Genomic DNA, 57,671 nt, shown 5'->3' on the forward strand with positions numbered 1-57,671 from the left:
CCGACGAGCTCCTGCAGATGGCCCAGATCGGGCTGGATGCCAGCCCCGTCACCGAGGTGCTCGTCGAGGAGTCCATCCTGGGCTGGAAGGAATTCGAACTCGAGCTCATGCGCGACAAGTCCGACAATGTCGTGATTGTCTGCTCGATCGAGAACTTCGACCCCATGGGCGTGCACACCGGCGACTCGATCACCGTGGCGCCGGCGATGACCCTGACCGACCGTGAATACCAGCGGATGCGTGATGTCGGCATTGCGATCATCCGCGCCGTGGGGGTCGATACCGGCGGTTGCAACATCCAATTCGCCATCAACCCCGCCGACGGTCGCATGATCGTCATTGAGATGAACCCCCGCGTGTCACGCTCCTCGGCGCTGGCGTCGAAGGCAACGGGCTTCCCGATCGCCAAGATCGCCGCCAAGGTAGCCGTGGGCTATACGCTCGACGAGATTCCCAACGACATCACCGAGCAGACCCCGGCCAGCTTCGAGCCGACGCTTGACTACGTGGTCGTGAAGGTTCCCCGCTTCGCGTTCGAGAAGTTCCCCTACGCCGACGCGACCCTGACCACCCACATGAAGTCGGTGGGCGAGGCCATGGCCATCGGCCGGGACTTCACCGAGGCACTCAACAAGGCCCTGCGCTCCACGGAGAAGAATGGTGGGTTCTGGACCATCGATGACCCCAGCGATGGTGATCTCGACCGGCTCCTGGCCGACGTCGGGCGCCCCCACGACGGACGCGTACTCGAACTCGAGATCGCCCTGCGCCGGGGAGTCAGCGTCGAGCGCCTGCACGAGCTCACCGGGATCGATCCCTGGTTCCTCGACCAGGTGTCGATGATCCACGAGATCGGTGAGCAGGTGCGCAATGCGCCGGAGCTCACCAACCAGCTGCTGCGCCACGCCAAGCGCCACGGCCTGTCGGACGCCCAGATCGCCATCCTGCGCAATGTGCCCGAGCAGGAGGTGCGCCAGACCCGCTGGGACGCCGGTATCCGCCCGGTCTACAAGACCGTGGACACCTGCGCCGCCGAGTTCGCGGCACGCACGCCCTATCACTACTCGAGCTACGACGAGGAGTCCGAGGTCCTGCCGCGCGAGAAGCCGGCAGTGCTCATCCTGGGCTCGGGTCCCAACCGCATCGGGCAGGGGATCGAATTCGACTACTCCTGTGTGCACGCCACCCAGGTGGTCTCCCAGCACGGCTATGAGTCGATCATGGTCAACTGCAACCCCGAGACGGTCTCGACCGACTACGACACCTCCGACCGGCTGTATTTCGAGCCGCTCACCATGGAGGACGTGCTGGAGATCTACCACGCCGAGAGCCAGGCCGGCCCGATCGCCGGTGTCATCGTGCAGCTCGGCGGCCAGACGCCCCTGCGCCTGTCCCAGCAGTTGGAGGACGCCGGGGTGAAGATCGTCGGCACCTCGCCGGAGGCGATCTTCCTGGCCGAGGACCGCGAGGCCTTCGAGAAGGTGCTCGACGACGCCGGACTGCCTGCCCCCAAGTACGGCATGGCCACCAGCTTCACCGAGGCGCATGCGGTCGCAGCCGAGATCGGCTATCCCGTGCTCGTGCGTCCCAGCTATGTGCTGGGTGGGCGCGGCATGGAGATCGTCTACGACGACGATGCCCTGCAGGACTACATTGAGCGCTCCACGCTGATCGGACCGGATTCCCCGGTACTGGTCGACCGCTTCCTCGATGACGCGATCGAGATCGACGTCGACGCGCTCTACGACGGCCACGAGCTGTACCTGGGCGGCATCATGGAGCACATCGAGGAGGCCGGCATCCATTCCGGTGATTCGGCGTGCTCGCTTCCGCCCGCCACCCTGGGCGATGAGGTCATCGACCGGATCCGCACCAGTACCGAGGCGATTGCCGCCGGCGTCGGCGTGCGGGGACTGATCAACATCCAGTACGCCCTGGCCTCCGACACGCTGTACGTGCTCGAGGCCAACCCGCGGGCCAGCCGCACGGTGCCCTTCGTCTCGAAGGCCACCAACACCCAGCTCGCCAAGGCCGCGGCCCTGATCATGCTGGGTTCCACGGTGGCGCAGCTGCGTGAATCCGGAATGCTCCGCGACGGTGTCGATGGGGCCGAGCGGTGGGGAGGGATGCCGATCGCGGTCAAGGAGGCCGTCATGCCGTTCAATCGCTTCCTCACCAAGTCGGGACGCTCCGTGGATACCTTGTTGGGCCCGGAGATGCGCTCCACCGGCGAGGTGATGGGCATTGACCACAGCTTCGGCGTGGCCTTCGCCAAGGCACAGGACGCCGTCTACGGGGCCCTGCCGACCTCGGGCACCGTCTTCGTGTCAGCCGCCAACCGTGACAAGCGCCACATCATCCTGCCGCTCAAGGAACTGTCCGACATGGGCTTCACCATCCTCGCGACGGCGGGCACGGCCAGCATGCTGCGGATGCACGACATGAACGTCACCACGGTGCGCAAGTACTCCGAGGGGCGCGGCCCCGAGGGCGAGCCGACGATCGTGGACCTCATCGACGACGAGAAGGTCGACCTGATCTTCAACACCCCGACCGGTGAGACCCGCGGTGGGCGGCCGCGCGGTGACGGCTATGAGATCCGCACTGCAGCCATCCTGCACGGCGTTCCCTCCATCACCACCGTCCAGGGCCTCGAGGCCGCTGTGCAGGGCATTCATGCCATCGAGCGTGGTGACATCGGGGTGCGTTCCCTGCAGAGCTGGGGCGCCGACATGGACCGGCACCTGCGCAACTCACAGCGCGAGGGCTGAGCCGGCGGCGCGGCACCACCGCGCCCGAGGCCGCACGACGCCCGGACACAACAGGACCCCGAGGGAACAGGAATGGTCACGATGACGATCGACGAGCTGTATGTGCGCGCGGTGCGTGCCGGCTATGAAGGCCTGGTGCGCCCCCTGCTGTTCACCATGCACGGCGGTGATCCCGAGAAGATCCATGGTCAGTTGATCTCGACCATGGGTCACCTGCCGGACTCGTTGGTGGGGCTCATCAAGCGATTCATCGGGCAGGGCCGCCAGCCCGTCGACGTGGCGGGTGTCCATTTCCCGGGGCGTATCGGCGTGGCGGCAGGACTGGACAAGGATGGGGTGGCGGCAGGCATCTGGTCGCCGCTGGGCTTCGGTTTCGCCGAGCTCGGAACGGTGACCGCCCACGCACAACCGGGCAACCCGCGGCCGCGCCTGTTCCGGCTGATCCGCTCTGGGGCGATCATCAACCGGATGGGCTTCAACAACAACGGCGCCGAGGCGATGGCGGCGCGCATGGCGAACCTGGGGGTTGCCCGCGGCAACAATGCACTGGGCTGCCCGATGGGCATTTCGATCGGGAAGACCAAGGCGACCCCGCTGGCCGACGCGGTTGACGACTATCTGTTCAGCCTGACCACCCTCGCGCCCTATGCGGACTACGTGGCACTGAACGTCTCCAGCCCCAATACGCCCGGCCTGCGCAGCCTGCAGGGACGCCACGAGTTGGAGGAGCTCACCGGGGCCCTGGTGGCCAGGGCCCGCGAGCTGGACGCTGACGATCCCGTACCGGTGTTCGTCAAGGTCGCACCCGACCTGACCACCGGTCAGCTCGATGGCATCCTGTCCAGCTGTGAGCAGGCCGGCATTGCCGGCATCATCGCCACCAATACGACCATCGAACGCGACGGCATCAAGGGATCCGATGCCCGGTATGCCTCCCAGGCCGGAGGCCTGTCCGGTTCGCCGTTGACCGCGATGGCGCTGGACCGGGTGCGGTGGATCACCGCCCACACCGACCTGCCCGTGATGGGCTGTGGCGGCATCATGACGCCCGCCGACGCCCAGGCGATGTTCGATGCCGGTGCCCGGCTGGTGCAGCTCTACACCGGATTCATCTTCGAGGGGCCCGCACTGGTGATGGGCATCAACCGACTCACCCGACCCGGCAAGGGGGCCCGCGCATGAGCGGCGGTTTCGGGGCGCGCCTCCAGGCCCTGGCTGACGAGCGGGGACGCCTGTGCGTCGGCCTGGATCCCCACGAGCCCCTGGTGCGGGCCTGGGGCCTGGACTACGACGCCGCGGGCATCGAACGCCTGGCGCGCGACACCGTCGCCGCGTTGGCCGACGAGGTGATGGTCTTCAAGCCGCAAAGTGCCTTCTTCGAGGTGTTCGGATCGCGCGGGGTGGCGGCACTGGGTCGGGTCCTGGACGACATCCGCGCCGCCGGGGCCCTGTCGATCCTCGACGTGAAGCGCGGTGACATCGGCTCGACGATGTCCGCCTACGCCCGCGCATACCTGTCCGATGACGCGGAGTTGCGCGCCGATGCGATCACCCTGAGTCCCTACCTGGGATTCGAGGCCCTGCGCCCCGCCATCGACCTGGCGCATGCCACCGGCCGGGGCCTGTTCGTGCTGTGCCACACCAGCAATCCGGAGGGTGAGGAAGTGCAGTTCGCCACCCATGGCGGACACACCATCGCCCAGGGCGTGGTCGACCACGCACAGGCTGAGAACACCGAGCACGGGCTGGATGACATGGGCCTGGTGATCGGGGCAACCCATGACAACGCGGGCGTTGACCTGTCGGGGTTCACCGGCTGGACGTTGGCTCCCGGCATCGGTGCCCAGGGGGGCACGGTGGAGGGATTGTCCGCCATTTTCGGTGCCAGTGCGCATCACGTCCTCCCGAGCTCCTCGCGGGGAGTACTGCGGGCCGGACCGGATCGTCAGGCGCTGCAGGAGGCCGCCCGGGCACTCATCCTGCACTGAGCGTTTCGGTAGATTTGTTATCTCTTATTCACATTGGCTAATTCGTAATCTTTTTCGTCACTTTGAGCCTGCGTCCCAATTGCAGTACATTCTCCGGTGTCCGCCCCCTGGACCGCAGGAACTGTTCGCGGTCAGGACCAACCAACAAGTGATGGAGAAGCCGTGGCTATCCCGACACTGTCACCCGAACAATTGCACTCAGCCCGTTGCGCAGCAACGCTCGCCCGTAGGGCCCGCGCCGATTTCAAGATGCGCGTACGCCAGGGCAACCTCACCCTCAGCGAGGCACTCGACCTGGCCAGCTGCGATGACGTGCTGGCCCACGTCCGTGTGATCGACCTACTGAAGGCGCTCCCCAGAGTTGGCGACAAGCGCGCCGCCGGTATCATGGAGCGCCTGGACATCGCGTCCAATCGGCGGGTGCGCGGCCTTGGTCGCCACCAGCTGGCAGGCCTCAAGACGGAGTTTCACTGATCGATGAATGACACCGCACCAAGCGCCCGGGAACATCAACCCGAGGCTGTCCCACGGGCGAATGGTGCGGAGCGGCTCAGCCCTCGCGTCTATGTGATCTCCGGCCCGACGGCCGTCGGTAAGGGGACCATCGTCGAGCGGCTGCGCCGAATTCATCCCGAGATCTTCGTTTCCTGTTCCGCCACCACGCGCAAACCGCGTCCGGGTGAAGTCGATGGGGTGTCGTACTACTTCCTTGACGACGCCCAGTTCGACGAGCTGGTCACCTCCGGCGGGCTCCTGGAGTGGGCCGGTGTGCATGGCGACCGCTACGGTACGCCGCGCGAGCCCGTTGAGCGCGCGCTGCGCGAAGGGCGTCCGGTGATCCTCGAGATCGACCTGCAGGGTGCCCGCCAGGTGCGGCACAGCTATCCCCAGGCCGTCGAGATCTTCCTGGCCCCTCCCAGCTGGGAGGAGCTGGTGCACCGGCTCCGTGGACGAGGCACCGAGAACCAGGACCAGCAGAGCCGTCGGCTCAGGACCGCCCGCCACGAACTCGACGCCGAGGATGAGTTCGACCATGTCGTGGTCAATAGGGAGATCGGAACGACGGTGCGCGAGATGGTAGACTTAATGAGGTTGTGAGCCCAGCGGCTCGACCATTCCATTCTGCCCAGTGATTCCCATCGCCCTGTGGCGACAAGATGAGGTTCAACTTGACCAGCACTGCTTCCATCCGCCCCAGCTCCGAAGGCATCATCAACCCGCCCGTTGATGAGCTGCTCGAGCACGTCGATTCGAAGTACCGCCTGGTGCTGTTCGCTGCCAAGCGCGCGCGCCAGATCAACGCCTATTACTCGCAGCTGGGCGAGGGCCTGTTGGAGAATGTGGGCCCGCTGGTCGAGACCAGCGTCCAGGAGAAGCCGCTGTCCATCGCGCTGCGTGAGATCCAGTCCGGCGTGCTCGAGTACAAGAAGATCGATCCGGTCGCCGAGGCCAATGCACGCGCCGAGGCCGCCAAGGACCCCGACTTCAAGTTCGACGATCCCTTCAGCGGAATCGACCCCGCCTGATCTGCGGCGCTGCGCTGCACTGACCCGCGTAATGCCCGGGCTGTCCTCGGGCGGAAGGACCCAGCATGCCCAGGTTGTTCACCTCGGAGTCCGTCACCGAAGGCCACCCCGACAAGGTTGCCGACGCGATCAGTGACGCGGTGCTCGACGAGATGCTCAGTAAGGACCCCTCGTCGCATACCGCCGTCGAGGTGCTCATCAGCAATGGTGTGGCCGTCGTGGCCGGGGAAGCGACCACCGAGTCATATGTCGATATCGCCGACGTGGCCCGGGCACGGATGCTCGAGATCGGCTACGACTCGTTCGACAAGGGCCTCGATGGCGCGACCTGTGGCGTCATGGTCGCCCTGAACAACCAGTCGCCGGACATCGCCCACAGCGTGGAGCACTCCTGGGAAGAACGCAACAACAAGGCCACCGACGACGCCGATCGGCAGGGCGCCGGTGATCAGGGCCTCATGTTCGGCTATGCGTGCAGGGAAACCCCTGAACTGATGCCGCTGCCCATCCACATGGCCCACCGGCTCGCCCAGCGGCTGGCCGAGGTGCGCCGCACCGGCGTGCTCGGTGACCTCGGTCCCGACGGCAAGACACAGGTGACCATCGAATATGACGGCCTCAAGCCGGTGCGCGTGGTCAATGTGGTGATCTCCACCCAGCACCTCGAGGGCGTCGACCTGCAGGAACGTCTCACCCCGGAGATCCGCCAGGAGGTGATTGCCCCGGTGATGGAGGGCTACGACATCGATTCCCGTGAGATGACGACCCTGATCAATCCCTCGGGCACCTTCGTCATCGGCGGCCCGATGGGCGATGCCGGACTCACCGGTCGGAAGATCATCGTCGACACCTATGGCGGCATGGCCCGCCATGGCGGGGGAGCGTTCAGCGGCAAGGATCCCTCAAAGGTCGACCGCTCGGGCGCCTATGCCTCCCGCTGGGTGGCCAAGAACATCGTTGCTGCCGGCCTTGCCCAGCGTTGCGAGGTCCAGGTCAGCTATGCCATCGGGCGGGCCAACCCCACGAGCTTCTATGTCAACACCTTCGGAACCGGCGCGGCACCCGACGATCGCATCTGTGATGCCGCGAAGCAGGTCTTCGACCTGCGCCCGCGCACCATCATCGATCAACTCGACCTGAAGCGGCCGATCTTCAGCCAGTTCACCAACTACGGCCACTTCGGCCGCGAGGTTGCCGATGCGCGATGGGAACTCACCGATCGGGCAGATGCCCTGCTCGCCGCGATGAAGGGCTGACCGTTTCCCGCCGTTCCCTCCACGTGGTCGCGGCCGATGCGCCGCACCGGCGTGCCCGGCTCGGAATCGCCCGGTGCGGAAATGTCAGTGGCGCCTCCTAGGATCGGGCCATGATGACTATCCAGCAGCCGGACGGCGGGGCCGGGACGCATCCCGGGATCGCCCGCCTGGCGCTGGACGTCTACCTGCCCCACCTCGACCGCTTCTTCGATTACTCGATACCGGACCGACTGGCCCAACAGGTCCAGCTCGGCTGCCGCGTGCGGGCCAGGTTCGCGGGGCGCATGGCCAATGGCTTCGTGGTGGGGTTGCCGGCCCGGGCAGAGGTGGACAAGCTGTCCCCACTGGACCGCGTCATCTCCCCGGAGCCCGTCCTCCTGGCCCAGCAGGTGCCACTGCTGCGCGCAGTGGCAGATCACTATGCAGGCACGTTCGCCGATGTCATGCGCCTTGCCGTGCCCCCGCGTCACGCGGCCACGGAGGCCGCCGAGCAGAACCCATGGCCCGCGCCCGACGCCCGCGACGTCCCCGGTGGGGGACTCACCGAAGTGGATGACGGCCGCCGGTTCCTTGACGCGGTCGGCCAATCACGTCCGGTGAGGGCCCATTGGTGCGCCCTGCCCAGGTGGCGAAGCGATGAATCCGGACTCGACGACTGGACACGCGGATTCGTCCAGGCCGTTGGCGCCGCCGTGGGGGCCGGCCATGGCGCGCTGGTGATCGTTCCCGACGTTGACCGGGTGCGTCGGATGCGTGACGTGCTGCGGGCGGTGCTCGGCCCCGGTTGCGTCGCCGAGCTGCACTCCGAGCTGGGGCCGGCCGCCCGTTACCGGAACTACCTGGCCGTGTCGCGCGGCCAGGCCCGCGTCCTGGTGGGCACCCGGGGGGCCAGCTATGCGCCGGTTCACGACCTGGGAGTGATCTGCTTGTGGGATGACGGCGACGACCTGCTGTCCGAGCCACGAGCGCCCTATCCGCATGCCCGCGATGTCGCGGCACTGCGGGCAACCCAGGAGTCCTGCGCGCTGTTGTTCGGTTCCTATGCCCGCACCGCCGAGATGCAGGCGTGGGTGTCGACCGGTTGGCTTGTCCCCCTGGGCCTGGCCCCGGCCCGGACCCGACGCCTTGCCCCACCGGTGCGCGCCGCCGTCGACTCCGACATCGACCTGCAACGTGACCCGATGGCTGCGGCCGCACGCGTCCCGAAGGAGGCATTCGAGACCATCCGTACCGGTCTGCTCTCCGGGCCGGTCCTGGTGCAGGTTCCGCGCGCCGGCTATCTGGTGGCGCTGAGCTGTCAGCGGTGCCGCACGCCGGTGCGGTGCCCCACCTGCGGGGGGCCGGTTGGGGCCGACCGGCTGGGTGCGGGCCAACGGCGACTGACCTGTCGATGGTGCGGACGCAGCCTCAACAACTGGTCGTGTCCCGTGTGTGGCAGTCGGGAACTGCGGGCCCCGGTGGTGGGGTCCCAGCGCACTGCGGAGGAGCTCGGCCGGGCGTTCCCGAGCTTTCGGCTGGTCAGCAGCTCCGCGCAGAAGGTCGTCGACCAGGTGGGTACCACACCGGCCCTGGTGGTGGCCACCCCGGGTGCCGAGCCGCGGCCCGAGGCCGGCTATTCCGCCGCCGTCCTGCTCGATGCCGGCCTCATGCTGACCCGCGCTGACCTGAGGGCGGCCGAGGAGTCCTATCGCCGCTGGCTCACGGTGGTCTCCCTGGTGCGTTCCGGCGACCATGGTGGCACCGTCAGCGTGGTGGGGCCCGCCGAGGAGCGCACCGTGCAGGCCCTAGTGCGCCTCGACCCGGCCGGCTTCGCCGAGCGGGAACTGTCTGATCGGCAGGCAGCGGGATTTCCGCCGGCGGTCAGGATGGTGGCCGTGGAGGCCGATGAGAAGACCTTGGCCGACTTCCGCTCCGTGGTCGAATGGCCCTCCGACGCCCAGGAACTTGGTCCTGTGCCAATCGCCGATTCCACCCCGGGATCCACCGAACAACTGTGGCGACTCATGGTGCGCATCGACCGGACCATGGGCGGTGAACTGATCGTTGCGGCCCGACGGGCGCTGTCGATCCGCAGCGCCAGGAAGCGACCGGGCGCAGTGCGGGTGCGTGTCGATCCGATCGAGTTGTTCTGAGCCACCCGACGGCCACCAGAGTGCTTCCACCCGGCTCGGTAGTCTTGACCCTTGCCAACAACGAAAGGCTTCAACGGATGCGGATTGTCTTCGCCGGAACACCGGACCTGGCGGTACCGAGCCTGCGTGCCCTGTCCCGCGCCGGTCACGAGATCGCGGCGGTGGTGACGCGTCCCGATGCACGCTCCGGACGGGGTAAGCAGCTGGTCTCCTCGCCCGTCGCCCGGGCCGCCGAGGAGATGGGCATCGCGGTGCTGAAACCGGAGCATCCCCGCGACCCCGGGTTCGCCGACCAACTCGCCCGGCTTTCCCCCCGGGCCTGCGCCGTCGTCGCGTACGGGGGACTGCTGCCGCAGTCGTTGCTCGATCTGGTTCCCGACGGATGGATCAACCTGCACTTCTCCCTGTTGCCGGCATGGCGTGGCGCCGCACCGGTACAGCGGGCATTGATGGCCGGTGACACGCAGACCGGCGTCACCACCTTCCGCATCGTGAAGAAACTCGATGCCGGACCCCTCTATCGTTCCGTGCGGGTTCCGATCGGCCCCGATGAGACGGCAGGCGAGCTCCTCGACCGACTGTCGGTGATCGGCGCGGACGTGCTCGTGGAGACCTTTGCCGACATCACCGCAGGCCTCGAACCGGTTGAACAGGACGACGACGGGGTGAGCATCGCCGCCAAGGTCAGCGTGGATGATGCCCGGATCGACTGGCGCCAGCCCGCGACGCGCATCGTCAACCTGGTTCGCGGGACCAACCCGGCCCCCGGGGCATGGTCGGTCCTGTCGGGCCGCCACTTCAAGGTATTGCGCGTGGCGCCGGCCGGCGACACGGGTGCCGGCACGGCGCTGCTGCCCGGGGAGCTGCGCGCCACGAACAAGCACCTGTGGGTGGGCTGCGGTGACGGTGCAGTGGAACTGATCCAAGTGCGTGACTTCGGCAAGAAGTCGATGTCGGGCGCCGATTGGGCGCGCGGGGCACGACCAACTCCCGGTATCCGATTCGAGGCGGCAGACCATGAGTGAGCAACGACACAGCGACCACAGGGCGGCGGGCCGGGATTCTGGTCGCGCCCGCGACAGGTCCGCGGGGGACCGGCGCAGGCCCTCGACGGACCGCCCCGGAGCCCGACGCGAATTCAATCGCGATGGAACTCCGCGCCGCCCGATGGACCGGCCCCGGCGCACGGCGTTCGAGATCCTGCGTGAGGTTGATCGGCGGGGCGCCTATGCGAACCTTGCCACCCGTCAGGCCATCAACGACCAGGAACTCACCGGGCGCGACGCGGCCTTCGTCACCGAACTGGCCTACGGCACCTGTCGGATGCTGGGCACCTATGACGCGATCCTGGCGCAGGCCTCCGGCCGGGATCTCAACGACCTGCAGCCCGACATCGTGGATGCCCTGCGGCTGGGCGCCCACCAGCTGCTGGGCATGCGCATCCCCGACCGGGCCGCAGTGGACACCACCGTCGACCTGGCCGCCATCGTGGTGGGGGAGCGCGTGGCCGGCCTGGCGAACGCCATCATGCGCAAGGTCGCCGCGCATGACCTGGAGGCCTGGTGCCGCCAACTCGCCTACGACGAGCAGGACTTCCGCTGCCTGGTGAGCGGGCACCCGGACTGGATCGTGGACGCCTACCAGGACCTGCTCCCCACCGAGGAAGTGGACGCCGCCCTGGCCGCCGACAATATTGCCCCCGTTCCAACGCTGGTCGTGCGGCCGGGCCTGTACAAGCGCAAGGACCTCCTACGTGACGGCGGTGACCCGACGCGGTGGTCGCCGTGGGGAGTCATCCGACCGGGCAACCCCGGCGACCTGGGCGCCGTCCGCGACGGTCGCGCCGGTGTGCAGGACGAGGGCAGCCAACTCATCTGCCTGGCCGCCACCAGGGCCGACATCCCCCGCGACCTGCCCTGGCTGGACATGTGCGCGGGCCCGGGAGGCAAGTCCGCCCTGTTGCGGGGGATGGCACCTGAGCACGGTGCCTTCCTCACCGCCAGTGAGGTTCAGCCGCACCGCGCCCACCTCGTCGCCCAGTCCCTGCGGCGCTATCCCGCCGAGGGGCATGAGACCATCTGCGCCGATGGCACCGCACCCGCCTGGCAGCGCGATTCCTTCGGCCTGGTGATGGCCGATGTGCCCTGTTCGGGACTCGGTGCCCTGCGTCGGCGTCCCGACGCGCGCTGGCGCAAGGACGTTGACGACCTGGTCGAGCTCGGCGACCTGCAGCGCTCCCTGCTGTCCAGCGCCCTGGATGCCTGCCGGCCCGGGGGCGTGGTGGCCTATGTCACCTGCTCGCCGCACCGCATGGAGTCCGCCGATATCGTCCTGGCCGACACCTCCCGCTTCGAGATCCTCGACGCGCCCGCGCTCATCCCCGAGGTGCCGGGGGCCGCCGCGTCCACCGATGCACGGTTCATCCAGCTGTGGCCACATCGCCACGGCACGGATGCCATGTTCATGGCCCTGCTGCGCAAGCGCTGAGACCCCCGCCAATCCCTAGACTGAAAGCGTGTCCATGCGTATTACCCCCAGTGTCCTCAATGCCGATCTGGCCGACCTCGCCGGCGAGGTCGCCCGCATCCCCAGCGCCGATGCGGTGCACATCGACGTGATGGACAACCATTTCGTGCCGAACCTGACGCTGGGCCTGCCGGTGGTGTCCTCGCTGCAGCGCCACACCAAGCTGCCCTTCGACATCCACCTGATGATCGAGGATGCCGACAGCTGGGCCCCGCAGTACGCCGAGGCCGGGTGTGAGTCGGTGACCTTCCACGCCGAGGCGACCTCGGCGCCGGTGCGCCTGGCGCGTGAGATTCGTCGCCTGGGATCGGCGGCATCGCTGGCCCTGCGCCCTGCCACGCCCATCGAGCCCTTCGCCGATCTCATCGCCGAATTCGACCAGGTGCTCATCATGACCGTCGAGCCGGGCTTCGGTGGCCAGAAGTTCCTCGACATCATGCTGCCCAAGATCCGCCGCACCCGCGCCATTGCCGCGGCCAGCGGTGTGGAACTCGCCATCCAGGTCGATGGGGGCGTCAGCGTCGACACGATCGGTCGATGCGCCGAGGCGGGTGCGGATGTCTTCGTGGCCGGGACCGCCGTCTTCCGGGCAACCGATCCCGACGAGATGGTCACCACGCTGCGGCAGACCGCGATGCAGGCCGCCCACAGCCACTGAGTGGCGTCCCGGCTGCCGGTGGGCTGGCCTTTTCCGCGGTCTCGGATAGCCTGAAGTTCGTGACATCACCGAACTCTGAATTCAGTCTTGACCGCTACGCAGACCTCACGGCACGGTTCACCGCCGATCCCACCGCACGGGTGGCGCAGAACGCGGTTTCGACCACCAACGCCGACAAGCTGAGCCTTGACCGCCAAGTGCTCACCTCGATCGACACCTCGGTGTCGGACAAGGTGGACACCTGGAAGGTCTCCAATCAGAAGCAGAGCGGGCGCTGCTGGCTGTTCAGCGGGTTGAACCTGCTGCGCAGCCACCTGATCAACGACCTGAAGCTGACCCCCGACTTCGAACTCAGCCAGAACTACCTGCACTTCTTTGACAAGCTCGAGAAGGCCAACTGGTTCCTGGCGTCGATGGCCGAGATGTCCGATCGCGACATCGACGATCGCACCGTGCACCAGATGCTCTCCGACCCGATCAGCGATGGCGGCCAGTGGGACATGTTCGTGTCGCTGGTCAACAAATATGGCGTCGTACCGAAGTACGCAATGCCCGAGACGGACTCCAGCTCGAGCACGCGGGTGATGAACCGACGCCTTGAGGAAATCCTGCGGCGCGGGGCGCTCATCGTGCGTGGGGCAGCGGACCGCGGCCAGGCTGATGCGGCGCGCGAATCGATTCTCACGCAGGTCCACCGCGTGCTGTCAATCCACCTGGGCACGCCCCCGGCGAGCTTCCTGTGGCAGTACCGCGACAAGGACAATGCCTTCACCCGCGTGGGCCAGCTCACCCCGCGTGAGTTCGCCGACACGGTCGTCCCCATCAACCTGGACGACTTCGTCTGCCTGGTCAACGATCCCCGCACGAGCTCCGGATTCAACACCATGCTCACGGTTGACCACCTGGGAAATGTCGTCGGTGGACGCCCGATCCGCTATCTCAATGTGGAGATCGACGCCATCAAGAAGATCACGATTGATCAGATCCGCGCCGGCCACCCGGTGTGGTTCGGCTGCGATGTGCTGCCCCAGTTCGATCGCGATATCGGCTACTGGGACCTCCATCTCCACGATTATGAGGGTCTGTACGGCATCGATATGGACACCACCAAGGCCGATCGGATGGTCAGTGGGGCATCGGCCATGACCCACGCCATGATGTTCACCGGGGTTGACCTGCTGGACGACGCGCCCCGTCGCTGGCGCGTGGAGAACTCGTGGGGCGATGACCACGCCGACAAGGGCTTCTTCACCATGAACGATTCCTGGTTCGACCAGTACGTGTTCGAGGTGGCCGTGCCGAAGGCCTCACTGGACCAGTCATTGCGCGACACACTGGCCACCGAGCCGAAGGTGCTGCCGTTGTGGGACCCCATGGGTGCCCTGGCCTGAGCACCGCCCGGAGCCACATGTGAAGGAGGGCCTCCCCTTGTGGGGAGGCCCTCCTTCACATGTTCACGCTCGCCCGCATCCCGGCAGTGCCGGGCCGGCGTCAGCGGGTGCGCCGGTGCCTCAGATACCGCTGGAAGTCGGCGGCCAACGCGTCACCCGTGCTGCCGGGTAGCTGCTCGGCGTCCTGCTGCTCCTCCAGGCCCTGGATGTATTCGGCCACGTCGGGATCCTCATCGGCCAGCTCGTCGACGCCACGCTGCCACGCCCTGGTGAGTTCGGGCAGGTCGCCCAGGTCAATGGCCTCGTCGAGGAGGTCCTCGACCCGGCCCAGCAACGCCAACGTCGCCTTCGGGTTGGGTGAACCCGAGACATAGTGCGGAACCGACGCCCACAGGCTCACGCACTCCAGACGCTGCTTGCGGCATTCGTCGGCCAGCGCGCTGACAATGCCCGTCGGCCCCTCATACTGGCTCGGCTCGATGCCCAGGCCGGCAATGATCCGATTGTCCGACGATGAGGCATTCACCGGCAGGGGACGCGAATGCGGACTGTCGGTGAGCATCGCGCCGAGGATGATGACCATCGTCGGGTTGCAGGCCCGGAACGTCGACACCAGGATGCGGCAGAAGCTGCGCCACCGAAGGTTCGGCTCGGGTCCGGAGATCGCCACCAGATCACGATGGGGCATGTGGACCACGGACATGCGGATCGTCGGCCAGCGCAACGTCGACCGGCCATTGACCATCTCGACCTTCGGTCGGGTGGTCTGGAAATCGTAGTAGTCCTCGCTGTCGAGCTCCCAGATGAGATCGGTCGGATAGGTGTCGGTCAGGTGATTGACCACCTCTGAGGCAGCGTCGGCGGCGTCATTCCAACCCTCGAAGGCGGCGATCACCACCGGATCGCGCAAGGTGCTCCACGTGTCTGCCATGCGCCAAGACTAGTTCGACACGACACAGGGTCGCACCGCCCGCCAACCGGCGGCGTTTCGCCACCAGCGCCACGTCCACGGCCGGGACCGGACCGGGCACCACGCGCCACCGTCTAGGCTGGGCGCCGTGCAAAACAGGGATCTACGCGAAGTGCTCGGCCACGAGGTGATTCTCGGTGACGGGGCCATGGGAACCATGCTCCAGGCCGCCGTTCTCGGGCCGGACGATTTCGAGGGACACGATGGCTGTAACGAGATCCTCAATGTCACGCGCCCCGATGTGATCCTCGATATCCATCGCGCCTATCTGGCCGCCGGTTCAGACGTCATCGAAACCAATACCTTCGGGGCGAATGCCGCCGCCCTGGGGGAATACGGAATCACCGATCGCCTGGCCGAGCTGGCCGGTGCCGGCGCACGCCTTGCCCGTCAGGCCGCCGACGAGGCCGGCCCCGGCCACTGGGTGTTCGGTTCCATCGGGCCGGGCACCAAGCTGCCGACCCTGGGCCACATCGACTTCGTCACCCTGCGTGACGCCTACTACACCCAGGTCTCGGCCATGATCGACGGCGGTGTGGACGCGGTCCAGATCGAAACCTGCCAGGACCTGCTGCAGGCCAAGGCGGCCGTGATCGGCGCCAGGCGCGCCGCACGCGACGCCCACGTCGACCTCCCGATCATCGTGGACATCACGGTGGAGACGACCGGCACCATGCTGCTGGGCAGCGAGACCGGGGCTGCCCTGACGAGCCTGGCACCACTGGGCGTGGACGTCATCGGGCTCAATTGCGCCACCGGCCCCACCGAGATGAGCGAGCACCTGCGCTATCTGTCGGCCCACGCCGACTGCGCCGTGATGGCCATGCCGAATGCCGGGCTGCCCGAACTGACCGCCGACGGGGCGGTCTACCCGCTGGGACCCGATGAGTTCGCCCGGGCACAACTCGACTACGTCGAACGCTACGGGCTGGCGATCGTCGCCGGATGCTGCGGCACCACCCCCGAGCACATCGCGCGGCTGCGTGCCGCGCTCGGCGCCCACCGACCCGTGGAGCACCGCGACCCGGAACTGGTCAACACTGTGTCCAGCCTCTACTCCGAGGTGGAGCTGCGCCAGGAGACCAGCTACCTGGCCGTGGGGGAGCGGACCAATGCGAACGGGTCCAAGGCCTTCCGCGAGGCCATGCTCGCCGGAGACCTGGAGACCTGCATCGACCTGGCCAAGGCACAGAGTCGGGAAGGCGCCCACTGCCTCGACCTGTGCGTCGACTACGTGGGACGCGACGGCGTCGACGACATGGCCGAGCTGTCACAACGGTTCTCCACAGCAGTGACGCTGCCGGTGATGCTGGATTCCACCGAGCCCGAGGTCATCCGCTCGGGCCTCGAGCACCTGGCCGGACGGTGCATCATCAACTCAGTCAACTTCGAGGACGGGGACCAGCCCGGATCCCGGTTTGCCCGCCTGATGCCGATCATCGCCGAGCACGGCGCCGCCGTGGTCGCCCTGACGATCGACGAGGAGGGCCAGGCCCGCACCGCCGAACGCAAGGTCGCCATCGCCGAGCGACTGGTCGATCAACTCGTGGGCACCTGGGGCATGGACGAGGGAGACATCCTCGTCGACTGCCTCACCTTCCCGATCGCCACCGGCCAGGAGGAGACCCGCCGCGACGGACTGGAGACGCTCAACGCCATCTCCGAGTTCAAGCGCCGCCATCCACGGGCCGGCACCACCCTGGGCGTGTCCAATATCTCCTTCGGGCTGAACGCGGCCGCCCGCGTCGTACTCAACTCGGTGTTCCTGCACGAGGCGGTCGAGGCAGGACTGGACTCGGCGATCGTGCGGGCCGCCAAGATCATGCCGATGGAACGCATCGATCCCGAACAGCGACAGGTCGCCCTGGACCTGATCTACGATCGCCGCACCCCCGACTACGACCCGTTGACCAGGATGCTCGACATGTTCGCCGGCGTCTCGTCGGCCGATGTGCGCGCCGAGCACGCCGCCGAACTCGCCGCGCTGCCACTGAACGAACGGTTGCGCCAGCGCATCATCGACGGCGACACCAACGGACTCACCGACGACCTCGACGAGGCCCTGCGCACCCGCGGGGCACTCGACATCCTCAATTCCGACCTGCTCGAGGGCATGAAGACCGTCGGGGAGCTCTTCGGGTCGGGCCAGATGCAGCTCCCGTTCGTCCTGCAGTCCGCCGAGACGATGAAGCGGGCCGTCGCGCACCTGGAACCCCACATGGATTCCACTGACGAGGCGGGGAAGGGCACCCTGGTGCTCGCCACCGTCAAGGGCGATGTCCACGACATCGGCAAGAACCTGGTCGACATCATCGTGTCCAACAACGGCTACACCGTGGTGAACCTGGGCATCAAGCAGCCGATCAGCGCCATCGTCGAGGCGGCGAAGCAGAACCACGCCGACGCCATCGGGATGAGTGGCCTGTTGGTGAAGTCGACGATGGTGATGAAGGACAACCTCGCCGAGCTCGACCGACTCGGGGTGGGCAAGGACTTCCCCGTGATGCTCGGCGGTGCCGCCCTGACCCGCACCTTCGTCGAGGACGACCTGCAGCGCGACTTCTCCGGGCAGGTGCGCTATGCGAAGGATGCCTTCGAGGGGCTCAGCCTGATGGATTCCGTGATGGCGATCAAGCACGGCGATCCGGACGCGGCCCTGCCCGAGCCGCGCAAGCACCGCGTGGTCGCCAGGCCGCGCGCCACGGTCGAACCGGCCGACGGTGGGCCGGTGCGCTCCGACGTCGCACGCCCCGTGCCCGGATCTCTGGACGTGCCCCGCGCGCCGTGGTTCGGCAATCGGATGGCCAAGGGCATCGGACTGGCCGAGATCACCGAATGGCTCGACGAGCGTGCCTTGTTCACCGGACGATGGGGATTGCGCGGACCCAGGAAGACCGACGGCACGCGCGACCTGATCGAACAGGAGGGACGTCCCCGCCTGCGGGGCTGGCTCGACCGGATCGCCGCCGAGGGCCTGGCGGTTCCCGGCGTGGTCTATGGCTATTTCCCCTGCTACTCGCAGGGGAACACCCTGATCCTGCTGGACCCCACCACCCCCGAAGCCCTCGACTCCGAGGCCAGTCGCTTCGACTTCCCCCGGCAGGCGGCAGGCCGCCGCCTGTGCATCGCCGACTTCTTCCGCGATCGCCGCGAGGCCGAGGAATTCGGTCCCGACACCGTGGCCCTGCAGTTGGTGACCATGGGGGAGCGGTTCTCGCAGGTCACCGCCGAGCTGTTCGCTGCGAATGCCTACCGCGACTACCTCGAACTCCACGGGCTGTCGGTGCAACTGGCCGAGGCATTGGCCGAGCTGTGGCACCACCGCATCCGCACCGAACTGGGCATCGCCGGCGAGGACGGCGAGATGACCGCCATGTTGCAGAAGCAGGCCTATCGCGGGGGACGCTACAGCTTCGGCTATGGCGCCTGCCCCGACCTGGACCAACGCTCCCTGATCGAGGACCTGCTGCAGCCCGACCGCATCGGCGTGCACCTGAGCGAGGAGTTCCAGCTGCATCCCGAACAGTCCACCGACGCCATCGTCGTCACTCATCCCGAGGCCAAGTACTTCAACACCTGAGTGGGGCGGCCGGGTCAATGACCTGACCGGGATGGACGCAGCAAGTTGGGGGGTGGGTCCACGGACCCACCCCCCAACTGCGTCCTATCGGTCGCACGGGTTTCCGCGTGTGTGCGTCCTATCGGTCGCACGGGTTTCCGCGGGTGTGCGTCCTATCGGCCGCACTGGGTTCCCGCGGGTGTGCGTCCTATCGGCCGCACTGGGTTCCCGCGCGTGTGCGTCCTATCGGCCGCACCGGTTTCCCGCGTGTGTGCGTCCTATCGGCCGCACCGGTTTCCCGCGTGTGTGCGTCCTATCGGCCGCACCGGTTTCCCGCGTGTGTGCGTCCTATCGGCCGCACCGGTTTCCCGCGTGTGTGCGTCCTATCGGCCGCACATGGCATTCATGTCGCCCGTCCATGCGAGCACCGCCGGTGCCCCGGTGCACAGCGACGAGCTGGCCTTCACGCCCTCACCGGCCTGCAGGGCCTCACCGTGCCCGAACGCCTGCTTGCGCGAGCCCATGAGGCTCGAGAGGAACCCGGGCTCCGCATCGGTCACCAGCTTGGTCTGGTCGGGATCAACGCCGGCATCCCGGGCAATCTGGCGGAATGCCTCTTCGCGCCCCAGCACGTCGTCCACCAGATGCTTGTCCTTGGCGGTTTGGGCATCGAACATATAGGCGCCCAGGTCGTTGCGGATCGTCTCGGGGGCGATGCCCCGCGACGTCGACACCCAGTTCACGAAGGCGTCATATTCCCGGGAAAGGCCTGCGGTGTACACGTCACGTTCCTTCTGGGTCATGTCGCGGAAGGCATTGCCGAAGTCCTTGGCCTCTCCCTGGGTCAGGTAGAACTGGTCAATGCCGCCACTGGCGGTGACACCGTTGCCCAACAGGCCGCCATCCACCGCAGTGACATCGCGATAGCGGGCGAAGGGCCCCATGATCACGCCGATACTGCCGACCATCGTCCCCTGGTCGGCATAGATCCGGTTCACCCCGGCCATCGCATACATGCCCCCGGATGCGGACATCCCCTCGACGAAGGCGAAGCTCTTCTTCCCGGTGCGCTGCTCGTATCGGTCGACCGCGTCGGCGATCGCCCGGGAACCGTTGATCGACCCACCGGGGGTGTCCATGAGCAGCACGAGGCCGGCGGCACTGTCAGCGGTGAGCGAGTCGATCAGCTTGGCGACGTCATAGCCATAGGTGGCCGAGCTGAACATGCCCGACGACGATCCACCCGATGCCTGGATGGTCCCCGACACCGAGATCGCACGCAGTGTGTTCTTGGCGCTGCTGGAACCCCACAGGGTCTTGGTGACGCTGGTCTCGGCAGAGGTGTTGGCCCGTCCGATACGCGCGACGCCCACCAGGGCGACCATGGCGATGGCACTGATCAGGCTGAGCGCACACAACACCGCGCCGATGCCCAGCGCCACGCCCATTCCCTGGCCGAACCCGCGCTTCAGCCCGGCGGGGGGAGCGGCCGGCGGATAGCCGCCGACCACGTGTGGGAAGAAGGGCGGGGCCGGCTGGAAGGGTGGCGGCGGTTGTTCGGCCGCCCCCTCGGGCGGACGGTCGGGCGGGGGCTGGGCACCCCGGGTTGCGGCGTCGTCGGGCGGTTGGGGGATGCTCATGGGCGTTCCTTCGCGACTGGGCGGCATGTGCAATTGCGATCATCCTAGAGACCCCATCAGCCGCCCGTGCCGGCTGTGGAAAGCCGTCGGAACCACCCCACGGGACACGACCGGCCGTCCGGAGCGGGCCCCGCGCGGCCACAATTGGGCATTGCCGCCGTCCAACTGGGACAATGGCTCCTCGTGACTTCCGTATCGCCGCGACTGCCCGCCGCCGTGCTGTGGGACTTCGACGGCACGATCCTGGACACCGAGCCGGCCTGGATGGCCAGCGAGATCGCCTATGTGGCATCGCACTCGGCCGTGTGGACCCTCGACGACGCCCGGGGGTACATCGGCGCCTCGTGGCGCACCCTCGGCAACGCCCTGGGCCAACGCATCGCGGAGGAAACCGGAACCACCGGACTGGATCCCTGGGACATCTACCAGTCGGTCAGCGCCGGTGTCGTCGACCAGGTGCGTGCCGGTCAGGCCCCGCTGCGTCCCGGGGCCCTCGAACTACTGGACGCGCTCGGTGCCGCCGCCGTGCCCTGCGCACTGGTCTCATCAAGCCCCGAATCGCTGTTGCGGGCCGGCGTCGCGGCACTGGGCATCCCCGACCCGTTCGAGGCGCTCATCGCCGGTCCCATGGTCGAGCACGGAAAGCCCGCGCCGGACTGCTATCTACTGGCCGCCGCAACGCTGCAGGTGCCCATCGGGCAGTGCGTCGTGCTGGAGGACTCTCCCACCGGATGCGAAGCGGGGCAGCGCTCCGGCGCCCTGGTGATCGGCATCCCCTCGGTGGCGCCCCTGCCCTCGGTGGCGGGTCAATTGCGGCGCGACAGCCTCGTCGGCCTCACCGTGGCCGACCTGGCAGCCATGGTCCGCGCCCACGGTGCCCACAGTGCCCACAAGGAGGACAGCCAATGAGCCAGCTCGATCCAGCCGCCCTGTCCGGCGTGCACACCGGACCGTTGAGAGCCGGCGAACGGGTGACCCTGACCGACATCAAGGGCCGACGCCACACCCTCGTCCTGGAGGTCGGCAAGGACTTCCACACCACCAAGGGTGCGGTGAACCATGACGAGATGATCGGGCGACCCGAGGGCGGCGTGGTCACCACCGCCGGTGGCGCCCAGTTCACCGTCTTCCGGCCCCTGCTCTACGAGTACACCGTCGGCATGCCCCGCGAGGCAGCGGTGATCTACCCCAAGGATGCCGCCCAGATCCTGATGTGGACCGACATCTTTCCGGGTGCCCGTGTGCTCGAGGCAGGCGTGGGATCGGGGGCGCTCAGCCTGTCTCTCCTGCGTGCCATCGGACCGACGGGCACCCTGCACAGCTACGAGCGACGCCAGGAATTCGCCGACGTCGCCGAGCTCAATGTCACCTCCTTCCTCGGGGGGACCCACCCGGGCTGGACGATCACGGTGGGCGACCTGGTCGACGAGATCGCCGATGAACCGATCGATCGTGCCGTGCTCGACATGCTGAGCCCCTGGGACTGCATCGACGCAGTAGCCGAGCGCCTGGTGCCCGGCGGGCTGCTGTGCTGCTACGTCGCCACCACCACGCAGCTGGGAAGGGTGGCTGACCAGCTGCGCTACCACGGTGGCTTCACCGAACCGTCGCTGACCGAAACCGACGTCCGCGAATGGCACGCGGAGGGCTTGGCGATCAGGCCCGGCCATGGCGGACACGGCCACACGGGATTCCTGGTGATCTCCCGGCGGATGGCCCCCGGCGTCGATGCGCCCATGAAGAAGCGCCGTCCCGCACCCGCCGCCTACGGCGCCGACTATGCCGGACCGGTGCCGCGCAATGTCCTGCCCGAGCAATTGGCCGCAAACCGGCAGCGATCCCTCGACGACTCCGACCAGATCGCCCCGGCCGTCAAGCGCGCCCTGAGACGCCATGTCGATGCCCAACGCAGCATTCACCCCGCCGATGGTGCGCAGCGGGCCCAGCCCGCGCCCGGAGACGGCCACGATGAGTAGTCTGGATCGGATGAACGAGACCCAATGGTCGCGCCCCCACGCTCGTCCCGGTCTGGATGACGCCCTGATGAGCGCCTCGACGAGCTCCTTCGTCGACCTCCTGCACGCCGTGCACCCCGAATTGCTGGCCACCGCCGGCGTCGGCACCGACGGCGTGCAGCCCACCCGGGCGACCACCATCGTGGCCGTCAAGTACCGCGACGGCGTGGTGATGGCCGGCGACCGGCGGGCCACCCGGGGACACGAGATCGCTCAGCGCGATATCGAGAAGGTCTTCGCCGCGGACGAGGCGACACTGATCGGCGTGGCGGGTGCCGCCGGAATGGCCATCGACCTGGCCCGGCTCTATCGCCTGGAGCTGTCCCACTACGAGAAGCTGGAAGGCGCCTCACTCAGTTTCGAGGGCAAGGCGAACCGGTTGGCCACCATGATCCGCGAGCAGCTCACGATGGCCCTGCAGGGCTTCGTCGTCGTGCCCCTGCTTGCGGGCTGGGACCCACATCGCCGCGAGGGACGTGTGGTCAGCTATGACGCCACCGGCGGACATTACGAGGAGTCAGAATTCGCCTCCATCGGTTCGGGATCAGCCTTCGCGCGGGGATCCCTCAAGAAGCTGCACCACCCCGACCTCGAGCGCGATGAGGCTGCCCTGGTGTGTATCCAGGCACTGTTCGACGCAGCCGATGACGACTCGGCCACCGGCGGACCAGACCTGATCCGGGCGATCTACCCGGTAGTCATGTCAGCGTCCGAGCAGGGGGTCCACGGGTTCTCCGACGACGCGGTGGCCGGGCTCACCAACACGATGATGTCGGGACGCCATGGCCGCCCCAACGGACCGGGGGCAGCCAGCTCATGAGCATGCCGTTCTACATCTCGCCCGATCAGATGATGAAGGACCGGGCCGAATTCGCCCGCAAGGGAATCGCGCGGGGACGCTCGGCGATCACCGCGCGCTACCACGATGGGATCGTCTTCCTGGCCGGGAACCCTTCGCACACGTTGCACAAGGTGTCGGAGATCCACGACCGGATCGGCTTCGCGGCCGTTGGCCGCTATCACGAGTTCGAGAACCTCCGGGTGGCAGGAATCCGCTATGCGGACCTGCGCGGCTACGCCTACGACCGTGCCGACGTGAGCGCCCGGGCGCTGGCCAATTCCTATGCCCAGCTGCTGGGGACCGCCTTCAGCGCCGGTGCGGAGAAGCCCTATGAGGTCGAACTTGTCGTGGCCGAGGTGGGCGATGCCGATCCCGACACCGCCGTGGCACAGGGCGGCGACCACGCCGACCGGCTGTATCGCATCAACTTCGACGGCTCGGTCTCCGACGAGGGCCCCTTCGCCGTGATCGGCGGCCACCCGGGTGCCGTGCAGGATGTCCTGCGCACCCGGCTGGATCCCACCGCGCCGCTCGCGATGGTGGTCAGCACCGCCATGGATGCCCTGCGTCGGGGTGGGTCACCTGAACTCGGTCCCGCCGATGTCGAAGTCGCAGTGCTCGACCGCACGCGCATCCCCTCACGCAAGTTTGTCCGCCTTGATGTTGCCCAGGTTGCCGGGCTGCTCGGAAAGGAATCCTGACGTGGCCCGCTCCACCTCCACGGCCGACGACGAAGAATCGCAACCCCTCAGCCCGGTGGTCATCATGGGCACCGGGCTGGTCGGCGCATCGATCGGATGTGCCCTCACCGCAGTCGGCGAGGACGTCCGGCTGCGTGACCGCTATCGCTCACATGCCGTCGTGGCCGCAGGCCTGGGCGCCGGCTCGGTCGAACATCCCATCCCCACCTCCGTGCACCTGGTGGTCGTCGCCGTGCCCCCGCAGGCCGTGCCCGAGGTCGTGGACTGGGCCCTGTCGCACTACCGCAATGCGGTGGTCACCGACGTCGCCAGCGTCAAGGCGCCCGTCCTGGCGGACCTGAGGGCCCGGGGACGCGATCTGTCGCGCTATGTCGGCTCGCACCCGATGGCCGGCTCGCAGTACAGCGGGCCCCTGACCGCCACCGCCACCTTGTTCGTGGATCGCACCTGGGTGGTGGCGCGAGGCACCGGGAACGAGGCTTCCCAACGCATGGTCGAACGGCTCGCGGTGATGTGCGGTGCCCATGTGGTGCACCTGGATGCCGACGAGCACGACCGCGCCGTGGCCGAGATCAGCCACATGCCACAACTGATGAGCAGCCTGACCGCCGCACGACTGCGTGACGTCCCCGCCTCCGACCTGCTGTTGGCCGGGCAGGGCGTGCGCGATGTCACGCGCATCGCCGGGTCCGATCCGGCCCTGTGGCGCCAGATCATCACCGCCAACAGCACCGAGATCGGCACCCAGCTGAGGGCGATCCGCGGCGACCTCGACAGGCTCATTGACCAGCTCGACGACCCCGACGCGATTGCCGACCTCGTCGAGCGCGGTCGCGAGGGCGTCGCGGCGCTACCCGGAAAGCACGGCCGCAAGATCGGGGACATGTCCGCGGTGGTCGTGGAGATCCCGGATACACCCGGTGCGCTGGCACGGCTGTTCACCGACATCCAGGCGCAGGGAATCAACATTGAGGATCTGTCCATCGAGCACGGATTGTCCCGGGAAGTCGGCTACCTGTCGGTGGCCGTCGACGCCGAGCGGGCTCCCGACCTGAGGGCCGCCATGGTGCGGGCCGGATGGGACCTGCGCTCGTGAGTGCAATGAGCAACGTCAACAACGATCGAGGAGAGGGCCATGGCTGACAAGCCGGCATTGGTGATTGCGATTGATGGTCCCAGCGGGGCCGGTAAGTCGAGTACGGCGCGCGGGGTCGCCTGCCGCCTGTCCATGGCCTATCTGGATACCGGGGCCATGTACCGGGCCATCAGCTGGGCCTGCCTCACTGATGGGGTCGACCCGACGAGCCATTCGGCCCTGTTCGCCCGGGCCGAAACCGCCGACCTGCAGATGGGACTCGATCCCCGCCACCCGACGATCATCGTGGACGGTCACGACGTGACCCGCGAGATCCGCGACCCGCGCATCTCGGACGCCGTCAGTGCCGTGGCCACCACGCCGGAGATCCGCACGCTGCTGACCTCGCACATGCGCCAGATCATCAACCGCAATCCCCGCATCGTGGCCGAGGGACGCGATGTCACCACCCAGGTGTGGCCGCAGGCCCGGGTGCGCGTGCTCCTGGTCGCCGACGCCGAGACCCGCATCGCGCGACGCGAAGCACAACTGCTCGGCAAGGTCGATCGCCATCGGGTGTCCTCGTCGATCGTCGACCGGGACCGCAAGGATTCCACGATGAGCGAGTTCGACAAGCCGGCACCGGGCGTGACGCTCATTGACTCGACCTACCTTGACCTCGGCCAGGTGATCGATCAGGTGGTTGGCCTGGTGCCCACCGAACTGCGTTGAGGCAGGTGCGAGGGGACCGGCGGGAGGCGCGCGGCGTCCCGGGGGCCTGAGTACGTCGTGGTCCGTGGGGCTTGGTGGTCCGGGGGCTTCGCGCGATCGACTAGCGTTGGGTCCATGACTATCGCCGAGACTGCGCAAGCCCAGTCCACCCGTCCGGTGGTTGCCGTGGTCGGGCGTCCCAATGTGGGCAAGTCCACCCTGGTCAACCGGATCCTCGGGCGCCGCGAGGCCGTCGTCCAGGACACGCCGGGGGTGACCCGTGACCGGGTGAGCTACGACGCCAACTGGGCCGGCCGCGAATTCGTCCTCGTCGATACCGGCGGCTGGATCGCCAAGGCCGAGGGCATGTCCGCGCACATCGCCGAGCAGGCCGAAATGGCGATCCAACTCGCCGACGCCGTGCTGTTCGTGGTGGACGCCAAGGTGGGCCTGACCGACGAGGACGAGGCCGTGGTGAAGGTGCTGCGACGCTCGGGCAAGCCAGTGGTCCTCGCGGCGAACAAGGTGGACGACGAACGCGTGGAGGCCGAGGCGTCGTCGCTGTGGCAACTGGGACTTGGGGAGCCCTATCCGGTCTCCGCCCTGCACGGACGCGGTTCGGGAGACCTGCTGGATGCCCTGGTGAAGGTGCTGCCGAAGACCTCCGCCGTCGAACCCGACGAGGTCGGCGGCCCACATCGCGTGGCGATCGTCGGCAAGCCGAATGTGGGCAAGAGTTCGCTGCTGAACCGGTTGGCGCGCGCCCAGCGTTCGGTGGTCAGCGATGTCTCCGGCACCACCGTGGATCCCGTGGACGAACTCGTGACGATCGCGGGGGAGCCGTTCCGGCTGATCGACACCGCCGGCATCCGCAAGCGCGTCAAGGAGGCCAGCGGCTCGGAGTACTACGCGTGGCTGCGCACCCAGGCCGCCATTGAGCGCTCCGAGGTGTGCGTGGTCGTCATCGACGCCTCTGAGCCGATCAGCGACCAGGACCTGAAGATCCTGTCCAGCGTCGAGGAAGCCGGACGTGCCATGGTCGTCGCCTTCAACAAGTGGGACCTCACCGACGAGGAACGCCATCGCTACCTCGGCCGCGAGATCGAGCAGGACCTGCAGACCTGGAAGTGGGCCCCGACGGTCAACATCTCGGCGCTGACCGGCCGTAACGTCGACAAGATCGCCAAGGCGGTCAACAAGAGCCTGGCCGGCTGGGAGACGCGTGTCTCGACGGGCAAGCTCAATGCCTTCCTCGGCGGCATCGTCGCCGCGAACCCCCATCCGGTGCGGGGCGGCAAGCAGCCGCGCATCCTGTTCGGCACGCAGGCCCAGAATCGTCCCCCGACGTTCATCCTGTTCACCAGCGGCCTGATGGACGCCGGCTATGTGCGTTTCGTGGAACGCAAGTTGCGTGAGGAATTCGGTTTCGAGGGGTCACCGGTGCACATCCAGGTGCGGGCCCGCGCGAAGCGCAAGGACCGCTGAACCGGGTCGCACCCCCGGGCGTCCCGGCCGCCGGTCAGAGTCCCTGGTCGCGCAGCCACGCCCTGATTCGTCGCCGTGCATTCGCATACGGCGATGAGCTGTTGAACTGGATCATCCGCCCGGCGGTGTGGGTGCGATACCAGGGCCGCCCATAGAGTTCGGTGTCGTCGTGGGCACTGACCAGCTCGATGAGCCCCTGTTCGGCCCGTGCAAGCCGATCCAGCAGCTGTGGCCAGGTGAGCTCCCCATGGTCGGCGTAGAAGCGCTGGGCAAGCTCGCCCAGCTGGTTCCAGCCCAGCCCCCTGGCCGGGAAATCCGGCTCGACGCCGCGTTGGCGCTCGGTGAACCATTCCAGCACCTGCTCATTCCAGTCCACCAGGTACGACACCAGGTCGGCCGGGCTCATCACCGTTCCGGCGACATGGCCCGGCATCGACGCCTCGCGGGCCCGCGACGCCGGCACGCGCCCCAGGTCGATCGACAACTTCGCATAGTTGTCGGCGATCGCCACCAGCAGCTCGTCCTTGGTCCGGGGGACGGCCATGGATACTCCTTTGTCGGGTGCGGATCAATCGTCCCATGCCCCGTCGGGAGGACGTCTGCCGACTCGTGGGATAACCATACGGTTGGTAGGGTTACGCGGGTCGAAATGGGAAGGTATCACCACGTGTCATTGACGAAGCGACAGCGCTGGACGCTGCTGGCGACGGTCTCCATCGGCCTGTTGCTCATCACCCTGGACAACTCGATCCTCTACACCGCCCTACCGCTCCTGACCGAGGAGCTGGGGGGCCAATGGGTCGCAGACACTGTGGATCATCAACGCATATCCCGTCGTGATCGTCGGGCTGCTGCTGGGCGCTGGCACGCTGGGGGACCGCGTGGGGCATCGCAGGATGTTCCTCATCGGCCTGGTGATCTTCGGCGTCGCCTCGGCCGCCGCGGCCTTCTCCCCGAGCCCCGCATGGCTCATCGCCTCGCGGGCGGTGATCGCGGTGGGCGCAGCCGCGATGATGCCGGCGACCCTGGCCCTCATCCGGCTGAGCTTCGATGTCGAACGGGAACGAAACTTTGCAATTGCCGTGTGGGGCACGGTCTCGGTGGTCGGCTCGGCGATCGGGCCGATCGTCGGAGGCCTGCTGTTGGAGCACTTCTGGTGGGGTTCGGTCTTCCTCATCGGCATCCCGTTCGTGGTCATTGCCCTGATCGCCACCGTGGTGGTCGCGCCGCCGAATGACCCCGATCCGAGCAAGCACTGGGATGCGATCTCCTCGCTCCAGGCCATGGTGGGACTGGTGGGTGCCGTGTTCCTGCTCAAGGAGCTGGCCAATGTGCCGCCCAACTGGACCGTGGTTGTCCTGGGCGCCGTGGCCGCAGGGCTCGGCCTGACCAGCTTCGTGCGACGACAACAGCGGTCGAACGATCCTCTCCTGGACTTCGCGATCTTCCGCAATCGTGCGTTCTCCGCCGGCGTGCTCGCCGCGGCCATCTCGATGTTCGCCGTGAGCGGCGCCCAGCTCATGACAACCCAACGCTTCCAGCTGGTCGAGGGCTTCACCCCACTGGAGGCGGGCCTGCTGGTCACCGTGGTGGCCATCGGATCGCTGCCCACCAGCCTGCTGGGGGGCCTGTACCTGGATCGGGTGGGACTGCTGCCGCTCATCGCCGGAGGGCTGGCGGTCAGTGCGATCGGCACTGCGGTGATGATCTTCGGCATCGAGGACCACTTGTTCTGGTTGATGGTGGCCGGACTCCTGATCTCCGGCATCGGCCTCGGCGCGGTGATGTCGGTGGCCTCCACCGCCATCGTCGGCAATGTCAGCGCCAGGCGCGCGGGCATGGCCTCCTCGGTGGAGGAGGTCTCCTACGAGTTCGGCTCCCTGATTGCGGTGGCCGTCCTGGGTAGCATGCTGAACTTCATCTACAGCGCGACCGTCCGGCTTCCCCCGGGCACCCCGGCCGTGGCACGCTCCAGTCTGACCGAGGCGATCGGCGTCGCGCAGGGTGATCAGGCGATCGTCGGTGCCGCCAATGCGGCGTTCGACAACGGATTCCTGGTGACGATGATCGTGCTCACCGTGGTGTTGGCACTGGGCGCGGCAGCAACCGCCCGGCTCCTGCGCCACTACGGCCCGGGCTCGCGCTCCCAGGAATTCTCCGACAACCACTGACCAGACGACCAGCGAGGGAGCGACGATGCGTCCGAGTAAGCGCGATGCGATCCTTGGGGCCGCCCTGGGCGTGGTGGAGCGGGGAGGTGTCAGTGCCGTCACCTTCGAGTCCGTGGCCACCGCAGCCGGAGTGACCAAGGCCGGCGTCGTGTATCACTTCCCCACCAGGGAGGCCCTGTTGCTGGCGCTCCAGGAGTACCTGGCCCACCAGTGGCAGCTGGACCTCGAGGCACAGTTGGGCACGCCCGTCGAATCTGCCTCGCAGGGTGACAAGCTTGCTGCCTATGCCCGCGACTCGAGCCACAGCTCCTCGCGCGCCGAATTGCTGCTCATGCTGGAGACCGTCGACGACCCGCAGGCGTACGCCCCCTGGCACGCCGTGATGTCGCGGTGGACCCCCGCCCTGGACACGGATCAGCCGATGGGCGACGCCGAACTCGACCATGCCGTGGCACGCCTGGCGGCTGACGGACTGTGGCTGTATGAGTCACTGTCGACCCACGCGTTGTCCCCGGGCGTGCGCCAGCAGATCGTCTCACGGCTCTCAGCACTGGCACATCGCCCGGACGGGCCCGCCGCACCGGGCGGTCCCGGCCGGCATTGATGCGCCGGGCACACCTGGACGCCCACACGTGCCGGGGCCTCGCGGTCAGGCCACGAGGACGACCCGTTGCGTCCCGTGGGTCCCGGTGAGCCATGCCTGCCCCACCTGCGACAGGGGCATGGTGAGGACGTCGCTGGTGAAGTGCCCGGCGGCGACCTCATCGAGCAGTTCGCCGAGCTCGGCAACGATGCGCGTTGCGGGAACCGAGCCCTGCCCACTGCCCGCAATGTCCAGGCGGGTCGCCCGCAGCGCGGCCGAGGGAATCGGGGACTCGGTTCCCGCGACGGAACCGATCTGCACCCAGGTGAGCTTCTGGTCGTCGTCATGGCGTGCCGGCACGATCGCCCGTAGGGCGTCGGCGGTGGGCCGGCCCCACAAGTAGTCCAGCACCACGTCAACATCGCTGGCCGCCCGGCCGAGCTGTTCAGCCACCCGATCGGGCGCATCATCCAGCGCGACGATCGCATCGGGGTCCGCTGCGGCCATGCGCTGCGCGCCACGACCCACGGCGATCACCCGGCCCGCCCCCAGGCGCCGTGCCACGCGCACGGCCATCGCGCCGGCATTGCCGGTGGCCCCCAGGACCAGCACCGACTGGCCGGCTCGCAGGCCGACGCGCTGGCGCAGGGCGATCCATGACGACATGGCCGGATTCATCACCGCCGCCACCTGGGCCGGGTCGGCACCGGGCGGAAGCAGGACGCTGTGGCGCACATCGATCACGGCCCGCTGCGCCATGGAACCGTGCACGGTGTCACGCAGCACGAAGTAACGCAGACGGCCCTCGGCATCGCGTCCGACGCCGTCGATGCCCGGGATCAGGGGCAGCTCATCAGTGCTCGTGTAGTGCGATCCGGCCGCCTGCGAACGCACCCGGGGATGGAGCCCCACCGCCACGACGTCGACAACCGCCTCATGCCGACCGGTGGCAACCGGATCGGGGACCTCGGTCCATCGGGGTGGTGACCCGAATTCCTCGACGACTGCAGCCCTCATGGCGCCTGCCTCTCACGTGCGATGGACCGGAACCGCACGTCGGGGGCGTCACGGTGAATTGACCGGGACGATCCTGACCGGGCGGTTGCGGAGTGCCGGGTGTCGTCGTCAGGCCTTCTGGCGACCTCCCGGCTTTCCCGGTGGTGTGCATACTGCGCCAATACTTGCGCAGATCACCGCCACGATGCCGAATACGTCGTGGATGGTCATGGTTTGTCCGAGGATGAAGAAGCCGGCTGCCGCGGCCACGGCCGGCGCCAGGGCCAACAGGATCGCGAACGTCGCCGCCGGGGTACGCCGCAGGGCGGTCATCTCCAGCGCATAGGGCGCAACCGATGACAGCAGCGCAATCCCCAGCCCCGCAATGAGCACATGGGGCCCGAACAGGCGACTACCGGTGGTTGCCAGCGCGATGGGCACCGTGACCACCGAACCCGCCACCATCGCGACGGCCAGGCCCTGGATGCCCGCGAAGTGCCTGCCCGTGGCCTTCGACAGCAGGATGTACCCCGCCCAGAAGGCGGCGGCCACCAGGGTGAACGCCACGCCCAACGGATCAAGGTGGGTGGCCGAACCCCCGAGCAGCACCACCCCGACGAGTGCCAACCCGGCCCACACCAGGTTCATCCATCGACGTCCGGCCACCACCGACAGTGTCAGGGGGCCCAACAACTCGATGGTCACCGTCGTGCCCAGGGGGAGTCGGTCCAACGCAAGGTAGAAGAACAGGTTCATTCCGGTGAGCACCAGGCCGAAGGCGATGGCGGTGTACCAGGCGATGGGGCGACGTCCCCGCAGCGAGGGGCGCGCCACGGCGCAGAGGATGATGGCCGAGAAGACCAGGCGCAACGCGACGATCCCGGCAGGACCCACCGCGGGGAACAACATCACCGCGATCGACGCACCGGTCTCCTGGCAGAACAACCCGGTGACCACCAGCGAGGGTCCGAACAGCGTGGAACGTGCTGGCAATGCGGGGGACATGTGCCCAGCCTTTCAGAGGTGGCCCTGCGCTCCTGGCCGTGATCACGGTGCGGTGGTAGCCGCGTGTTGTGCCCGGTAGCGCCCCTACCGGGCGTGGGGCGCCCTCCATGACGGAGCGCGTCGCCCGTTTGGGTTGCCGACCCGGAAACCCTTTTCGTAGACTTTCCATCATGGAAAGCGAATCTGGCGGGGCCGGGAACTTCCACGGGGCCAAGGGTCCACACGCCGAGGGCAGCGCAGGCGACGGTCACCGTGACGAGGCCGCCGCGACACTGGACGCACTGTCCGCCGACCGCCATCGCCTTGCGGACCGGTTGGCGGTGCCGTGGGCATTGATGGCTGCCTTCGGCGCGTTGGCGGCCTGGTGGGTCGGCTCGGCGGTCACGACCACGCCGGGGTCGGGTTACGAGCCGCCGCTGGCGGGATGGATGACCCTGCCGGTGGCACTGGTCATCGCCCATCTGGTGCGACGTGGGACCGGAATCAGGTTCCGCGCCCTGGGGGCCCGGGCCAACGGAGCGATGCTCGCGGTGCTCGTGGCCTGCCTGCTCCTGTTCAGCGTGTCATTGGGAGCCGTCTCCCTGGGGATGGCCTGGCTGGTCGGGGTGATGAGCCTGGTCGCCTTCGGGGTCACCACGTGGCTGTCCGGCGTCGCCTATCGAAGCGCCGTGGAACGCGTACGCCGTGGTTGAGGCACGCTTTGATGCGGTGATCCATGCGCCGTTGCGGCTTCGCATCTGTGGGCTGCTGCGCCCTGTCGATGGGCTTGATTTCGCGCTGCTGCGCGATTCCCTGGAGGTGTCGGATGCGACGCTGTCCAAGCATGTCAAGACCCTCACCGCAGCGGGCTATGTGACCTCCCGCAAGGCCGCCTCCACCGAGCGCAGCGACGGGCGCCGGATCATGTGGCTCTCGCTGACCGGGCCGGGGAGGCTCGCCTTCGACGGTCATGTGCGCGCGCTGCGCGAGATCGTCGGCACCGGAAGCTGACGCGCTGGCTCCTGCGCCGCAACGTGGGATGGGCCACCTTTGGGCCACCAGGCCATCAGGGACGGAAAAGCGGCCCCGAGGGGATGCCACCATGTGGGTAAGAAGTGGGTATTTCATACCAAAGCGGGACCCACCTGATCGGTGAATCCCGCTCTGACTACGGTCGGGCTGACAGGATTTGAACCTGCGACCCCTTGACCCCCAGTCAAGTGCGCTACCAAGCTGCGCCACAGCCCGCCGGGCCTGAAAGACCCGTTGCAGGACTTTACCCGACAGCCACCGATCGTGCGAATCGGACACGGCGCCCCGGGGTCGACTTCGCGGCCGCATTAGGCTTGTTGGCGGTGCGGCAACCCGTGGCCGCACCCCGATGGAACGACCCCCTGAGGAGATTCGATGACCCAGCACATGAACGTCGAGAGCTTCAACCTCGATCACACGAAGGTCAAGGCGCCGTTCATCCGGGTCGCCGATGTCAAGCACCTTCCCCAGGGCGACACCCTGACGAAATATGACGTGCGCTTCTGCCAGCCGAATGTGAACCACCTGGACATGAAGGCGGTCCATTCGGTGGAGCACTCCTTCGCGGAATGCGTGCGCAACCACAGCGACTCGGTCATCGACTTCGGCCCGATGGGTTGCCAGACGGGCTTCTACCTGATCATGGTGGGCGAGCCGGATGTGCCCCGAATCGCCGACCTCGTGGAGCAGACCTTCCGCGACATCCTGGCCCTCGATGCCGTACCCGCCGCCAACGTGGTGCAGTGCGGCTGGGGAGCCAACCACAGCCTCCAGGGGGCCAAGGACGCCGTCAGCACGATGCTGAGGCATCGGGCCGAATGGGAACAGGTCATGGCCTGAGGCCGATACGGCTCATCCCTCGGGATGATTTTTCCCACCAATCCCGCGGCGTGGCTCCTGATCGGGGTCCCCGCCGCCCACCAATGGTTTAGGTTCGTCTGCGGAATGCGGCACCACGTGTCGCCCACCAGGTGCAGCGCCCGAGGCGCACAGGACCATTGAGCGCCCCTGCAGGCGTCTGACGAGAGGCGGTGCCGTTGAACCCGACACAGCACACCGGCATCAATCCGGATCGCCGTCGCTGGATCGCCCTGATCGTCCTGTCGTTGGCGCTGTTCATGGCGTCCATGGACAACACGATCCTCAATGTCGCCCTGCCCACGCTGGGACGCGAACTCGGCGCCACGACCGACGAGCTGCAATGGACTGTCGATGCCTACCAGGTGACCTATGCCGGCTTCCTGTTGGTCGCCGGTGGCCTGGTCGACCGCTGGGGGCGGACGCGCACCTTCGTCGCGGGCGTGGCGGTCTTCGGGCTGTGTTCCCTGGCTGCGGGATTGTCCACCAATACGACGATGCTGATCCTCGCCCGTGGCCTGACCGGCATCGGCGCGGCGCTCCTGACCCCCTCGACGCTCGCCCTGATCTCGGTACTGTTCCGCCGGCCCGGGGAACGCACCACGGCCTTCGCCATCTGGTCAGGCGCAAACAGTGCCGGTGCCGCCGTCGGACCCCTGCTGTCCGGCGGCCTGTTGGCCCATTTCAGCTGGGGGTCCATCTTCCTGATCAACGTTCCCGTGGCGGCACTGTGCCTGGTGGGAGCGGTGTTCCTGCTGCCGCGGGTCAGGGCCGAACGCGACGAGGACCACATCGACTGGCCCGGTACGGGGCTGTCGATCGCGGGGCTGTGCGCCGTGTGCTGGGCGGTCATCTCGGCACCGGGACTCGGACTCTTCTCGGCGCCCATCATCTTCGCCTTCCTCGGCGGCATCGCACTGCTGGTCGGGTTCGTCTGGTGGCAGCACCACGCGAGCGCTCCACTGCTGCGTCTCAGCCTGTTCCGCAGCCGCCCCTTCGCCGTCTCGGTGGCAGTGTCCGGCCTGGTCACCGCCGGTGGTGCCGGAGCGCTGTTCGTGCTCACCCAGTTCCTGCAATTCGTCCTGCAGTTCACGCCATGGCAATCGGGACTGAGCATCATGCCGGTCGCCGCCATGATGCTCGTCGGTGCGATCCTGGCCCCGATCAGCCTCAAGCGCATCGGCATCAAGCGCGCCGTCATCGCAGGCCTGATCTGCGTAGCGCTCGGCTTCACCCTGCTGTCCCTGACCCACGTCGGCATGACCTACCTGCAGATGCTGCCCGGCGCGATGTTCTTCGGGCTGGGCGCCGGTCTCCTGATGCCCGCAGCCACCCAGGCCGTCATGGATTCCCTGCCCTCGGAGTCGGAGGGTGCCGGGTCGGCCACCAACAGCGCGCTCATGCAGGTGGGCAGTGCGATGGGCGTGGCCATCACCGGATCACTGCTGGCGTGGCGCTACCGCGAGGTGATGAGTGCCGACGCCGCGGTCAGGGGCCTGGGCGAGCCATTGCACTCCGACATCCTGGCCTCGGTGGGACGCGCCTTCGACCTCTCCTCGGGCGGCGCGCACCCCGACATCCTGGCTGCCCTGAAGCGGGGATTCGTCTCGGGAATGCAGGTCGGCCTGGGGGCCAGCGCAGCCGTCGTCGTGCTCGCGACGATCGCGGTCGCGATCTTCTTCCCGCGCCATCCGGTCGCGCCCGATGAGGCCGAGATCGAGGGCTCCGAACCGAAGGCGTCGCCCGCCCCCTGAACCCGGCGACACGGCTGGGCCGCCGACGAGCGGCGGTGTATATAGTTGGGGTCAACGTTTCAACGTGCCCGGGGTCGGTGTAAGTCCGAACCGGCGGTGACAGTCCGCGAACCGCGGCCCCTCGTGGGGTCCGGCCGAACCGGTGGGATTCCGGTACCGACGGTGAAAGTCCGGAGGGGAGAGCGCGTGAACAGTGCGGCGGACGATGCCGCGGCCGGCCCGTGCGGGTCGGCCGTGTGAGTCGTGTGCAGTCGGACTGTCGAGCACCCCGGTCCACGTTGACCGAGGAAGGAATGTCGACAGCCGATGGCCTCATCACGGTTCACCCGCCATCCAGCACCCACCGGGGTGCGGATCGGTGCCCCCCTGGTGGTGGGGGCGCTCCTGCTCCTGGCCTGGCATGCGGTCGTGTCGACCCACACCGTCCCACTCACCTTGTTGCCCACGCCCGGCTCCGTGTGGAGCCGACTGGTGCACGACATCGTCCACGGTGAATTGTTGGCCCGCACGGCCACCACGATCTGGGAAGCGGTCCTGGGCTGCATCGTGGCCACCGTGTTCGCCCTTCCCGTCGGCTACCTGGTGGCGCGCGTTCGGCTTGCCGAGGCCGCCATATCCCCCTACCTGGCCGCCTCGCAGGCGATCCCGGCCGTGGCGTTGGCGCCCCTGCTGGTGATCTGGGTGGGTTACGGGCTCACCCCGATTGTCCTGCTGTGCTCCCTGATCGTCTTCTTCCCCCTGCTGCTGTCCACCGTGCTGGGCCTTCGTTCGATTGACCACGAGGTCGTCGAGGCGGCCGAGCTCGACGGGGCCTCGGGATGGCGCATGATCCGCTACATCGAGGCGCCGCTGTCGCGGGCCGCACTTCTCAGCGGGGTGCGCAATGGGTTCACCCTGTCGGTGACCGGCGCGGTGGTCGGCGAGTTCGTCATGGGTGGCACCGGGCTGGGCCTGGTGGTCTCCATGCAATCGGCCTCGGCCGATACCACCGGCCTGTTCTCCACCCTCATCGTGCTGTGCGTCCTGGCAATGGTCATCTACCTCGGCCTGATTGCGGTCGAGCGATTCACCGATCCCTATCGCGTGCCCCGGGCAGCGCATCCCGTGCCACTCGAGACGGCACCGGACCTGCGCTTGGTGGCCGCCACGCAAGCCCATCAATCCCACACGTCGGCCCAGAAGGAGCTCGTCGCATGACCCGTCACAGCAGACTCACCAGATTCCTCCTCGTGCTCCTTGCCCTCACCCTGGGAACTGCCATGAGCGCCTGCGGGAACCAGTCGGGTTCCTCGTCGGCCTCGTCCAGCGCCGGCATCCCCCTCACCGTCGGGCTCACCTACACCCCCGACATCCAGTTCTCACCGTTCTACGTCGCAGTCCAGAAGGGCTACTTCGCCGACGAGGGCCTCAACGTGACATTGCGCCACCATGGCGCCTCCGAATCCCTGATGGGTGCCCTGCAGTCGGGCACCGAGGACGTCGTCTACGCGGGCGGTGACGAGATGCTCCTGTCGCGCTCCCAGGGCGTCGACGTGGTCAACTTCGCCACCATGTACCAGAGCCATCCGGCCGAATTGATCGTGCCGCAGGGCTCGTCCATCTCCTCATTCGCCGACCTGCGTGGACACAGCATCGGAATCCCCGGGCCATTCGGGGAGAACTGGTACGCATTGCTGGCCATGTTGCGGCAGGCAGGGCTGACCCAGGGCGATGTGAACATCCAGTCAATCGGCTACACCCAGCAAGCCGCACTCATGGGCAACAAGGTGGATGCCGTGGTCGGATTCTCGAACAACGATGCCGTGAAGTTCGGCCAGGCCGGATTCCCCATCCGCGAGATCAGGCTCGATGCGGCCACACCGTTGGTTGCCCTGGGCCTTGGGGCCTCGAAGGCGACCGTCACCGACAAGCAGGACCAGCTGAAGGCCATGATGCGGGCGCTCGACAAGGCCGTCGCCTACTGCACTTCCGATCTTGACGGCACGGTGGCCCTGACCGAGAAGTACGTGCCGGCCCTGTCGGACGATGCCCAACGGGCAGCGGCCAGGGCAACGCTGGAGGCGACCAACAAGCTCTACGGCTCCCAGCTCGGCAAGCAGGACGCCCAGCGCTGGAGCGACATGGCCACCTTCATGGCCGAGTCAGGCATCATCTCCAAGCCGGTGGACGCCAAGGAATCCTTCGTGTCGCTGGTCGGCTGACACCCACGGCGACGGGGAACCCGGCCCGGTGTCCACCACGCGTGGGTACCGGGCCGTGCCGTCGCGGGGTTACTAACCTTGTGGTGTTCGTGAATGACCAGGGAAATGAGAAGAACGTGACACGCATCTGCTCCACGACCGGGGCGGCCGCCACCATGGTGCCGGCAGGCGGTCCGGCGCGATGGGGCATCCGGGCGATGGCGACGACGCGGCATCCGCGTCGCGGGGGATACCGGGCATGACGTCGAGCAGGCACCAGTACCTCCCACCCACCCCCGAGGACATCGTCGAGACGAAGTTCATGGACCTCTTCGACACCCCGGGCGAACCCATGCACCTGGTCCGCGGCGGAACCCTGCCGGGGATCACGGTGGCCTATGAGACCTACGGCACCCTCAACGAGCGTCGTGACAACGCCATCTACATCTGCCATGCACTCACCGGGGACGCCCACGCCGCCGGCTACCACGAGGGCGACGATCGTCCGGGCTGGTGGGATGCCCTCATCGGACCCGGCAAGGCCATCGACACCGACCGCTGGTTCGTCGTCGCCTCGAACATCCTAGGCGGCTGCTCCGGCACCACCGGTCCCAGCAGCGTCAACCCCGAGACGGGCAAGCCCTACGGGCTCGACTTCCCCCTGCTCGACATGCACGACTTCGTCGTCGTGCACCGCGCCCTGCTCACCAAGTTGGGGGTGCCGCATCTGCACGCGGCAGTGGGCGGGTCGCTGGGGGGCATGCAGGTCCTGGACTGGGCCCTGACCCATCCTGAGGACATGAACCAGGCCGTCGTCATTGCCAGCTCCAGCCGACTGACCGCACAGAACATCGCGTTCAGCGCCGTCGGCCGTGAGGCCATCATGAGCGACGAGAACTTCATGAACGGCGCCTTCGCCGAGAATGACACGAATCCCGATGTCGGCCTTGCAGTGGCCCGGATGATGGCCCACATCACCTACACCAGCGAGGAGGGGTTCGAGGAGAAGTTCGGCAGGCGTCCCCAGTTTGACGCCCAACAGCCGGGCTTCGGTGTCGACTTCGCCGTCGAGAGCTACCTGGACCATCAGGCAAGCAGCTTCATCGGGCGCTTCGATGCCCTGAGCTATCTCTACCTGACCCGCGTCATGGACTATTTCAATCCCTTCGCCGACGCCCATGCCCTCGACCGTCTCGTGGCGACTCCGGTGCGCTTCCTGGTGATGAGCTTCGACTCCGACTGGCGCTTCGGCACGGCCCACTCCCGGCGCATCGTGCGGCGCCTGCAGGACGCGGCCCTGCCGGTGAGCTTCCGCGAGATCCATGCGCCGTGGGGCCACGATTCCTTCCTGCTGCACATCCCGCCCTACCTTGACTCCGTGCGGGCCTTCGTCGAACAGCCCGCGGTGCCCCGACCCACGATTCGACGTCGACGACTACGGAAGTGGGGACGATGAGCCAGTCATCAGCGCGTGATTCGGTCATTGGTGGTGCGAACCGCCTGGGTGAGGGACTGTTGCGCCAGGACCTGCAGTCGGTGGCACGGCTCATCCGTCCCGGCGAGCGGGTACTCGACCTCGGGTGCGGCACCGGTGATCTCCTCGCCTATCTGATCGGGGCGATGGGCTGCTCCGGCACCGGGGTGGAACGCGACCCCGATGCGGTGTTGCAGGTCATCGGCAGGGGAGTGCCACTCATCGAGCTGGACCTCGACACCCAGCTCGAGGAATTCGGCGATGACTCCTTCGACGTCGTGGTGTTGTCGCGCACCCTGCAGGCAGTGCTGAAGCCCAAGGAAGTGCTGCTCCAGATGCGACGCATCGGCCAACGCATGATCGTCACGATGCCGAACTTCGGCTACTGGCGCCACCGGCTGCGCCTACTGACCGGTCGCATGCCCCAGAGCAAGGACCTGCCGTACACCTGGTACGACACCCCCAACCTGCACCACACCACGCTGGTCACGCTGGAGGAATTGTTCGACGACTGCGGCCTGGACATTGAGCGACGCATCCCCCTGGACGGTGACGGTCGCCGCCCGCGCCTGCCGCTGGAACTGACCCAGCACACGGCGAACGTGCTGGCCGGTTCGGCGATCTACGTGCTCACCCGTCGCGACGCCGCCGACGCCCCGGCCTGATAGCAGCGCGCCATCCGCGCCCGCGGGGGTTACGCCATTTGAACCCGTCTCCCGGGCGGCGCCAGATTTGCGACTATATGGCCCATGGAGTCGACTGACCAACACATTCTTGCGCTGTTGTCGCGTGAGGGACGCATGTCCTTCACCGAGATCGGGCGCGAAACCGGATTGTCGACTTCGGCGGCCCAACAACGGGTCCGTCGGCTCGAGCAGCGTGGCATCATCACCGGCTACCACGCACGCATCGACGGTGCGGCCCTGGGCCATACCCTCGCCGCGTTCATCGAGATCCGCCCCCTGGGGCAGGTCGATGAGAGCTTGGTCGACGTCCTGGCCTCGATGCCCGAGATCGTCAGTTGCTACTCGGTGGCCGGGGACGCCAGCCACCTGTGTCTGGCCGAGGTCACCTCCACGCAAGAGCTGGACGACCTGCTGACGCGCATCCGCACTGCGGTCAACGTGTCCACCTCAACCACCGTCGTGCTGCGTACCCTGTTCCGTGATCGGCCCCCCATCGACGACCCTGATGTGCCGGCCGCCAAGCGCTGAACGATCAAGGCCATGCGCCCCACCTGCCCACGCTGACCGCCCCGGTACAACGACGCGCGGCGGCGCTTGTGCGGTGCTGTTAGCGTCCCTGATGTGAACACGACCTCCGACATCGTCGCAGCCGGGTCCCCGGTCGCACTGCGCGGCTGGTCGAGGCTGCTGCGGGGTGACCATGCACCGGTGCGATTGCACTGGGCGCTTGCCAGCCTCCTGTCCCTGGTCGCCGGGGCGCTGCTCGCGCTGGGATTCCAACCCTTCGGGCTGTGGCCCACCACCGTCGTCGGCATCGCACTGCTCAGCTGGCTGTCCGACCAGGCCCGTGCCCGACGGGTGGCCTGGTGTGGGCTGTTGGCCGGGTTGGCCCTGTATTCGATGACAGTGTCGTTCCAGGCAGTGGTGGCATGGTGGCTGCCGGTGCTCATGGTCCCGGTGCTTGCCTGCTGGGTCCTCCTCACCGCCCTGGGGCAGCACTATGTGCAGTTCCTGCGGGCGTGGCCACTGTGGTCCGCGAGCATCTGGACCCTCGTGGAGGCTCTCTCCGCCCGCTTCCCCTTCGGGGGCTTCGCCTGGGACCGGCTTGCGTTCACCCTGCCCGATCAGCCACTGGGTGGTTACCTGTGGCTGGTCGGTGCCGCCGGTGCGGGCTGGCTGCTCGCCCTGTCCGGATGCCTGGTGGTCGTGGTGGTTCGCGCCGTGGTTGCTCGTGGGGGCCGCTGGCTGCCCCGTATGGCGGCGGGCATCGCCGCGATGGGGCTGCTCGCCGCCGGCGGGGCCGTCCTGTCTGCCGTCCCGGCGACCACTGGCGCGGGGCGCGGGGTGACGGTTGGTGTGGTCCAGGGCAATGTCGATGGCTCCGCCGGACCCCACACGATGGGCTATGCACGCTCGGTGACCGACAATCACCTGTCCGAGACGATCATGGCGATGGCTAGGGCCCGCACCGGGCTCGACGCGATGCCCGACTTCCTGGCGTGGCCGGAGAACTCCACGGACATGGATCCCAACCAGGATGAGGAGACCCACCAGCTCATCGCCGACGCGCAGGCGATCGCCGCACGCCCGATCCTGGTGGGGGCCGTCACCCTGGGGCCCGGCGATGATGGGCGCCAGACCGCTGGCCTGTGGTGGGACGCCAGCGGCGAGACCGCCCGTTACGCGAAGCGCAATGCCGTGCCGTTCGGGGAGTTCACCCCTCTGAAGGACCTGGTCTTCGCGATCGCGCCGATGGCCCGGGAGGTTGGCCGCCAGACGATTCCGGGCACCGCGCCGGGCGTGATCACCGGGACGCTGCCCGACGGCAGCAGCGTGCGGGTGGGTGACATCATCTGCTACGAACTCGCCTTCGATTCCACCGTCTACGACACGGTGCGCCATGGTGCCGAGGTGGTCGTCGTGCAATCCAACAATGCGACCTACGCCGGCACGATGCAGCCACGCCAGCAGTTTGCGATCACCCGTGTGCGGGCCATGGAAATGCGTCGCGAGGTGGTCGTCTCCACGACCAGCTCGCTGTCGGGCCTGATCGACGCGCGGGGCAGGGTGGTCGAGCACAGTCAGGAGGACACCGCCTGGGCGCGCACCTTCACCGTGCCGACTCGTCAGGGGGTGTCGGCGGGTGTGTCCACCGGGCCTGCGTTCGAGGCCATTGCCTGTGCCGTCGCGGCCGTGGCCGTCGTGGCCGGACTGGTCGCCCCACGTCGCGCCCGGCGTGGCGGATCGCTACACTGACGCGGGTGTCGGCGACCCCGCCCATGAGCTGGTCGGTGAGTCGCCAGGGGCACTTTCTCACTAGTCATCTGGGCGAATGGAGCGTCATGGTCGACCACAGCGAGTCGCTCGACAAGGTTCTGGTTATCATCCCGACCTACAACGAGGCGGAAAACATCGAGTCGATCGTCGAACGACTGAGGCAGGCAGTTCCCCAGGCCGATGCCCTCATTGCCGACGACAATTCCCCGGACGGAACCGGCGACATCGCCGATCGCCTGGCAGCCGACGATGATCACATCCACGTGCTGCACCGGGCCGGCAAGCAGGGCCTGGCCGCCGCCTACGTCGCAGGTTTCCGCTGGGGCCTGGAACGTGGCTATGACGTCCTGGTGGAGATGGATGCGGACGGTTCCCACCAGCCGCAATTCCTGCCGTCGATGCTGAACGCCCTGCGCGATGCTGACATGGTCAAGGGTTCACGGTGGATGCCCGGCGGTGAAGTCGTCGACTACGACAAGAAGCGCGAGTGGCTCTCGCGGCTCGCCAACATCTGGGTGCAGGCCAGCATGAACATCCCCGTGCGCGACACCACCGGCGGTTTCAATGCCTTCCGGGCCTCCGCACTGCGAAAGATGAACCTGGACACCATCGCGTCGAAGGGATACACCTTCCAGATCGACCTCACCCGTCGCGTGCTTGACGACGGTGGGATCGTGCGGGAGGTGCCCATCAGCTTCCCCGACCGCGAGAAGGGGGAGTCCAAGATGAGTGGATCGATCATCGGCGAGGCATTGCTGCGCACCACGCAGTGGGGTGCCCAGCGTCGAGGTGCCCAGGTGGCCCAATTCGCCCGCGAAGCCGCCGACCGGGTGGAACCGCTGGTCGACCGGGTCAAGGACAAGCTCGACTGACGAACAAGCCAAAAGGGTGGTGCCCCCGACCTTGGTCGGGGGCACCACCCTTTTCACCGCCGTATTGCGGCGGTTCGTCATGTCTTCAGTGGGTCTCAGTAATGCGGGGACTTTCGGACGACCTCAAGCCTCTCGGCGAGCAGGTCCTCCAGCTCCGACACCGAACGACGCTCCAGGAGCATGTCCCAGTGCGTGCGGGGCGGCTTGACCTGCTTGTCCTCTGCCTTCGTGCCGTCGCTACGGGTGGCAACGGCACCGCACCGCGGGCATTCCCATTCGGTGGGTAGGTCCGCCTCCGTCGAGAAGGTGACCTCGAAATGATGTCCCTTGGGGCATGTGAAGCCCAGTACCTTGCGGGTGGCGAACTCCACACCCTCCTCGTCCTCGAAGCTCTTGGCCCCGAGACCCATGCCGCGTAACGCTCGATCCGCCATGCTGTCTCCTTTTCTGCCGCCGAGTTTCCTGACCTGTCGCGATCATCCCATGACTGGCCGGGGCGATGGTCTTATACACAACAAATCCCGGCTCGGGGATGTTCCCTCACCATAGTGCGCGCTCGCGGGCCACCCGGCGCAGCACATCGATGCGGTTCGACACGATGCCGTCCACTCCACTGTCCATGAGTTGCACCATCTCGTCGGACTGGTCGATCGTCCATACGTGGATCCTCATGGCCCGCGAAGCTGCCACGCGCGCCAGATTCCGGGTGAGCACCGGTATCCCCACCGCGCCGAACGCCTGGGACGTGGGGATCTGGAAGACCTGCGCACCCGAGTTGAGCACCCGGGGCAGCCAGGGCACATAGGCGCTCCACGCCACCGCGCCCACGGACACCGACGTCGCCACCCGATCGCCCATCAGGGCCCGGAACCCGGCCAGTCGACGCGGGCTGAAGCTGGCGACGCACACCCGGTCCTCGGCCCGATGGGCCCGGATCGCCGCCGCAAGCGGGGCGATTGCTCCCGATTCCTTGATGTCGATGTTGATCCGGGTGTTGGGCAGGGCCTCGAACACCTCGTCCATCGTCGGAACGGGTTCCGATCCGCCGATCCGTGCCCGACGCACCACCCGCCAGGGCAGCCCGGCCACGGCTCCGTGCATATCAGTGACCCGATCCAGCCGGGTGTCGTGAAGGGCAACCAGCACGCCATCCGCCGTGGCGTGCACGTCTGTTTCCACGTACCGGTATCCGAGGTCGTTCACCGCATGCTCGAAGGCGAGCAGGCTGTTCTCGAACCGGGCCGGGACCAACGCATCCCAGCCTCCCCGATGGGCCATCGCCGCAAACGGGGCGTCAAAGAATTCGTAGTCATCGGCAGTACGGCGTCGGGACACCACACCAGTATGGCCGGATCGGCGGGCCCGGGTCGGGTGGATGCCCCTCAACCCCGCACGCCGGGCAGCATGGCCAACGCCGCGTGCAACCAGCCCGGAAGCCATCCGGGCGAGCCCACGATGATCAGTGCCACATAGCCGAGCAGCAACACTGCCGCCAGGAATCCGCAGACCAGGAGGGTCTTGCGACGCCGCGATTGGCGTCCGAAGGCCCGCAGCACGCCCATCGCCCGGATGGTGAGCGAATGCGCCCACCGGAACTCACTGGCCAGAATCGCCATCCCGGCCAGGAACAGGGGAATCCCACCGGGCCCGGGTAGCCATCCGGTGAGGCCAGCAGCGATGATGAAGGCAAATCCGATGATCGCCACCACGACGCGGTAGGCCAACAATGCCGGCGGGTTGGCCCTGATGCGTGCGCGCCAGGCGAAGCGCTCCCGGCGCGGAATGTCGCGACGCGGCAGGGCCGGTGAGATGCCATGGGTCGCCATCACGGATGCGCGCTGCCTCAGCCGCGTCAAGTGGGCACAACGCAGCGAGCGGTCGGTCGACGTGAGACTCACATATTCCATTCTGCAGGCTGGTCACGCAGAATCCACCCTTGAACCAGCAATGGGGGAATGTCGGGGGTCACCAGCGCCGCAGCGCCGGTGCGACCAGGCGGCACGACGAACCGGAGCGTCCGGCCGGTGAATGTCAGAATGCAGCCATGACTCGAATCCTGTCGGTCCAGTCCGAAGTCTCCTACGGCTTCGTCGGGAACTCGGCCGTCGTCTTCGCACTACGACGGATCGGCGTCGATGTGTGGCCGGTCAACACCGTGCAGTTCAGCAACCACACCGGATATCCCAGCTGGCGTGGGCCGCGGCTGACACCGATCGATGAAGCCGAGATCGTTCGCGGCCTCGACGAGTTGGGGATCCTGGGGCAACTCGATGGCGTCCTCACCGGGTACCTGTCGGGTCCATCGATGGGCCGGCAGATCATGGCGGCCGTGCAGTTGGTGAAGCGACGGCGACCAACCGCACTCTATTGCTGTGATCCGGTGCTGGGGGACGACGAGACCGGCTTCTATGCGGCGCCCGGGACACTTGAGCTGTTCCGCGAACAGGCGCTGCCGCTGGCACAGGTCATCACGCCGAACCGCTTCGAGCTGGCCGCATTGACCAACCTGCCGACGAGCAGCCTCGAGGAGATCCTGATCGCCGCCGACACCCTGCTCGACGCGGGGCCCTCCACTGTCGTGGTGACCTCGGTGCCCTCATTGCGCCCATCGCAGGGCGCCGGCCACGACGACCGGATCGCGATGGTGGCCGTGCAGCGCGACGGCGCCTGGCAGGTCTCCACGCCCCGCCTGCCGGGATGCATCCAGATCAGTCGTAGAAGGTCTCGATGTCGGCGCCCAGGGCGTTGAGCCTGGCCGGCAGGTCCTCGTATCCGCGATTGATCACGTAGACGTCGTGCAGCACGCTGGTTCCGGTGGCGGCCAGCATGGCCAGCATGATGGTGACCGCAGGGCGCAGCGCCGGGGGGGAGACCATCTCGCGTCCGCGCCAGCGGGTCGGGCCCTGCACGATGAGGCGGTGCGGGTCGAGCAACTGCACGTGGGCCCCGAGCTGGTTGAGCTGGAGCAGGTGGATCGCCCGGTTCTCGAACACCCAGTCATGGATCATGGTCTGGCCGTGGGCCGTGGCGGCCAGCACGGCGAAGAAGGGAAGGTTGTCGATGTTGAGGCCGGGGAAGGGCATCGGGTGGATCTTGTCCGGCGGGGCCTTCAACTCGCTGGGATAGATCGTCAGGTCGACCAGGCGGGTGAGTCCATTGCCCGACTTGTACTCGCTGCTCAGCCCGTAGTGCAGGCCCATCTCCTCGCCGAGGATCGACAGTTCGATCTCGGTGAACTCGATCGGCACGCGGGTGATGGTGAGTTCCGACTTGGTCACCACGGCGGCGGTGATCAGGCTCATGGCCTCGATCGGGTCCTCACTGATCTCATAGGACACGTCCATGCTGGGCGCCTCCGACAGGCCCCGGACGGTGAGGGTGGTGGTACCCACGCCATCGATCTCCACCCCGAGCAGCATCAGGAAGGCGCACAGGTCCTGCACCATGTAGTTGGAGCTGGCATTGCGGATGACACTCACGCCCGGCGAGACCGCCGCCGCCATCAGGGTGTTCTCCGTCACCGTGTCACCACGCTCGGTGAGCACGATGTGCCGGGTGTCCGGCCCGGTGCGGGTGACGCTGGCGCGGTAGAAGCCCTCGGTGGCCAGCACGTTGACCCCGAAGTGGCGCAGTGACTGCATGTGCGGTTCCACGGTGCGCACGCCCAGGTCGCAGCCGCCTGCGTAAGGAAGGCGGAACTCTGAGAAGAACCGACTGAGTGGGCCCATGAACATCAGGATCGAACGCGTCCGGCGCGCTGCTGCGACGTCCATGTTCTCCAGGTCAAGGGTCTCCGGGCGCTGCAGGGTGAGGTCCTTGCCGTCAGGCGACCAACTGGCGTCCACTCCGATGCTCGTGAGCACCTCCAGCAGGCGGTTGACCTCCTCGATGTGCGCTATTCCCTTCAGCACCGTGCGCCCCTGGTTGAGCAGGCAGGCACACAGCAGGGCCACTGCGGCGTTCTTGCTCGACCGGGTCTCGATGGACCCTGACAGGTGGGTCTCGCCACCGATCCGGAAGTTGAGGGTGCTGGAGTTCCCCGGCACGATGAGGGGAGACTCGAGCGCCCCGGCGATCCGGTTGATCGTCTCGAGGGAGAGGTTCTGGTGCCCGGACTCGATCCTGTGGATCGCGCTCTGGCTGGTGCTGAGTTCTTCAGCGAGCTGATTCTGCGTCATGCCGCGCTGCTTGCGCGCGTCGCGGATGAGCCGGCCGATCCTGGCGGGCGTAGTTTCCTGAGTCACGAAGAGGATTCTAACTCAGATGTGAGATAAACAGCCGATGGGGGCTCGTGTTTCCAGGTGTGTCGCGCGTGGGGCTGCTCCCGCCCACAGCGAAACGTCGAATCCGTCCGGTCCCACGCCGCGCGCCATCCTCTACAGTGACGAACATGAGCGCTCATTACGATGTCGTTGTACTCGGTGCAGGGCCCGGCGGCTACGTCGCCGCAATCCGGGCCGCCCAGCTTGGGCTGAAGACCGCAATCATTGAGAAGAAGTGGTGGGGTGGCGTCTGTCTGAACGTCGGCTGTATCCCCACCAAGGCACTGCTGCGCAACGCTGAGCTGGCGCACCTGGTGCAGAAGGAGGCCGACACCTTCGGCATCAGCGGACAGGTCAGCTTCGACTACGGCAAGGCCTTCACCCGCAGCCGCCAGGTCAGTGAGCGAATGGTCAAGGGCGTCCATTACCTCATGAAGAAGAACAAGATCACCGAGTACAACGGGTGGGCCACGTTCAGCGACGCACGCACCCTGCAGCTTGCGGGCAACGACGGGACCACCGACACCATCACCTTCGACAACGTGATCCTCGACACCGGTGCCACCGTGAAGATGCTGCCGGGCACCTCGAAGTCGGCCAATGTGCTCAGCTACGAGGAGCTGATCATGTCCGATTCGCTTCCCGAGTCCATCATCATCGGCGGTTCGGGCGCTATCGGCACCGAGTTCGCCTATGTGCTCAACAGCTACGGCGTCGATGTCACCATCGTCGAGTTCCTCGACCGCATGGTGCCCAACGAGGACGCCGACATCTCCAAGGAGCTGACCCGCCAGTACAAGAAGCTCGGCATCAAGGTGCTCACCAGCACGGCCGTGCAGTCGGTGGTCGACACCGGCAGTGGCGTGGACGTCACGATTGCCCCGGCCGCAGGCGGGGAGGCACAGGTGCTGCATGCCGACAAGATGCTGCAGGCGATGGGCTTCGCACCGCGTACCGAGGGCTATGGGCTCGAGAACACCGGCGTGGCGCTGACCGACCGTGGCGCTGTCGCCATCGACGACTTCTGCCGCACCAATGTGCCCGGCGTGTACGCCATCGGAGACGTCACCGCCAAGATGATGCTGGCCCATACGGCCGAGGCACAGGGCGTGGTCGCGGCCGAGACGATCGCCGGCGCCGAGACGATGGCCGTGGACTACCGCATGATTCCGCGCGCCACCTACTGCCAGCCCCAGATCGCCAGCTTCGGACTCACCGAACAGCAGGCCAGGGACGAGGGCTACGACGTCAAGGTCGCCAAGTTCCCGTTCTCCGCCAACGGCAAGGCGGTCGGCATGGGCGCCCCCGATGGGTTCGTGAAGATCGTGGCCGACGGCCGCTACAACGAGATCCTGGGCGCGCACATGATCGGCGAGGGCGTCACCGAGCTGCTGCCCGAGCTGACCCTGGCGCAGAAGTTCGATCTGACCACCGAGGAGATCTCCCGCAACATCCACTCGCACCCGACGCTGGGTGAGGCCGTCAAGGAGGCCGCCGAGGGCATTGAGGGGCATATGACGAATCTGTGATCACTGAGTAGTGTTCACAGAAGAATCCTGGGGCCACAGGGGTACGTCTCACAGTTTGAATCACTGGGAGCGTTTGCCCTTGTGGCCCTAGATTTCGCACGGACACCATGAGGGGTGCCGGGCTTGTTCAATCTGTTTCCCCAGCGGGGGAGCACAGCCGTCCAGCGGTGCTGGAGCTGTCACGGGGGTGGCGCAATGAGACGTGCGGTCAGTGCGGTGTTGGCCGCCGTGGTGGGCCTGGGCATGGTGGCCTGCGGACCCAACAAGGTGAATTCGGCGGTCGGCGACACGATCAAGATCGGCGTCAACTATGAGCTGTCGGGCACCGTGGCCTCCTATGGCTCATCGAACGTCAAGGGCATCGAGATGGCCATTGACGAGATCAACGCCGCTGGGGGAGTGCGGGGCAAGCAGCTCAAGGAGGTCAAGTACGACTCGAAGTCCGAGCCGGCCGAGGCCACCACGCTGGCGACAAAGCTGACCAGTCAGGACAAGGTCGTCACCATCATCGGGCCGGCCACTTCCGGGTCCTTCAAGGCAACCATCCCCGTGGCCAACAAGCACGAGGTGCCGGTGGTCTCCGGGTCGGCGACCGCCAACGATGCAACCGTCCTGCACGGCAAGGTGCAGCCGTATGCCTTCCGCACCTGCTTCTCCGACAACTACCAGGGCACCGGGATGGCCGATTACGCGGTCAAGCGCATGAAGGCCACCAGGGCAGTCATCATCAAGGACAACTCCTCGGACTACTCCAAGGGCCTGGCCGAGAGCTTCCGCCAGAAGATGACCGAGGAGGGTGGCACCATCACCAATGAGGTCACCTACAACACCGGTGACCAGGACTTCAATGCGATCCTGACCAGCATCAAGAACCAGAAGTTCGATGTGATCTACCTGCCCGGCTATTACGCCGAGGCCGGCCTCATCATCAAGCAGGCCCGCGCGCAGGGCATCGATACGCCGATCCTTGGTGGCGACGGCTGGGACAGCCCGAAGCTGGAGGACCTGGCCGGGGACTCCGCCCTGAACAATGTCTTCTTCTCCAACCACTACTCCTCGCTGGACCCCTCGGCCCAGGTGCAGGACTTCATCAAGGCCTACAAGGCCCGCTACGGAGCGGAACCCGATGCCTTCAATGCGCTGGGCTATGACACGGCCAAGTTCGTGGCGGACTCGATCAACCGGGCCAGCAGCATCGACGGACCGTCGATCGCACAGGCCATGGCCACGACCACGAACTTCAGCGGCGTCACCGGCACCTTCAGCATGGACGCCAACCACAACCCCGTGAAGTCAATCGTCGTGGTGGGGCTGACAAACGGCAAGCAGGCATCCAGCGAGAGCTACAAGGCCTCCTGAGGCAAACAGGTCGGGCCCGACAACAGGACAAACACAGGGGCGTGCAGTGCGACACCAATATGGTCGCGCCGCGACGTGCGGAGGGGAGAGGGATCGGTGGATCAGATCCTGCAACAGCTGGTGAATGGGGCGTCACTCGGCAGTGTCTACGCCCTGATCGCCCTCGGCTATACGATGATCTACGGCATCATCCAGCTGATCAACTTCGCCCACGGTGACGTGTACATGGTGGGCGCCTACGTGGGTTATGCATGCATGGCGCACTTCCACCTGGGCTTCTTCACCTCGTTGGTGGTGGCGATGGCCGTGTGCACCGTGCTCGGCGTCGTGATCGAACGTGTCGCCTACAAGCCGCTGCGCAAATCAAGTCGAATAGCCGTGCTCATCACGGCCATCGGGGTGAGCTTCCTCCTCGAGTACACCATGATGTTCTTCGTCGGGGCCGATGTGCGCTCCTACCCGCCGCTGCCACATTGGATGCAGGTCTCATGGCACCTGGGCGGGGTGATCATCACCTCCCTGCAGGTGCTGATCTTCGCCATCGCCGTGGCCCTCATGATCGCCCTGCAACTCATCGTGCGGCGCACGCGGCTGGGCAAGGCGATGCGTGCCGTCTCCCAGGACGCCGATGCGGCCCGCCTCATGGGCATCAATGTGAACAACACGATCTCGTTCACCTTCGCGCTGGGGTCGGCGCTCGCCGGCGCCGCCGGAGTGCTCGTGGCGGTGTACTACAACTCGATCAATCCGCTGATGGGCATGGTGCCCGGCCTGAAGGCGTTCATCGCCGCAGTCCTCGGCGGAATCGGACTGCTGCCCGGGGCACTGATCGGCGGTTACTTCATCGGCGTGGTCGAGACCTTCGTGTCGGGCACCGGCTTCTCGACGTTCAAGGACGCCGTCGTCTATGCGCTGTTGATCATCATCCTCGTCGTCAAACCATCCGGCCTGCTCGGCAAGAACGAGAAGGAGAAGGTGTGACCATGAGTGGCTCCCAGACCCTTGGGCTCGACACGTCCACGACCCCCTCACGTTCCTTCGTGCACGCCAGTTGGTTCCGCAAGACGGTGCTGCTCGCGGCCGTCTACCTGGTGGTGCTCCTGCTCGTCCAGGCCGATGTGATCAATGACTACCGCCTGATCACCATCGCCACCATCTGCATCAACATCGTGCTCGCCACCAGCCTCAACCTGATCACCGGTTTCACCGGACAGTTCTCGTTGGGTCACGCCGGGTTCATGGCGATCGGCGCCTATGTGACGGCCCTGGTCACCATTCAGATCGACTCGGTGTGGGGATTCGTCCTGGGCCTGTTGGCCGGTGCCCTGCTGGCCTCCCTGGTCGGGCTGTTAATCGGCCTGCCGACCCTGCGGCTGCGCGGCGACTATCTCGCCATCGTCACCCTCGGCATGGCCGAGATCATCCGCATCGTCCTGCTCAACCTCAAGGTGACCAATGGTGCTGCTGGCCTCCAGGGCATTCCCCAGTTCGTCAACTGGACCTGGCTGTTCATCCTCACCGCCGGCAGCGTCGTGCTGATCTCGAACTACCTGCATTCGCGCCACGGGCGGGATTCGATCGCCGTGCGCGAGGACGAGATCGCCGCCGAGTCCATCGGCGTGAACTCCACCCGCACCAAGACGATGAGCTTCATGGTGGGTGCCTTCTTCGGTGGCATCGCCGGGGGGATGTACGCGTCGTTCTTCTACTTCATCAAGCCGGACACCTTCAACTTCATGAAGTCGGTCGACATCCTGGTGATCGTGGTGCTGGGCGGACTCGGGTCCCTGTCGGGATCGGTCATCGCGGCAATCCTGCTGGCCATCGTGTCAACGCTGCTCCAGCCCTTCCCCGAGATTCGCATGATCCTGTACGCGCTGATCCTGATCCTCATCATGATCTTCCGACCACAAGGACTCATGGGCTCGCGTGAGCTCAGCGTCAAGCTGTTCTCGCGCCTGATCCCCGGCCGCGCACGAAAGGAGCGGACGCGATGAGCCAACCCATCCTCACCGTTGAGCACCTGACCAGGAACTTCGGGGGACTGGCGGCGCTGTCCGATATGTCCATGACGCTGAACCGCGGCGAGCTGGTGGGGCTCATCGGCCCGAACGGTGCCGGCAAGACGACCGTGTTCAACATGCTCACCGGTGTCTATGCCCCTTCCAGCGGCTCCATCACCTTCGACGAGCACGGCACTGCGGTGGAGCTCGGCGGGCGCAAGCCCAATGCGATCTGTCGGGCCGGTGTGGCACGCACCTTCCAGAACATCCGACTGTTCAAGGAACTGACGGTGCTGGAGAATGTGGTCAGCGCCATGCAGTTGCAGGAGAGCTACGGCCTGCTCGCCACCTTCGGGCACACGCCGGTCTGGAAGCGCAGCGAGGCCGACATCCGGCAGCGCAGCCGCGAGATGCTCGGCATCCTGGGACTGGCGGACAAGGAATCAGAGCTGGCCCGCAACCTTCCCTACGGCGACCAGCGACACCTGGAGATCGCGCGGGCCCTTGCCACCGCCCCCTCGCTGTTGCTGCTGGACGAGCCCGCGGCCGGCATGAATCCCGCCGAGACCGCCGAGCTCACCACGCTGATCAGCTGGATCCGTGAGAACTTTGACCTGACGATCCTGCTCATCGAACACGACATGAGCCTGGTGATGACCATCTGCGAGCGTATCTACGTGCTCGACCACGGCATCGTGATCGCCTCGGGAACCCCCGATGAGGTGCAGCACGATCCACAGGTGATCGAGGCATACCTGGGCCAGGAGGCCAGCGATGTTTGAGATCCATGACCTCCAGGTCAACTTCGGCGGAATCCAGGCGCTCAAGGGCATCTCGCTGAGTGTCGAGGACGGCCAGATCGTCACCCTGATCGGTGCCAATGGGGCGGGCAAGACCACGACCCTGCGCACTGCATCGGGCCTGGAGCGCCCCAGTGGCGGCACGATCACCCTGGCCGGCCAGGACATCACCAGGGCTTCCGCACGCGAACGCGTCAAGCAGGGACTCGTCCAGGTTCCCGAGGGGCGTCGCGTCTTCCCCAAGATGTCGGTGCTGGAGAACCTCGAACTGGGCGCCTTCCTGCGCAAGGATCGGGCGGGGATCACCCGGGACCTGCGCGATGTCTACGAACGGTTCCCCGTGCTGGCTGATCGGCTCAAGCAACAGGCCGGCACCCTGTCGGGCGGCGAGCAACAGATGCTGGCCATGGGACGCGCCCTGATGAGCCGCCCGAAGATGCTGCTCCTCGATGAACCGTCAATGGGCCTGGCCCCCTTGTTCGTGCAGGAAATCTTCGACATCATCAAGGCGATCAACGAAGCCGGCACCACCGTCCTGCTGGTGGAGCAGAATGCAAATATGGCCCTTCAGATCGCCGATCACGCATATGTGATGGAGACTGGCAGAATCGTCCTGTCCGGCACCGCAGCCGAGCTGTCTGCCAGCGACGAGATCAAGCGCGCCTACCTGGGAGGCTGAGATGTTCATCCGAGACCACATGACGGCGAATCCCTTCACCGTCACCCCCGACGACACCGTTCCCAAGGCCGTCGAGGTCATGAAGCTCAACCATGTGCGCCACCTGCCGGTGCTGCGCGACGGCAAGGTGGTCGGGGTGATCGCAAACTCCGACATCGCCAAGGCCTCACCGTCCCAGGCCACCAGCTTCAGTATCGGCGAGATCACCTACCTCTTCAGCAAGCTGAAGGTCGGCAAGGTCATGAGCCGCGACGTCTACACCATCGCGGCCGATGCCCTCCTCGAACAGGCCGCCGTGCTCATGCGCGACCACAAGATCGAGATGGTCCCGGTGATGGAGGGCGACAAGCTGGTCGGGGTGATCACCGAGAGCGACATCCTCGATTCCTTCGTCGACATCATGGGAATGCGGATGCGTGGCACGCGACTGGTCCTCGAGGCGACCGATGCGCCGGGTCAGCTGTCGAGGATCACCGGCCTGGTGGCCGACCACGGCATGAATATCACCCACCTGGCGGTGTACCCGGGCTCTGGCACCAGCCAGATCGTCCTGGGGGTGAACAGCCTGAACACCGCCGACCTGGAAACCCAATTGGTCGGGCTGGGCTATCGAGTGATCGCGCGGCTGCGCAACGAGCCGGGCAAGGACTGAGCAGACAGCCTTCCGGCGTCGGCCACCGGCCTCACCGGTCGTCGGTGACCGTGTGGTGACGGCTGGCAGGGCCCGTGCGCCATGACGCGACGCTGGAGACGCCCGCAGCCTTCGCAGCACTCACGGCACGGGGCACGTGGGTCTCCTGCTGGGCCAGGGTGGACACGTCGATGACCATCGGTAGGTTCACCCCGGTCACCACATCGCTGTCCAGGTGACGGCTGCACCAGCGCACGGCCGCGTTGTAGGGGCTGCCACCCAGCAGGTCGACCAGGAAGATCACGCCCGCGGCGTCCTTGGTCGCATCCTGGACCGAACGATAGAGGGCGTGGACGTCGCCTTCGGGGTCGAAATCAATCGCCACCACATCAGGATTCGAGCCCAGGATCATCGCGGTGGACTTCACCAAGGCGCTTGCAAGGTTCCCGTGGGCAGCCACGACGACACGAATCACGAAAGTTCCTCCTTGAACCGACCGGCTCATGGTACCGCTAACATGCCCCGATCCCGGAGCGGACGAGGCGGGGGAGGCCGCCACGGGAGAACTCCCAATCCCCGCAGGCCGGCGAGCACGAACCACCACCCATTGTTCGGAACCTTCGTGATTCGGGACCTTCGTGCCGCAGACTGCCCGGGAGTGCCGGGCACGTGGGCACGCATCAAATCCCGGGCGGTAGTTCTTCCTCGGTCGGCGGCCGGGACGAGCCCCGCGGCATCCACCGCGAAGGCAGAAGCGGGCTCCATGCACGAGGTGACACATGCGCGATGAAAGGGGGTGGACGATGATCAGGAAGACCGGTGACGTTTGACCGATAATGTACATTATGTCAGAACGGGGAAATTTGGGCCCGTCACGCTCGCAGCGCCTGCCTCCCCCGGGATCGGCTCCACGAGGAGTGGCCGGCCTGCCGGGATAGCCTGAGATCATGACGACGGATGGATTGCTGCGCACGGCTTCGGTCGACGAACTGACCGCACGTCAGCAGATGCTCAGGGCCAGGGCGGCACGTTCCGGGGTTGATGCGGTGGTGATCAGCACCGGTGCCGACATGCGCTATCTGCTGGGCCGGAGCCAGGGTTCCCACGAACGACTCACCGCCCTCGTGGTGCCCACCAAGGGGTCGGCCTTCCTGATCGTGCCCGAGCTGGAGAGGCCCGGGTGGGAGGGATCATCGGCCGAGTCCATGGGGCTCGAGATGTCCACCTGGCCCGATGGCGACAGCCCCTACCGGCTCCTTGCCGCACGCCTGGGCCCGATCGCGGAGTTGGCCGTGGACGATGTGATGCCCGTCCGGCATGCCCACGAGATCCGGACGGCCGTCGATTGCCGGGTGGAACCTGCCGGCGAACTGATCGGGGGCATGCGCGTGGTGAAGACCGACGAGGAGATCACGGCGCTGACCGCGGTCGCCGCCGCCATCGACCGGGTGCACCGCCGTGTCCATGAGTGGTTGCGGCCGGGGCGGACCGAACGGCAGGTCGGTGCTGACATCGCCGCGGCGATCGTCGCGGAGGGCCATCAGCGCCCTGATTTCGTGATTGTCGGGTCCGGCCCCAACGGGGCAAGTCCACACCTGGAACAAACCGACCGCGTGATCGGTGCCGGCGACCCGGTCGTGGTCGATATCGGAGGCCCCGCCCCCAGCGGCTACTTCAGTGATTCCACGCGCACCTACTGCGTTGGCTCCCCCGGCGATCCCGAGTTCGCCACGGTGCACGACATCGTCCGAACGGCCCAGCAGAAGGCCTTTGAGACGGCGCGGGCGGGTGTGAGTGCCGCGGCGGTTGATCAGGCGGCCCGAACCGTGATCGAGCAGGCTGGGTATGGACCATATTTCATCACCCGCACGGGGCACGGCATCGGACTGGAGGTGCACGAGGAGCCCTACATCGTCCGTGGCGATGACCGGCTGCTCTCCCCCGGCATGGCCTTCTCCATCGAGCCGGGCATCTACCTGCCCGGACGCTTCGGGGTACGCATCGAGGACATCGTGCTCATTGGTGCCGACGGCTCCCCCGTCCGCCTCAACCACTCGCCCACCAGGTGGGAGTTGCCCTGAGCATCACATGATGCGCCCTCGGGTGCGGCTCAGCTGAGGCCGGTGCGCGGGTACAGCCACTCGAGGCCGGCCCCCAGTCCCCCACGCACGGCGGGCATCAGGTGGCCGGCGTTCTCCAGGGGATCGACCTTGACGGTCATGCCCGCTGCAGCGGCCTGCTGGGCCAATTCCTGCAGGCTGGGGCCGAAATAGTGGTCGTCGGTGCCATATGAGAAGAATGCCCAGGTATCGGGGTAATGATTCTTTGCGAGGATCGTGGATGGCTTCACCGCATCATAGGCACCCTGATCTCCATGGAACACATTCGCCAGCACATCTGGGGCGTGGTCAAATCCGGGATACGCCTCCCCCGAGACACTCATCACATTTCCCCACAGGTCCGGATGCTTTGCCCCGAAACTCACCGCGCACTGCCCCCCCTGTGAATATCCACCAACCGTCCAGTCCTGACGGTCGGTCGACACATTGAGGTTCTCGCGGACCCAATTCGCCACATCTGTATTGATATAGGTCTCAACATTCCCGAATTTCTGCGTGTCGAGGCACAGGGTGTCCACATTGGGATTCCCCAACTGATCCACGAACACGACAATCGGGGACAATCCGTTGTGGGCGGCGGCAATGCCGTCCAGCTGGTCCTTGAACAGCGGGGCGTCGGGAGTCCCTGGCTGACCCATCATGAACACCACCACGGGCAGCTTCGGCGCATTCGCCACCAGCGCTGCGGGCGGCAGATAGATACTCGCCGAGCGGGGGTGGAATCCCGAGACCTTGCCGGGCAGGTACTGGTTACCGGCCTGGCCCTTGGCCGGCATGTCCGCCGGTGCCACCCAGTGCGCACCGTCGAAGTCCTCGTGATGCGACGGACTCGACGTCGGCTGTGACGGAAGGGTGATCGGATTCGCCGGCACCCGACCGAGCAACGCACCCAGCGTGGTGTTGATCTGGTAGGCCTTGTTGACGGCCAGCACGGTGGCCCCCAACAGCACCACGGCTGCCAGGACGGCCGCCACCTTGCGACGCCAGGTCGACCACCGGAAATTTGCGACCACAAGGCCGAGGCCGATGAAGAAGGCCACCACCCAGATCCGTCCCAGCATGGGCATCGGCCCCAGGGTCAGGTTGAGAACCTTCTCGCCCAGGAACCAGGCGATCACGCCGACCACGGCTCCGACGCCGGCGCAGATCGCCACCGTCCTGGTCCAACCACGGTGT

General features: G+C 66.8%; 51 protein-coding genes, 1 tRNA gene, 2 pseudogenes and 1 riboswitch (2 of these 55 running past the window's edge). Of the genes and pseudogenes, 42 read left to right on the forward strand and 12 right to left on the reverse strand.

The features are described 5' to 3' along the window. The 12 genes from carB to RM25_RS05195 all read left to right on the forward strand — a co-directional run. A protein-coding gene (gene carB, locus RM25_RS05140; protein ID WP_044636141.1) for a carbamoyl-phosphate synthase large subunit crosses the window boundary here: on the forward strand, positions 1-2,771 show its 3' portion. It extends 571 nt beyond the left edge of the window; the window shows 2,771 of its 3,342 coding nt (coding positions 572-3,342); its start codon lies off the left edge, out of view; the stop codon is at positions 2,769-2,771. Positions 2,772-2,852: 81 nt separating this feature from the next. Beyond that, positions 2,853-3,953 carry a quinone-dependent dihydroorotate dehydrogenase gene (locus RM25_RS05145; RefSeq protein WP_044636711.1) on the forward strand — a complete coding sequence of 367 codons (1,101 nt, stop codon included), beginning with the start codon at positions 2,853-2,855 and terminating at the stop codon, positions 3,951-3,953. Then, complete coding sequence (gene pyrF, locus RM25_RS05150; protein WP_013161041.1) at positions 3,950-4,759, forward strand: orotidine-5'-phosphate decarboxylase; 810 nt, start codon at positions 3,950-3,952, stop codon at positions 4,757-4,759. Before RM25_RS05145 ends, pyrF begins: the two co-directional genes overlap by 4 nt. A gap of 162 nt (positions 4,760-4,921) precedes the next feature. Beyond that, positions 4,922-5,233: an integration host factor, actinobacterial type gene (gene mihF, locus RM25_RS05155; protein ID WP_013161040.1), complete on the forward strand. Its 312-nt coding sequence runs from the start codon at positions 4,922-4,924 to the stop codon at positions 5,231-5,233. A 3-nt stretch (positions 5,234-5,236) separates the two neighbouring features. Then, the gene (gene gmk, locus RM25_RS05160; protein ID WP_044636142.1) at positions 5,237-5,857 is read left to right on the forward strand and encodes a guanylate kinase; all 621 of its coding nucleotides are present in this window, start codon (positions 5,237-5,239) and stop codon (positions 5,855-5,857) included. A 59-nt stretch (positions 5,858-5,916) separates the two neighbouring features. Next, positions 5,917-6,285 (forward strand): DNA-directed RNA polymerase subunit omega, encoded by a 369-nt coding sequence (gene rpoZ / locus RM25_RS05165; protein WP_044636143.1) that lies wholly within the window; start codon positions 5,917-5,919, stop codon positions 6,283-6,285. A gap of 65 nt (positions 6,286-6,350) precedes the next feature. After that, positions 6,351-7,541 (forward strand): methionine adenosyltransferase, encoded by a 1,191-nt coding sequence (gene metK / locus RM25_RS05170; protein WP_013161037.1) that lies wholly within the window; start codon positions 6,351-6,353, stop codon positions 7,539-7,541. A gap of 110 nt (positions 7,542-7,651) precedes the next feature. Next, entirely contained in the window at positions 7,652-9,673 is a 2,022-nt protein-coding gene (locus RM25_RS05175; protein WP_044636144.1) for a primosomal protein N', read from the forward strand. A 77-nt stretch (positions 9,674-9,750) separates the two neighbouring features. After that, entirely contained in the window at positions 9,751-10,698 is a 948-nt protein-coding gene (gene fmt / locus RM25_RS05180; RefSeq protein ID WP_044636145.1) for a methionyl-tRNA formyltransferase, read from the forward strand. Between the two features lie 142 nt (positions 10,699-10,840). Further along, positions 10,841-12,160, forward strand: coding sequence for an RsmB/NOP family class I SAM-dependent RNA methyltransferase (locus tag RM25_RS05185; protein WP_013161034.1), 1,320 nt, complete (start codon positions 10,841-10,843; stop codon positions 12,158-12,160). A gap of 28 nt (positions 12,161-12,188) precedes the next feature. Then, positions 12,189-12,857, forward strand: a complete 669-nt coding sequence (gene rpe / locus RM25_RS05190; RefSeq protein WP_013161033.1) for a ribulose-phosphate 3-epimerase — start codon at positions 12,189-12,191, stop codon at positions 12,855-12,857. A 59-nt stretch (positions 12,858-12,916) separates the two neighbouring features. Next, entirely contained in the window at positions 12,917-14,248 is a 1,332-nt protein-coding gene (locus RM25_RS05195) for a C1 family peptidase (protein ID WP_044636146.1), read from the forward strand. A 100-nt stretch (positions 14,249-14,348) separates the two neighbouring features. Here RM25_RS05195 and RM25_RS05200 read toward each other — a convergent pair whose 3' ends face one another. Then, positions 14,349-15,179, reverse strand: coding sequence for a PAC2 family protein (locus RM25_RS05200; RefSeq protein WP_013161031.1), 831 nt, complete (start codon positions 15,177-15,179; stop codon positions 14,349-14,351). Between the two features lie 127 nt (positions 15,180-15,306). Here RM25_RS05200 and metH point away from each other — a divergent pair, with 127 nt between their 5' ends. Beyond that, on the forward strand, positions 15,307-18,798 hold the full coding sequence (metH, locus tag RM25_RS05205) for a methionine synthase (RefSeq protein WP_080774489.1): 3,492 nt from the start codon (positions 15,307-15,309) through the stop codon (positions 18,796-18,798). Positions 18,799-19,160: 362 nt separating this feature from the next. Here the strand turns inward: metH and RM25_RS05210 are convergent, their stop codons facing one another. After that, complete coding sequence (locus tag RM25_RS05210) at positions 19,161-20,417, reverse strand: S49 family peptidase (RefSeq protein WP_013161029.1); 1,257 nt, start codon at positions 20,415-20,417, stop codon at positions 19,161-19,163. A 183-nt stretch (positions 20,418-20,600) separates the two neighbouring features. On the opposite strand from RM25_RS05210, the pseudogene RM25_RS13500 reads away from it, so the two are divergent. The 6 genes and pseudogenes from RM25_RS13500 to der form a co-directional block, all read left to right on the forward strand. Further along, positions 20,601-22,222, forward strand: a pseudogene (locus RM25_RS13500) (HAD-IA family hydrolase); the annotation flags it as partial. A gap of 181 nt (positions 22,223-22,403) precedes the next feature. Beyond that, positions 22,404-23,252 carry a proteasome subunit beta gene (gene prcB / locus RM25_RS05225; RefSeq protein WP_044636147.1) on the forward strand — a complete coding sequence of 283 codons (849 nt, stop codon included), beginning with the start codon at positions 22,404-22,406 and terminating at the stop codon, positions 23,250-23,252. Next, the gene (gene prcA / locus RM25_RS05230; RefSeq protein ID WP_013161025.1) at positions 23,249-23,974 is read left to right on the forward strand and encodes a proteasome subunit alpha; all 726 of its coding nucleotides are present in this window, start codon (positions 23,249-23,251) and stop codon (positions 23,972-23,974) included. Before prcB ends, prcA begins: the two co-directional genes overlap by 4 nt. Then, positions 23,934-25,070: a prephenate dehydrogenase gene (locus RM25_RS05235; protein ID WP_373561321.1), complete on the forward strand. Its 1,137-nt coding sequence runs from the start codon at positions 23,934-23,936 to the stop codon at positions 25,068-25,070. The genes prcA and RM25_RS05235 overlap by 41 nt, the downstream gene beginning before the upstream one ends. 39 nt (positions 25,071-25,109) lie before the next feature. Continuing rightward, positions 25,110-25,781 (forward strand): (d)CMP kinase, encoded by a 672-nt coding sequence (cmk, locus tag RM25_RS05240; protein ID WP_013161023.1) that lies wholly within the window; start codon positions 25,110-25,112, stop codon positions 25,779-25,781. A gap of 114 nt (positions 25,782-25,895) precedes the next feature. Beyond that, the gene (gene der / locus RM25_RS05245; RefSeq protein ID WP_044636148.1) at positions 25,896-27,245 is read left to right on the forward strand and encodes a ribosome biogenesis GTPase Der; all 1,350 of its coding nucleotides are present in this window, start codon (positions 25,896-25,898) and stop codon (positions 27,243-27,245) included. 34 nt (positions 27,246-27,279) lie between these two features. Here der and RM25_RS05250 read toward each other — a convergent pair whose 3' ends face one another. After that, positions 27,280-27,789 carry a ClbS/DfsB family four-helix bundle protein gene (locus tag RM25_RS05250; protein WP_044636149.1) on the reverse strand — a complete coding sequence of 170 codons (510 nt, stop codon included), beginning with the start codon at positions 27,787-27,789 and terminating at the stop codon, positions 27,280-27,282. Positions 27,790-28,039: 250 nt separating this feature from the next. On the opposite strand from RM25_RS05250, the pseudogene RM25_RS05255 reads away from it, so the two are divergent. Further along, positions 28,040-29,416, forward strand: a pseudogene (locus tag RM25_RS05255) (MFS transporter); the annotation flags it as partial. Between the two features lie 25 nt (positions 29,417-29,441). Beyond that, positions 29,442-30,020, forward strand: a complete 579-nt coding sequence (locus RM25_RS05260) for a TetR/AcrR family transcriptional regulator (RefSeq protein WP_044636150.1) — start codon at positions 29,442-29,444, stop codon at positions 30,018-30,020. Between the two features lie 45 nt (positions 30,021-30,065). On the opposite strand, the gene RM25_RS05265 is transcribed toward RM25_RS05260, so the two are convergent. Together RM25_RS05265 and RM25_RS05270 are read right to left on the reverse strand one after the other, a co-directional pair. Further along, positions 30,066-31,016: a quinone oxidoreductase family protein gene (locus RM25_RS05265; RefSeq protein ID WP_044636151.1), complete on the reverse strand. Its 951-nt coding sequence runs from the start codon at positions 31,014-31,016 to the stop codon at positions 30,066-30,068. Positions 31,017-31,124: 108 nt separating this feature from the next. Beyond that, a complete protein-coding gene (locus RM25_RS05270) occupies positions 31,125-32,000 on the reverse strand; it encodes an EamA family transporter (RefSeq protein WP_044636152.1) in 876 nt (291 codons plus the stop codon). A 170-nt stretch (positions 32,001-32,170) separates the two neighbouring features. Between RM25_RS05270 and RM25_RS05275 the strand changes: the two genes are divergently transcribed. After that, positions 32,171-32,692 carry a hypothetical protein gene (locus RM25_RS05275; protein WP_013161017.1) on the forward strand — a complete coding sequence of 174 codons (522 nt, stop codon included), beginning with the start codon at positions 32,171-32,173 and terminating at the stop codon, positions 32,690-32,692. Next, positions 32,685-32,990 carry a transcriptional regulator gene (locus tag RM25_RS05280; protein ID WP_013161016.1) on the forward strand — a complete coding sequence of 102 codons (306 nt, stop codon included), beginning with the start codon at positions 32,685-32,687 and terminating at the stop codon, positions 32,988-32,990. Before RM25_RS05275 ends, RM25_RS05280 begins: the two co-directional genes overlap by 8 nt. A 163-nt stretch (positions 32,991-33,153) precedes the next feature. On the opposite strand, the gene RM25_RS05285 is transcribed toward RM25_RS05280, so the two are convergent. Next, positions 33,154-33,227: transfer RNA gene (locus RM25_RS05285), tRNA-Pro, on the reverse strand. 159 nt (positions 33,228-33,386) lie between these two features. Here RM25_RS05285 and RM25_RS05290 point away from each other — a divergent pair. From RM25_RS05290 to RM25_RS05330, 10 genes are all read left to right on the forward strand, one after another. Further along, a complete protein-coding gene (locus RM25_RS05290; RefSeq protein WP_013161006.1) occupies positions 33,387-33,851 on the forward strand; it encodes an S-ribosylhomocysteine lyase in 465 nt (154 codons plus the stop codon). Between the two features lie 191 nt (positions 33,852-34,042). Beyond that, positions 34,043-35,623 (forward strand): MFS transporter, encoded by a 1,581-nt coding sequence (locus tag RM25_RS05295; RefSeq protein WP_044636153.1) that lies wholly within the window; start codon positions 34,043-34,045, stop codon positions 35,621-35,623. A 60-nt stretch (positions 35,624-35,683) separates the two neighbouring features. Then, positions 35,684-35,813: riboswitch (FMN riboswitch) on the forward strand. A 116-nt stretch (positions 35,814-35,929) separates the two neighbouring features. After that, positions 35,930-36,820, forward strand: a complete 891-nt coding sequence (locus RM25_RS13365; RefSeq protein WP_013161004.1) for an ABC transporter permease — start codon at positions 35,930-35,932, stop codon at positions 36,818-36,820. Further along, the gene (locus RM25_RS05305) at positions 36,817-37,824 is read left to right on the forward strand and encodes an ABC transporter substrate-binding protein (RefSeq protein ID WP_013161003.1); all 1,008 of its coding nucleotides are present in this window, start codon (positions 36,817-36,819) and stop codon (positions 37,822-37,824) included. Before RM25_RS13365 ends, RM25_RS05305 begins: the two co-directional genes overlap by 4 nt. 89 nt (positions 37,825-37,913) lie before the next feature. Continuing rightward, positions 37,914-38,066, forward strand: a complete 153-nt coding sequence (locus RM25_RS12730) for a hypothetical protein (protein ID WP_155269319.1) — start codon at positions 37,914-37,916, stop codon at positions 38,064-38,066. Further along, positions 38,063-39,259, forward strand: a complete 1,197-nt coding sequence (gene metX / locus RM25_RS05310) for a homoserine O-acetyltransferase MetX (RefSeq protein WP_013161001.1) — start codon at positions 38,063-38,065, stop codon at positions 39,257-39,259. Before RM25_RS12730 ends, metX begins: the two co-directional genes overlap by 4 nt. Next, complete coding sequence (gene metW, locus RM25_RS05315; RefSeq protein WP_013161000.1) at positions 39,256-39,942, forward strand: methionine biosynthesis protein MetW; 687 nt, start codon at positions 39,256-39,258, stop codon at positions 39,940-39,942. Before metX ends, metW begins: the two co-directional genes overlap by 4 nt. An 84-nt stretch (positions 39,943-40,026) precedes the next feature. Beyond that, positions 40,027-40,491: an Lrp/AsnC family transcriptional regulator gene (locus tag RM25_RS05320; RefSeq protein ID WP_013160999.1), complete on the forward strand. Its 465-nt coding sequence runs from the start codon at positions 40,027-40,029 to the stop codon at positions 40,489-40,491. 93 nt (positions 40,492-40,584) lie between these two features. Next, positions 40,585-42,219 carry an apolipoprotein N-acyltransferase gene (gene lnt / locus RM25_RS05325; protein ID WP_052809117.1) on the forward strand — a complete coding sequence of 545 codons (1,635 nt, stop codon included), beginning with the start codon at positions 40,585-40,587 and terminating at the stop codon, positions 42,217-42,219. An 86-nt stretch (positions 42,220-42,305) separates the two neighbouring features. Then, on the forward strand, positions 42,306-43,112 hold the full coding sequence (locus RM25_RS05330) for a polyprenol monophosphomannose synthase (protein WP_036941943.1): 807 nt from the start codon (positions 42,306-42,308) through the stop codon (positions 43,110-43,112). 95 nt (positions 43,113-43,207) lie between these two features. Here the strand turns inward: RM25_RS05330 and RM25_RS05335 are convergent, their stop codons facing one another. The 3 genes from RM25_RS05335 to RM25_RS11865 all read right to left on the reverse strand — a co-directional run bounded on the left by RM25_RS05335 (position 43,208) and on the right by RM25_RS11865 (position 45,010). After that, positions 43,208-43,546 (reverse strand): RNA polymerase-binding protein RbpA, encoded by a 339-nt coding sequence (locus RM25_RS05335; protein ID WP_013160995.1) that lies wholly within the window; start codon positions 43,544-43,546, stop codon positions 43,208-43,210. A gap of 106 nt (positions 43,547-43,652) precedes the next feature. Beyond that, positions 43,653-44,447: a glycerophosphodiester phosphodiesterase family protein gene (locus RM25_RS05340; RefSeq protein WP_230692612.1), complete on the reverse strand. Its 795-nt coding sequence runs from the start codon at positions 44,445-44,447 to the stop codon at positions 43,653-43,655. Between the two features lie 47 nt (positions 44,448-44,494). Beyond that, complete coding sequence (locus tag RM25_RS11865) at positions 44,495-45,010, reverse strand: PGPGW domain-containing protein (protein ID WP_157761565.1); 516 nt, start codon at positions 45,008-45,010, stop codon at positions 44,495-44,497. A 146-nt stretch (positions 45,011-45,156) separates the two neighbouring features. Between RM25_RS11865 and pdxY the strand changes: the two genes are divergently transcribed. Then, on the forward strand, positions 45,157-45,861 hold the full coding sequence (pdxY, locus tag RM25_RS05350; protein ID WP_052809119.1) for a pyridoxal kinase: 705 nt from the start codon (positions 45,157-45,159) through the stop codon (positions 45,859-45,861). Here the strand turns inward: pdxY and RM25_RS05355 are convergent. Beyond that, positions 45,821-47,356: a UDP-N-acetylglucosamine 1-carboxyvinyltransferase gene (locus RM25_RS05355; RefSeq protein ID WP_080713572.1), complete on the reverse strand. Its 1,536-nt coding sequence runs from the start codon at positions 47,354-47,356 to the stop codon at positions 45,821-45,823. The genes pdxY and RM25_RS05355 overlap by 41 nt on opposite strands. A gap of 146 nt (positions 47,357-47,502) precedes the next feature. On the opposite strand from RM25_RS05355, the gene lpdA reads away from it, so the two are divergent. The 7 genes from lpdA to RM25_RS05390 all read left to right on the forward strand — a co-directional run bounded on the left by lpdA (position 47,503) and on the right by RM25_RS05390 (position 54,396). Continuing rightward, positions 47,503-48,903 carry a dihydrolipoyl dehydrogenase gene (gene lpdA, locus RM25_RS05360; protein ID WP_013160990.1) on the forward strand — a complete coding sequence of 467 codons (1,401 nt, stop codon included), beginning with the start codon at positions 47,503-47,505 and terminating at the stop codon, positions 48,901-48,903. A 195-nt stretch (positions 48,904-49,098) separates the two neighbouring features. Beyond that, the gene (locus RM25_RS05365) at positions 49,099-50,262 is read left to right on the forward strand and encodes an ABC transporter substrate-binding protein (protein ID WP_013160989.1); all 1,164 of its coding nucleotides are present in this window, start codon (positions 49,099-49,101) and stop codon (positions 50,260-50,262) included. 96 nt (positions 50,263-50,358) lie between these two features. Beyond that, positions 50,359-51,243 carry a branched-chain amino acid ABC transporter permease gene (locus RM25_RS05370; RefSeq protein WP_013160988.1) on the forward strand — a complete coding sequence of 295 codons (885 nt, stop codon included), beginning with the start codon at positions 50,359-50,361 and terminating at the stop codon, positions 51,241-51,243. A gap of 2 nt (positions 51,244-51,245) precedes the next feature. Further along, the gene (locus tag RM25_RS05375; protein ID WP_013160987.1) at positions 51,246-52,259 is read left to right on the forward strand and encodes a branched-chain amino acid ABC transporter permease; all 1,014 of its coding nucleotides are present in this window, start codon (positions 51,246-51,248) and stop codon (positions 52,257-52,259) included. Further along, a complete protein-coding gene (locus RM25_RS05380; protein WP_013160986.1) occupies positions 52,256-53,047 on the forward strand; it encodes an ABC transporter ATP-binding protein in 792 nt (263 codons plus the stop codon). Before RM25_RS05375 ends, RM25_RS05380 begins: the two co-directional genes overlap by 4 nt. Then, the gene (locus RM25_RS05385; RefSeq protein ID WP_013160985.1) at positions 53,040-53,744 is read left to right on the forward strand and encodes an ABC transporter ATP-binding protein; all 705 of its coding nucleotides are present in this window, start codon (positions 53,040-53,042) and stop codon (positions 53,742-53,744) included. Before RM25_RS05380 ends, RM25_RS05385 begins: the two co-directional genes overlap by 8 nt. A 1-nt stretch (position 53,745) precedes the next feature. Next, a complete protein-coding gene (locus RM25_RS05390) occupies positions 53,746-54,396 on the forward strand; it encodes a CBS and ACT domain-containing protein (RefSeq protein ID WP_013160984.1) in 651 nt (216 codons plus the stop codon). A 31-nt stretch (positions 54,397-54,427) separates the two neighbouring features. Here the strand turns inward: RM25_RS05390 and RM25_RS12735 are convergent, their stop codons facing one another. Then, a complete protein-coding gene (locus RM25_RS12735) occupies positions 54,428-54,850 on the reverse strand; it encodes a PTS sugar transporter subunit IIA (RefSeq protein ID WP_044636154.1) in 423 nt (140 codons plus the stop codon). Between the two features lie 472 nt (positions 54,851-55,322). On the opposite strand from RM25_RS12735, the gene RM25_RS05400 reads away from it, so the two are divergent. Beyond that, entirely contained in the window at positions 55,323-56,456 is a 1,134-nt protein-coding gene (locus tag RM25_RS05400) for a M24 family metallopeptidase (RefSeq protein ID WP_013160982.1), read from the forward strand. Between the two features lie 29 nt (positions 56,457-56,485). Here RM25_RS05400 and RM25_RS05405 read toward each other — a convergent pair whose 3' ends face one another. Beyond that, positions 56,486-57,671: the 3' portion of an alpha/beta hydrolase gene (locus RM25_RS05405; RefSeq protein WP_060759078.1), read on the reverse strand. It continues 131 nt past the right edge of the window; the window shows 1,186 of its 1,317 coding nt (coding positions 132-1,317); the start codon falls outside the window, past its right edge; its stop codon occupies positions 56,486-56,488.

Origin of the sequence: Propionibacterium freudenreichii subsp. freudenreichii, assembly GCF_000940845.1 — a bacterium.
Classification (GTDB): Bacteria; Actinomycetota; Actinomycetes; order Propionibacteriales; family Propionibacteriaceae; genus Propionibacterium; species Propionibacterium freudenreichii.

What these genes read in the sequence shown, in the direction of transcription:
- RM25_RS05145 (WP_044636711.1), top strand. Translation starts at nt 2,853, where the DNA reads ATGACGATCGACGAGCTGTATGTGCGCGCGGTGCGTGCCGGCTATGAA.
- pyrF (WP_013161041.1), top strand. Translation starts at nt 3,950, where the DNA reads ATGAGCGGCGGTTTCGGGGCGCGCCTCCAGGCCCTGGCTGACGAGCGG.
- gmk (WP_044636142.1), top strand. Translation starts at nt 5,237, where the DNA reads ATGAATGACACCGCACCAAGCGCCCGGGAACATCAACCCGAGGCTGTC.
- rpoZ (WP_044636143.1), top strand. Translation starts at nt 5,917, where the DNA reads ATGAGGTTCAACTTGACCAGCACTGCTTCCATCCGCCCCAGCTCCGAA.
- metK (WP_013161037.1), top strand. Translation starts at nt 6,351, where the DNA reads ATGCCCAGGTTGTTCACCTCGGAGTCCGTCACCGAAGGCCACCCCGAC.
- RM25_RS05175 (WP_044636144.1), top strand. Translation starts at nt 7,652, where the DNA reads ATGATGACTATCCAGCAGCCGGACGGCGGGGCCGGGACGCATCCCGGG.
- fmt (WP_044636145.1), top strand. Translation starts at nt 9,751, where the DNA reads ATGCGGATTGTCTTCGCCGGAACACCGGACCTGGCGGTACCGAGCCTG.
- RM25_RS05185 (WP_013161034.1), top strand. Translation starts at nt 10,841, where the DNA reads ATGGACCGGCCCCGGCGCACGGCGTTCGAGATCCTGCGTGAGGTTGAT.
- RM25_RS05200 (WP_013161031.1), bottom strand. Translation starts at nt 15,179, where the DNA reads ATGGCAGACACGTGGAGCACCTTGCGCGATCCGGTGGTGATCGCCGCC.
- RM25_RS05210 (WP_013161029.1), bottom strand. Translation starts at nt 20,417, where the DNA reads ATGAGCATCCCCCAACCGCCCGACGACGCCGCAACCCGGGGTGCCCAG.
- prcB (WP_044636147.1), top strand. Translation starts at nt 22,404, where the DNA reads ATGAACGAGACCCAATGGTCGCGCCCCCACGCTCGTCCCGGTCTGGAT.
- prcA (WP_013161025.1), top strand. Translation starts at nt 23,249, where the DNA reads ATGAGCATGCCGTTCTACATCTCGCCCGATCAGATGATGAAGGACCGG.
- RM25_RS05235 (WP_373561321.1), top strand. Translation starts at nt 23,934, where the DNA reads ATGTTGCCCAGGTTGCCGGGCTGCTCGGAAAGGAATCCTGACGTGGCC.
- cmk (WP_013161023.1), top strand. Translation starts at nt 25,110, where the DNA reads ATGGCTGACAAGCCGGCATTGGTGATTGCGATTGATGGTCCCAGCGGG.
- der (WP_044636148.1), top strand. Translation starts at nt 25,896, where the DNA reads ATGACTATCGCCGAGACTGCGCAAGCCCAGTCCACCCGTCCGGTGGTT.
- RM25_RS05250 (WP_044636149.1), bottom strand. Translation starts at nt 27,789, where the DNA reads ATGGCCGTCCCCCGGACCAAGGACGAGCTGCTGGTGGCGATCGCCGAC.
- RM25_RS05260 (WP_044636150.1), top strand. Translation starts at nt 29,442, where the DNA reads ATGCGTCCGAGTAAGCGCGATGCGATCCTTGGGGCCGCCCTGGGCGTG.
- RM25_RS05265 (WP_044636151.1), bottom strand. Translation starts at nt 31,016, where the DNA reads ATGAGGGCTGCAGTCGTCGAGGAATTCGGGTCACCACCCCGATGGACC.
- RM25_RS05270 (WP_044636152.1), bottom strand. Translation starts at nt 32,000, where the DNA reads ATGTCCCCCGCATTGCCAGCACGTTCCACGCTGTTCGGACCCTCGCTG.
- RM25_RS05275 (WP_013161017.1), top strand. Translation starts at nt 32,171, where the DNA reads ATGGAAAGCGAATCTGGCGGGGCCGGGAACTTCCACGGGGCCAAGGGT.
- RM25_RS05290 (WP_013161006.1), top strand. Translation starts at nt 33,387, where the DNA reads ATGACCCAGCACATGAACGTCGAGAGCTTCAACCTCGATCACACGAAG.
- RM25_RS13365 (WP_013161004.1), top strand. Translation starts at nt 35,930, where the DNA reads ATGGCCTCATCACGGTTCACCCGCCATCCAGCACCCACCGGGGTGCGG.
- RM25_RS05305 (WP_013161003.1), top strand. Translation starts at nt 36,817, where the DNA reads ATGACCCGTCACAGCAGACTCACCAGATTCCTCCTCGTGCTCCTTGCC.
- metX (WP_013161001.1), top strand. Translation starts at nt 38,063, where the DNA reads ATGACGTCGAGCAGGCACCAGTACCTCCCACCCACCCCCGAGGACATC.
- metW (WP_013161000.1), top strand. Translation starts at nt 39,256, where the DNA reads ATGAGCCAGTCATCAGCGCGTGATTCGGTCATTGGTGGTGCGAACCGC.
- RM25_RS05320 (WP_013160999.1), top strand. Translation starts at nt 40,027, where the DNA reads ATGGAGTCGACTGACCAACACATTCTTGCGCTGTTGTCGCGTGAGGGA.
- RM25_RS05330 (WP_036941943.1), top strand. Translation starts at nt 42,306, where the DNA reads ATGGTCGACCACAGCGAGTCGCTCGACAAGGTTCTGGTTATCATCCCG.
- RM25_RS05335 (WP_013160995.1), bottom strand. Translation starts at nt 43,546, where the DNA reads ATGGCGGATCGAGCGTTACGCGGCATGGGTCTCGGGGCCAAGAGCTTC.
- pdxY (WP_052809119.1), top strand. Translation starts at nt 45,157, where the DNA reads ATGACTCGAATCCTGTCGGTCCAGTCCGAAGTCTCCTACGGCTTCGTC.
- lpdA (WP_013160990.1), top strand. Translation starts at nt 47,503, where the DNA reads ATGAGCGCTCATTACGATGTCGTTGTACTCGGTGCAGGGCCCGGCGGC.
- RM25_RS05365 (WP_013160989.1), top strand. Translation starts at nt 49,099, where the DNA reads ATGAGACGTGCGGTCAGTGCGGTGTTGGCCGCCGTGGTGGGCCTGGGC.
- RM25_RS05375 (WP_013160987.1), top strand. Translation starts at nt 51,246, where the DNA reads ATGAGTGGCTCCCAGACCCTTGGGCTCGACACGTCCACGACCCCCTCA.
- RM25_RS05380 (WP_013160986.1), top strand. Translation starts at nt 52,256, where the DNA reads ATGAGCCAACCCATCCTCACCGTTGAGCACCTGACCAGGAACTTCGGG.
- RM25_RS05385 (WP_013160985.1), top strand. Translation starts at nt 53,040, where the DNA reads ATGTTTGAGATCCATGACCTCCAGGTCAACTTCGGCGGAATCCAGGCG.
- RM25_RS05390 (WP_013160984.1), top strand. Translation starts at nt 53,746, where the DNA reads ATGTTCATCCGAGACCACATGACGGCGAATCCCTTCACCGTCACCCCC.
- RM25_RS05400 (WP_013160982.1), top strand. Translation starts at nt 55,323, where the DNA reads ATGACGACGGATGGATTGCTGCGCACGGCTTCGGTCGACGAACTGACC.